The following is a 57671-nucleotide window of genomic DNA, read 5'->3' as shown; positions in this document are numbered from 1 at the left end:
GCTGCTGGTGTTGAAGCCGCAGAAAATGTTTTTGGCGGTACACTTGAATCCTGGGTAATTATTGCTCGTCCCCATGAAAACGTTGAAGCTGTTCTGCCAATTGGTTACACAGAACAAGTCCAAGGGTATCGAGAATCTGTAGAAAATCCGATTGTTAGATCGAACAATCGATAGATTCAACCCTCTGCGGGGAAATTCAAAACGAAGAATCTCTACAAATGAATTTATTGAGAAGTCTATTTTAAGGCTTCTGACCATTAAAGCTTTTGAGGGTTGCATTCTTTCTGTTATTAGATTTTGCAGAAGTTGAATTTTGAAGCAGAGGGAAAGCAACAATCACAGTCAATAGTCAAAATCAATCAATATTGACTGTTGACTATTCATTTTTACTAATTTAAACGTTTTATATAACGACTTACTAAATATCCTTTTAAACACTAATTTACGTATATAAACCTCATCTATGTTGAAACCTAGAGTTTTTTAAAAGATATATTGATGTAGGTTGGGTGGAGTGAAACGCAACATTACCACCTTATTTATGTTGGGTTACACTATTGCTGCACCCAACCGACAAAACTACGGTTCTTAAGGTAGACGAAGTTTACATTTAGATAAAACAAAAATATATTAAGAAATTTAACTTAATACTATTCAGTTAAAGCTCGCTCCTCCTCCCTAATTCCCCTTAGAAAGGATGGAATTAAGCTCATTTTAAGAGGGTCGGAGGGCTTTTATAGTGCAAAATCTTATGAACACCAAGCGTATTAAGATTTAACTAAGTATTTTCCTACGTAAGGGATTGTAAAGGGTTGAAACTTATACGGGTGAAATAACGTCTGACATTGAGTTAAATTAGATTCGTTCTTAGTATTTGTTACAAAATATCAGATTTCCCCGACCCATCTCATGCAAAGGTGTATCCTCACCACTCTAGGCAGATTTCTGTTTTTAGTTAAAAAACATAACTTTACAAAAAGCTTAAATTAACAAACTTGCTCTAAATGCTTCATTTACAAGGGTTTTGGGTATTTTGGAATTGAAAGGAAAACATCAATGTAGAAATTTCTGCATAATTCTAGTGAATTAAGACGTAATAAGAGTAGAAACACTGAGCTATTTTCATGAAACTCATGAAATCTGGGGCAGCTGCCAGTTAACAATTAGGTGGGATAAATGGGGGTTGTGATGCAAACTTCAAAATTGAGTTTCGAGGAATGCAATCTCAGTATGACAACAGATATGGAAAAACTGGCTTTAGATTGGCAAAAGCGCTTGGCTACTGAATGTCCAGAGCAAAATGAAGCTGCGAGGCAAAGTATTATTCTCTGGCTATTTGGATCTGACTCAAAACGGTTTGATCTGTTAAACCCGAAGGAACTTGAGATCGCCAAACAAGCGATGGAATATCGCTGGAGGATTTTACGTCAACGTTATTTAGGCTTTGGGCGAGAACGTGCTTATCGCAACTTGATAACGCGATTAGGGAGTTTAGTGACATTACGGAATAAGATTCAGACTTGGGTTTCCCTCAGCCGCGATCGCCAGCGCAGTGTTATGGATGTATTGCAAGAAGTACTCCAAGAATTACTGCAAACTGATGCCTACATGCAGCAACAAATGGCTGATCTTGCCAAATATACAAGCGATAGGCGATTGGCAGATGCTCTGCTATTTGCCAGTGTAGAAGAATATTGTCTGCGGCCAGTACGCAATCAACCCCTATTAGCTTACCGGTTTGTAAATTACTTGCGTCGCACTCAGCGCGGTGGCTTAACCCAAGTGCCGGGTCGTGACATGATTAGACTGGTATCAGAAGAAGTCCTCACCGACGACAGTGACAATCGAGTTAACTTAGTAGATAGTCAGGCGATCGCAGAATATCAAGAAACACAACAACTAGAAGAACAACAGGCCCTACGTCAGTCCGTCCAAAAAGAATTTGAAAATTATTTACAAGAAAATCTGGGAAAAGACGCAGTAGAATGGCTACGACTGTATCTGCAAGGTAAGTCCCAAGAAGAGATCGCCCAAAAACTGGATAAGCAGACTAAAGAAGTCTACCGTCTGCGAGAAAAAATTAGTTACCATGCGGTGCGTGTTTTTGCCCTCAAAAATAAACCAGAGCTAGTAGACAGCTGGCTCTCAATTTCCTTACAAGAACATAATTTAGGGTTAACGCAAAACCAATGGCAACAACTTGATGAAAAATTGACTCCTCTAGGGCGGCAAATCCTAGATTTGCGGAAAGCAGGTAACTCAATAGAAGCAATAGCTCAACAGTTAAAACTCAAAACCCATCAAGTATTAGGCGAATGGACAAAAATTTATCTTGCAGCCCAAGCTTTAAGAACCCAAGAGTAGCCAATTCAGGCGGCGGGAGACAAGGCAAATGGGGAGTGGCGAAGTGGAGGAGTAGGGAAAGTAGGGGATTAGGGTAAGAAGAAGTATTAATTATTTGCCCAATGCCCCATGCCCAATGCCCACTTCTCAGTATTATCCCCAATCTATCATCTAAAATTCATCTTTTACTTACGTCTACTTAAGTATATATAATTTAAATTTTAACAATCAAACAAAGTATCTTTATTAACTACCTACTCAATTAGAGGCAAAATATAAATAAACACCACGCAATCAAACCTATGTTGTCTTCCGAGGGCGGACTAAATGATACCGCAGCAAATGCACAGCAAATCCTAACTGCCACTCAAACTAGATGGGAGGAAGGAGGGGAACGCGAGCAAATGTTCCAACTGATTGATAATCTTTTATCCTTTGAAGCTTGCCTCTACCATCAGATTTTGCCCTTGGGATTAGAAGACCAAAACCTCTTGCTAGGTATGGTTTATCCACAAGACAGTGAGGCACTAGATTATGTTGGCCGCATTTTGTCTTATATCAATTGCACAATGGTGATTGAGGCGATCGCAAGCGACTCTCACCGCAGAATATTATCAGCCTACCTCAACCATAAGAATACATCTCAGCTAGATGCAAAAGTTGTGCATGAGTCAACAGAGGACTTTCCCCAACAAAATACTGACAAACCTATTCCCTCCCTAAATGCCGACTCAGAATCAAATCAGCACCCCCTATTGATGGCGTTTCAGACACAAAAGCGTCAACATTCTGGACAACGTGTAGACTTGCCTCCTATCCCAGAGCTAGATCAATCATCTCAAACTCTAAGGAGTCAAGAGGGCGAGACATCCGTTGCAGTAGCAAACAATCTACCTATTTTACCTACACAAGTTCCTGAATTACTTACTCCCATTGAGTTGCTGCCAACACTACCACCAAAAAAATTACTAGAGGAATTACTAGGGCGAATTCTGGGTGGAGGAATCGGCCGGCTGTATTTAGAAAGACAAGCTTACGAAGGCAGGATACTGTGGAGTGATAATGGAATATTACAGTCTGTATTAGACAAGTTGCCGCTCTATGTTTTCCAAGGAGTACTGAATGAATTAAAGCGGTTTGCCTCCCTACCTCTCATCACGCTTGCAGAACCAAAACAGGTAGAGAAGGAATATGTATATCAAAAAAACCGCTTGTTATTACGCTTGCGAGTTATGCCGGGAACCTACGGTGAAGAGGCAACACTCCAAGTCTTGCGGGGAGCAGCATTAAAATTCTATCAACAACAACAATTGATGCGTCTGGGACGTGATGCTTTAGGAATTTCTCAACAACTAAGTTTCAAATTACATGAACTACAAGAACGGCTTTTGTTGAATCCTAGCCTTGACTCTCAGCAATCAGAGGCTTTAGCTACACTGAATCAATTAGTGAAAAACTTAGACCAACAGATAAAAATACTGGCAATACATAGCAATCCACCAACAGACAGCAAATTATAGGTCTGTCAGTGAAAGCGCTGATTTCGATCGCTTACATAATTGTTATGTTGTAATGAGACTTTAGACCGATCAACCTTAAAGGTTCATCTCAAATAAATACAAATTTTGCGATCGTACTCTGAGTAAGATTACGATTTAAACAAACTTACAGTATCAAAGTTAGTTTCCCGCTCTTGAATCCATTTGTTGCAAATATTTCATGCTAACTGAGGTTTTTAGTGAACTTTTCCCCTTGATGAGTACAGCCAACCCACAAACCTTAGAATGGCTGCTCAACGTTGCAATTGAACATGAATATCCATCGGGGCGAGCCGTTGTGATGGAAGATGCCTGGGGTAATGCCGTTTACTTCGTGGTTTCTGGTTGGGTCAAAGTCCGGCGTACTGTCGGGGACGATTCAGTAGCTTTGGCAATTTTTGGTCGTGGCGATTTTTTTGGAGAAATGGCAATTTTAGATGAATCTCCACGCTCAACCGATGTCATTGCCCTTTCACCCGTGAAGTTGCTTAGTATCTCTAGAGAGCGTTTTATTCAAATATTGTTTAAAGACCCACAGTTACATCACCGGATGCTGCAACTGATGGTGCGGCGATTGCGGCAAATTAACCAGCGATTACAAATGCGGTCTTCACCACCAGCAGTCAAACTCGCTCATACCCTAGTAACTTTAGGTGAAAGTTATGGTCAGGAATCAGACTTAGGAAGAGAAGTTTTTAACATTCCTTTTAAAGATTTAGCAGAGGTAACAGAAATCGGTGTTGAAGAAACCACCAAAATCATGGAAAAGCTGCATGAAAAAGGGTGGATCAAAATTGATAGCGCCAATAACATTACTTATCTTGTGAATTTCAAGCAGTTGATAAACTTGGCTGGCAAAGTGTGATTACTTTATCCGAGATAATCCATCATAGGTAGGGGTTGCTGAAAAAGAAAGAAAAGGTTGTACTGTCTTGGGAAATAAACGGTGTAATATACTTAGTCACAATATTGACTGCATCTTATACTGTCGCCCATTCATCACCTAAATAATTGACGTAATTATCTCTTTCATCATCTGTAACTTTTTGATTACCTAGAATAACTTGAGATTTATCCCATGTTTTGGCGTAATTGTTCCAGAATTATTTATTAATTTCAACGTTGGATGGCTGCATTGGTAAATCCCGTTAGTCGCAGCGGCAATATCTAAATTGAACAAGATTAGTACTATATCAGCTTTTCAAAATTTTTTTCTCAGAATTTCTTGAAACCACTCTTCAGTGCGATCGCCCATAGCTTCTAAAGAATATAGAGTTTCTGCTTGCTGACGACAAGTTTGTCGGTCAATTTTATCCAAATGGTTAATAGCTTCTACTAAACCTTGAACACTATCGGGTTCCACCAAAAAACCAGTTTTTCCTTCCTGGACAATTTCTGTTAAACCACCGCGACGATAAGCAATTAAAGGTACTCCACAAGCAAGCGCTTCTATTGCTACATTTCCAAATGCTTCTATCCAACGAGGAGTTACTAAAAGTGCTTGACATTTACCTAGCTCCTTTTGTAGCTCAAGAGTTGGTAGAAATCCTACATATTCTATAGGAGCATTAGGGTATTCTTGACAAATTTTTCCCCAATAAGATACATCCTGTTTTAATCCGAAGATTTTCAATTTAATGCCAGTGATTTCTGCTGCTGCTACTGCATCTTCTAGCCCTTTCTCAGGAGCTATCCTACCTACCCACGCCAAGCTCTGAGTTGGTTTCTGGCAAAATTGATAAATAGATAAATCCATGCCATTTAACAGACAAATACACCGTTCTGCAAATGTGAAAGTAGCTGCCTGTGTTTGGCTGTGAACACCAATACTACCAGGAAAATTGATTGCTACTTGTTCAATAATCTCATCCATTACATCTGTCAAAGAACCCATACTGATCAGATGTGCGAGCGGACAATTAAAAAATGGTGTTAAATAGAGTGGCAACCAATCATATGCAAAATTAACAATTAAATCATAATCAGTTTGGACTTGACGAGCATAATCCCACATATTCGCTAAAACAGAATTTTTATGCAGCAAAATTGGATCGCTACGACTCTGATTTTGCGCTGGTATCTGTATTAGTTCACCGGGAATTTGTCTAATCGGTAATGAATTGCTGATAGATCCTTGCGGTGCAACAATTTCTAATTTATGTCCTCGTCGCAGCATCTCTGTAGCAATATTAGATAAAGTTAACTCTACTCCGCCTCCCAATCCTGAACCTAGCGCGCCCATTGGAGTAGACATAAATAATAATTTATGGTACATTTCCGTCGTTAATCTATTTTTATCAACATCATTTTTTTAGCTAAATAACTTGTTTAGCAGGTTTCGCTATGGCTCCACCCAAAAAACATGTAATTAAACTCAACTCTGCTTACGGTAGCAGCGAGTTGTAATTAAGTAAGGGTGAAAAATCTCTAAAAATTGGCTCTGAAGTGTATTAAAAAATGCTTCTACAATTTTAGGCTCATCTAAATGAAAAGGAAATTCTTGATTAAAACCTTTAAAAAAATACCAATTTACTATAATTTTACCCTCAGAATTCAAAGATTGATAAAATTGTAATAACTGCTGGCTAGGGTCTGATAAATGTTCTAAAACATCAAAACACAAAATAGTATCAAATTTTTCTTTTGCAGGCATTTCAAGACTACAAATTATTTTTTTCCCCAGTCCCATTTTCTCTGCTCGATACTGAACAAAATCACGATTAATCGGATTAATATCATAATAAATAACTTGCTCCACTTGTGGACAAAGAGCAGCACCAAGGGTATGAGTTCCTATCCCTCCACCAAAATCTAACACTCTTCCTTGGGCACAATCTGCAATCAACTGCAACATATCTCCAATATAAGCATAACTTGATAGATGCCAAGCCCCCAATTCAAACAAGTAAAGTTCTCCTACTTTCTCACGATAGAAAGCAGTTGCTTCTTCCCAATTAAAATCTTTGCGTCCTAAGTTTTTTATTTCCTCTTGTCCTGCTGCTAACTTTGTCTCTATGGTTCCTGGATCTAAATGTAAAAAACCTTGTAAATGATCTTTTAAGTCAAATGAATTTTCTAAAAAGCTACTTAAGAAAGAAGGCGCAGTAGAGTTTACCATAAAATTTATATCACAATGAAATCAACGTATTCTATTATAGAATAGATATATACCGCTTTGACTTATTAACACTTGTAAACATCGATAAAAAATGTAGTATATTTGAGCAATAGTTTCTAAAAATAGGGATTTTCATGAAGATTGCCTTAGTCGCTGGAGGCTATATTCCTGCACCTCCCTTATCAAGTTCTATTTTGACTCTTATCCAAGAGTATAAATATTTTTTAGATAAGATTGGACATCAAGTAGATATTTTTAATAATAAAGATGTTAATGGAGTTATAGATAAAATCAATAATGGAAATTATGATTTTGTACATTTACACGCCTATGAATTTGCTAGTCAATTCAATAAAAGCCTAGAGCAAAAATATTGTTTTAGTTGTCATAATGGCTATTTTTTAAAAAAAGATAAATGGGAAGAAGATTTTAAAGAAGGATTTCAACATTACCTAAATGCACCTGGGATAATTGCCCTTTCTAATCCAACAAAAAATATTTTTATTAAAGCAGGCTATTCTGGATATATATCAGTGCAAATAAACGGTATTGATACTCAAAAATTGAATTTTAAAGAACAAGGAAATAATAAAGCTATTTGTTTGGGTTGGATTCAACCCAGAAAGCAGCAGAGATTGCTAGCAGAAACGATTGATGGTAAGTTAGGATTAGATTTTGTTGGGCCTTTAGATGACCCTACTTTTAAAGAAGGAACCACGACAAAATATTTAGGTATCTGGAGTTTAAAACAAGTTTATAATAATCTCACAGATTATAATTGTTTAGTTTTAATTAGTAATGGAGAAATTGCACCGCTTGTAGTATTAGAAGCAATGGCAGCAGGTTTATGTGTCGTTGTTTCAGAATCGGCTAGTGCTAACTTACACTCCAAAGAATTTATTAAAGTTTTGCCAGATGATACATTCACTAATTCTACCGCCGAAAATAAAAAAATTGTTTGTGACACAATTATTGATTTAATTGAGAAAAATAAATCTTTTCGCCAAGAAATTGTAGAATATGTCAGAGAAAATTTTGATTTTAGTCACATCATCAAAAACTATATTCAGATAATTGACGATTTTAGCAAGTTTGATTATTAGTAAGCCATCAATCAGTAACTGTGTATGTCTAATACTGCATCACAGCAATAGACATGGGGTTAGCAGCGATTTTTGCAGCAAAAATTAGGATATTTAAGGAAAAATGAATTATGAATAAAGAAACGATAGAATTTATTGACAGAACATTGTTAGCAGATGGAGATTATGTTTCAGTTGGGCTTGAAATTATCAAACCAGATAAATGTTTTCCCAATATGATTGTAGAAGATATAAATACTTCTGATTTGCATTCTCTAAAACGTGAAATTCCTCATAATCTGTATGTAGATAAAAGAGAAACAGATGTAGGATTTCTCAGTCGGGATGAAGCACATATTCTTTATAATACTGCTCATAAGTTTAGGGATAAAAAAGCTTTAGCTATTGGCTGTTGGTATGGTTGGTCTGTCTGTCATCTGGCATTAGCAGGAGTAAAATTAGATGTAATTGATGCTCTATTAGCCAGAAAAGATATTCATGAAAGTGTAACTAACTCTTTGCGATGTGCAGGTGTCATGGACTCAGTTAATCTAGTAAGTAGTAATATTCCACAAAAAATAGAGGAGTTAGACGAACAATTACAACGCAAGTGGTCGTTGATTTTTATTGACGGAACTAATGAAGCTATAAATTCACTCAATTATGCAATTATCTGCGAACAATTAGCAGAGACAGAAGCTTTTATTCTATTTAATAACTTAAATTCTCCCGATGTTACCCAAGGCTTAGATTACTTAAAGCGAAAAGGGTGGAACACAATGATTTATCAAACAAGACAGATTATGGGAGTTGCTTGGCGTGGCAATATTGAGCCAGTCCAACATCAGCCAGATCCAAATGTTAATTGGAGTGTACCAGAGCATTTGCAAAACTATCATGTAAGTGAATTATCATCAGATTCAGTAAATGAATTTATGGAAATTATTACTGCTATCCGACCTTATACCTTATTGGGCGAAATACGCTTATTTTCACTTTACTCTCTAGCAAAAAAAATTTGTATAGAAGATATTCCCGGAAATTTTGTTGAATGTGGAAGTTATAAAGGGGGAGCAGCAGCACTTTTAGCATCCGTAATTAAGCGATACAGCTTGCGCCCACGTCTACTTTATGCCTGTGATACTTTTGAAGGAATGCCCGAACCGACGGAGATAGATATATATAATGGAATACCTGCAAATGAAACTGGGTTTGGAGTTGGCACTTTAAAAGCTCCAATTGGAGAAAATATACAAGCGATTTGTCAATTGTTAAAAGTCCAAGATATTGTTGTACCTGTTAAGGGTTTGTTTGCTAATACATTGCCTCAGTATAAATCAGAGATAGGCAATATTGCTTTTATGCACGCTGATGGAGACTGGTATGAATCAACAATGGATATCTTCAATACGCTCTATGATAGCGTTGTTATTAATGGGATGATTCAGGTGGATGACTATGGCCATTGGGATGGTTGTCAAAAAGCCTTACATGACTTTGAGCGTTTGAAAGGGGAGAAATTTAAATTACATCGAATTGACTACACTGCGGTGTGGTTTAGGAAGGGTTAAACAATATTTAACAGCCCAATATTTTTAGAAGGATGTCACTTAATTTTTGAGTTATGCATTGGTCTGTTAAATATCTCCCTAAGTTTTATTAAATTTGAATAAATCAGGTATTTTTTACCAGACTAAAGTACAATCCCCAGGATCTAATATGCCAACTTCTTTATTGACTTTGATTGTAGGAATGATTTTAATTAACTCTTCTTTTGTATATGAATTAAAATCTTCTGGATTGATTTCATTGTATGTAATATAGCCTTTGGTGGCAGAAAGAACCACCTTTTCTAGATAAATATCTTGTATTTCTCGTCTCAGTTCCGTGAAGGCATAATTGCTAATTACAAGATCATAATTCTCTTTAGGTAATTGATTCATTGTCTTATAGACTATCGTCGTGTTTAATGGGTAATGATCTAAATATCTTTGAGCTAGCATTAGCACTGGTTTTAGATCAATCAACGTATATGTTTTTACCTTAAAATAACTACTGACAATTCTACATAGCCCTCCATAACCAACTCCGATTTCACATATATTTAAGTTGTCTAGAGTGCCAAATTCAGATTCTAAATCTGACAAAATTTTTATGTATCGTAGGGTAGGTGCTGCGATTGTCCCAATGCCCTCGTAATCAAAAACTATAGGATTGCCAATCCGATCATTTTTAAGAAATTCATTAATCTTACTCAATACTTTAGAGGAAGAATTTTTGGTTGCTTCCAGATACTCTAAGCCTTGACCGAAGTCGTCGTGTTCTAATGCGATCTTGTATATTTCATTGCGACGAAAATCTTTAAATATGGAAGAATCCAAGCTAGCTTTTAAACAGAATTCAGGATAGTCAATATTGTCAGTCAGGCTGGTTTGTAAAACCTTATCTTGGGAGTTCATGCTTACTACTGTCCTTATTTAGGCATAACTATTTATTCAACTTAGTTGCCCAGCTAGTCTATAAATGAAGAGTCATAAGTCACTTATAAATAAAAGCTGAATACAGAAGAGTCTATGAATAGTTCTTCTGTAAGCTACCAAGCAGATACTGTGATAGAGGTCGATGCTTAATAGTTCTCTTATCTCAGAGTTTAGTTACAAAACTGACCTCAACTCTTACGTGTAAAATTACCATACATCAGCTAGAGATTCAGTATTTTGGATAAAACAACCCAAATACTCTCTATGACAGCGTTCTCGCTAATGGTATAATTATAATGCTGATGAGTAACTACGGTTATTGGAAAAATTATTATACCAATTATTTCTGAAACTGCACAAAATCAAGGTTAGTCACACTTGGGTCTTAGTCACAAAGTCTGACAAACCTCACAGGTAATCGGGATCAGAAAGCTTTACATGAGTTTGAACATTTGAGAGGTAAGCAATTTAACCTTCATCAAATTGCCTACACTATGGTGTATTTTAAGAAGAGTAAATTCATATATACTCAGCACATATAAAAATAGATTAAATATATAAAAATAAATACTTCCATACGGAGTTTTTAGTCTAATTATTAATTTATATATGAAGTTTTCAATTATCCTTTATTCTTCATAATTATATATTTTAATTTTCACTCTTCAGATAATGCAATTGATTAACTACTTGGCATGAAATTTACTCTTTTTAAATCCCAAATTCAAAAAACTTTCCGCCAGACGACCCATTCTGCTTGGCGGCTTTCGCTGGTAGGAATTATTCTGAGTATATTTTTAATTTTCTTATATGGTTGTCAGGGGACATTCCAGAATAATGATAGAGTAATTAATTTGAGTTTATGGCAATCCATAAATCCTCCTGCTAATCGGGATGTGTTTAACAAACTAGTAAATAAATTTAATCAAACTCATACTGATATCCAAGTAGAATCTATCTTCATAGGTCAACCCCAATTGCCAAAAATATTAACAGCAGTTGTGGGCAATACACCTCCAGATATTCTGTCATTCGATCCTCAATTGACAGGTCAGTTTATGGAACTAGGGGCAATTCAACCTTTAGAAGAATGGCTGGATAAATTGCCATTGAAGTCGGAAATTAGCCCCAACCTATTGGAGGAATTAAAATTAGACGGTCATCTTTGGTCAATTCCACTTTATACGAGCAATCTAGGGATTTTTTACCGACCTAAACTTTTTCAAGCTGCCGGAATTACGCAAATTCCTAAAACTTGGGAAGAGTTAAGGGAAGCCGCCAAAAAACTGACCATAGACCGGAATGGTGATAATAAACCTGAACAGTACGGAATGTTGCTGCCTTTAGGAAAGGGAGAATGGACTGTCTTTAGTTGGTTTCCTTTTTTATTGGGTGCTGGCGGCGAGGTAGTGACAAATAACCGTCCGAATTTAACGAATCAGGCAGCTATTAGTGCCTTGCAATTCTGGCAAAACCTCATGAAGGATGGATCAGTAATGCTTTCGCCTCCAGAACGTGGTTATGAAGAGGATGGTTTTATCACGGGCCGGGTTGCGATGCAAATCACGGGGCCTTGGACTTACATCATGAAGTCTAATGTTGATTATGAAGTGTTCCCTATACCTGCAAGTGTTGAGCCTGCTACAGTGACAGCGACGGGAATATTGTATCTAATGAAGACCACGCCAGCAAGAGAGAAAGCAGCACTCAAATTTTTAGAGTATGTTTTGAGTGAAGAGTTTCAAGAAGAATGGAGTGTCGGAACGGGTTTTTTACCAGTTAATATCAAAGCTGGTCAAAGTGAAGCTTTTAAGGAATTTATTAGCAAAAAACCTGTTTTAAAAGTATTTATGGAGCAGATATCTGTATCACTTCCTCGACCAATTATTGCTGGATATAGTCGTCTTTCTGACAGTCTGGGTCGAGCGATTGAGGCGACATTACTAGGTGAGTCTGCCGAAAAAGCACTTAAGGCAGCACAAGAACGTTTAGAACTTATTTGGGATGACAAATGAAAATCCTGAAGAAACTCTAGTTTAGCGATGTAGATTTCTTTTTAATGTACACAAACCAATTGCTGGTACAGCTCCCAGTATGATTGCCGTAAGCCCTTGTCCACTCCAATACAATATAAAATTACGGCTTGCTTCTGGAATCAGATTTTGCACCAGAAAAAGCATCCAAACCAAAATAGTAATTAGTAAGAAAGAAATTGAGGGTAGAAAATTCCACCACCAAATACCTGCTGTATATCGTCTGAGTACCAGCCATTGGCAAAGCCCCAGCCAAACACCCGAAATTATATATGCGATCGCAGATAAAAATCCGAAAATAAAAGTTTCTTCAGGTGATGATGAGGCTATAGATGAAATGTAGTTGATCCAGGCTGTAGAAACACCGTTGGCAATCAGCCAACCAATGCTAGTCGCAAATAGCCATTGTAAACCCGGTAAATATCGGTAAAGAATCAGGGCTTGGTCAGCAGCAAAAATTAAGGCAAATACAACATTACTGAGACTTCTGACCAAAATACTCCATATTTGTGCCTGGAGAGCAATACTCGGTGAGCTTTGGAGAATAATTTTCTCTAAGGCGATACTGGCAACGCCACCCACAACCCATCCAATCAGGGTCATTAAGGTAAACTGAATAAAGAACCTCTGTCGCTGCGATCGCGGAATCAAAAAGTTTCCTGAATTAAGCTCGTTTTTAGCAGATGCAACACGATCGGGACTATTAGAGTCAGTTTCCATAAGAATATTAGGGTAGCGATGGAATAGGGAGATTAGGAAGATAGGGGAGCAGGGGGAGAATGAGTAATGCCCACTCCTCAGTTAAATATTGATTCTTGTTTTATCCTATTTCTCACTCGTCAGTCGCTATTTTCTATTATTTGCTACTCTTTAAACGCAAGTCTCTTATGTCAATAATAGCAGTATATTCTCAATAAATCCTGAATTAATCTCATTAACTTAAGCTTATTGCTAAAGGCTTAAGAGTCGCCTGTCATAGATATATGCCTAACACAACGCCAGTTGCTACCCTGTGGGAATGCTAATAGCGTAGCTTGCTTCCCCGTAGGGGTACAAGTCGGTATCACCCAACCCAGTGGCTTCCTTACAGAAATTTTATTTTTACTTTATAAATAATCTTTTAACTTTAGTTCCGATTATCAGGATACCCGTTGAAAATCCTTAAAGATGTGTATACACATCTTTTACTTTTTACAGCTTGGCGATATCACGGTATTCTTTATGCAGTACGAATCGTTTTTAGACTTCCAAAACATAAGAGACTACTCTAGTAATACTAAATCATTCGTGAGAAAGAAAATCCCTGAAAAACGTATTTTTAATCTCATTATTTTTTAACATTTAAATTCATATTTATATATAAAACTTTGAAAACATTTTTTATTTCTACTTAGTTAGACAATTGAAATATATTTAGTAATAGAAGCTTTATCAATGAGTGTTCAATAGTTTGTGCAGGGCAGCCACTTTATGTCAATAAGAGCAGTATATTGCAAATAGAATCTTATTAGCCATGCTTGTTGCTAAAGCTTTAGGTGTATTCCATCGTAGACATCGCTTTGAGACTTGGAAACTAAACCAAACGAGAAATGCTGATTTTTTCGTTGTTTCTTAACCTTAGTTGCGATCGAGAGCAATCAATTTAGATGGGTTTGCCCTACCATTACCCTTTTGCTGCCAACCTGTTGAAAAAGCGTAATCCTAGAATGATAAGCTAAACAGTGGCATAAAAATTGTGACTTAGGATGAAGTGATAAATGGGTGTTCCTTCAACAACTCCTCATCTCTTACGGGCTGCTCGCGGTGAAGTAGTAGATCGTCCCCCTGTATGGATGATGCGACAAGCGGGACGATATATGAAAGCATATCGAGACTTAAGAGAGAAGTATCCTTCGTTTCGCGATCGTTCGGAAATTCCAGATGTAGCAATTGAAGTTTCCTTGCAACCGTGGAAAGCCTTCCAACCAGATGGAGTAATTTTATTTTCTGATATTGTCACCCCATTACCTGGTTTGGGGATTGACATGGATATTGCGGAAGGTAAAGGGCCAATCATTCATTCCCCCCTCCGCACTCAAGAACAAATTGATCGTCTGCATCCCTTAGAACCAGAAGCAGCCCTACCATTTATCAAGACAATTTTACAAGCGTTGCGTTCTGAAGTAGGCGATAAATCAACGGTGTTAGGCTTTGTGGGTGCGCCGTGGACATTAGCAGCTTATGCAGTTGAGGGAAAAGGTTCTAAAACCTACTCCATCATCAAAAACATGGCATTCTCAGATCCGACGATACTGCATCAACTGTTAACTAAATTAGCAGATGCGATCGCCATCTATGCCCGCTACCAAATTGACTCTGGCGCTCAAGTTGTGCAAATGTTCGATTCTTGGGCGGGTCAGTTGAGTCCTCAAGATTATGACACCTTTGCTCTCCCCTATCAGCAGCGAGTTTTCCAGCAAGTCAAACAAACCCATCCCGATACACCATTGATTTTGCTCGTTAGCGGTAGTGCGGGTGTGTTGGAAAGAATGGCACAATCTGGCGCTGATATTGTCAGTATAGACTGGGCAGTGGATATGGCAGATGCACGAGCCAGATTGGGTAAGCAAGTCAAAGTTCAAGGAAATCTTGACCCAGGCGTGCTATTCGGCTCTAAACAGTTTATCCGCGATCGCATTCTCGATACCGTTCGCAAAGCTGGTAATTGGGGTCATATTCTCAATCTCGGTCATGGTGTCCTTCCAGAAACTCCCGAAGAAAATGTCGCTTTCTTCTTTGAAACCGCAAAGGAATTGAATCTTGCAGGAGTTAAGAATTAGGAGTCATACAATTTTAGATTTTAGATTTTAGATTTTAGATTTTTCTTTCAATCCAAAATCCAAAATTCAAAATCTAAAATTTCCAGAGTTATAAGTTATCAGTTGCAATTCGGAACTTTTAACTTTATTCTTAACTCTTTAGTTTTAACTCCTAACGTTTGATAAATTTTTATGAGCCAGAAACGCATCTTAGTGACTGGTGCAAGTGGTTGTGTAGGTCATTATTTAACAGAAGCCTTAATTAAAGAAACAGATCATGAACTGTATCTGCTAGTTAGGAACCCCAGCAAACTGCAAGTTGATACTAAAGCCCGTTCAGGTATCAACGTTTTACAAGGTGATATGCAAAATATTCGCCAGTTTGCCGACTTACTATCCACAATTGATACGGCGGTACTCACTGCCACAGCCTGGGGTGGTGATGAAACATTTGATATTAATGTCGTCAAGACTATAGAATTACTCGAATTGCTAGATCCAGAACGTTGCCAGCAGGTGATTTATTTTTCGACAGCTAGCGTTTTGGATCGCTATAATCAACCATTAAAAGAAGCTGGTGAAATTGGGACAGATTACATCCGTTCCAAATATGAGTGCTTACAGAAAAAAGAAAAATTAGCGATCGCATCCAAAATTACCACAGTTTTTCCGACTGTAGTATTGGGCGGTGATGCGAATAAACCCTATTCTGCTGTCACATCTGGTATTACAGAAGTGACGAAATATATTAATGTGATTCGTTTTTTGGAAGCAGATGGCAGTTTTCACTTTATCCACGCACAAGATATTGCCACTGTCGTGCAATATTTAATCGATCATCCTGCCAAAAACGATCAACCATGTCGGCTTGTTTTGGGTCAAGCACCGTTAACTGCTAATCAAGCAGTAGAACAAGTTTGTGCTTATCTGGGGAAAAAGATTTACTTTCGCATTCCCATCTCTATAGCATTGGCTAATTTGATTATTGTTCTGTTTCGTATTCAAATGGCTGCTTGGGATAGATTTTGTATGAACTATCGGCATTTCACTTATGAAAAATTCATCAATCCCGATAGTTTAGGCTTACCAAATTATTGTGCAACCATGAGCGATGTTTTAAAAATTAGTGGCGTTGAACGTGCTGATTGAGAAAATATCTATTATTTGCTAATGATAACGGTCATTTGTAGAGACGGCGATTTATCGCGTCTCTTACCTTAACCGAGCCGTATTGGCCCAAGTCCTACTGATATGAATTTAGTTTGCAGCCTGGTGGTAGTTAGAAAAACCAGAAATCTCTTGATTCCTGTTTCAACATGCTTTTCTTTTTGCCGATTAGCTGCAAGAAGACCAGTCGCTAGCCGCCCATTAAAGGGAAAAATATCGGTGGTAAGATAAAACAACTTTAATAAAAAGTCAATAACTCTTTATTTTCGTTAGAGTGGGATAACAATCAAAGTGTGAGGATTGATACTACATGCGAATCTTGTTAGTGTATCCAATATTTCCTAAAACTTTTTGGTCTTATGAAAAAATCTTAGAGTTAGTCGATCGCAAAGTTTTATTACCACCTCTGGGTTTAGTCACAGTAGCCGCTATTCTGCCCCAAGAATGGGAATTCAAGCTGGTAGATCGCAACATCCGTCCAGCAACAGAAGAAGAGTGGGCATGGGCAGATATAGTAATTCTCTCTGCGATGATTGTCCAGAAGCAAGATTTACTTGAGCAAATCCAGGAAGCCAAAAAACGTGGCAAGTTAGTCGCAGTCGGTGGCCCCTACCCCACCTCTGTACCTCACGAAGTTGAAAATGTTGGCGCAGATTTTCTGATTCTGGATGAAGGGGAAATCACTCTGCCTATGTTTATTGAGGCAATTCAACGGGGTGAAACTTCTGGAACTTTCCGCGCTACAGAAAAACCTGATGTCACAAGCACGCCAATACCCCGCTTTGATTTATTGGAATTGAATGCTTATGACATGATGTCGGTGCAGTTTTCGCGCGGGTGTCCCTTCCAGTGCGAATTTTGCGACATTATTGTTCTCTACGGCCGCAAACCACGCACCAAAACCCCAGCCCAACTGTTAGCAGAGTTAGATTGCCTCTACGAATTGGGTTGGCGGCGGGGTGTGTTCATGGTAGATGACAACTTTATTGGCAACAAGCGAAATGTAAAATTGTTGCTGAAAGAGTTAAAAGTCTGGATGGCAGAACACAAGTATCCCTTCCGATTTGACACTGAAGCTTCAATTGACTTAGCCCAAGACGCAGAAATGTTGGAGTTGATGGTTGAGTCTGGTTTCTCGGCAGTGTTTTTGGGAATTGAAACGCCGGATGAGGATAGTTTGCAAATGACCAAGAAGTTTCAAAATACTCGCAGTTCTTTAACTGAGGCAGTGGAAACTATCATCAAAGCGGGATTGCGCCCGATGGCTGGGTTTATTATCGGCTTTGATGGCGAAAAAGCAGGTGCAGGCGATCGCATTGTCCGCTTTGCGGAACAAGCAGCTATTCCCTCTACTACCTTTGCAATGTTGCAAGCGTTACCTAACACCGCGCTTTGGCATCGCCTGAAAAAAGAAGGACGACTGCGGGAAAATCAAGATGGAAACATCAACCAGACAACATTGATGAACTTCCTCCCTACCCGTCCCCTAGAAGAACTTGCTAGAGAATATGTTGAAGCGTTTTGTACTTTATACGACCCAGTAAATTACTTGGATCGTACCTATCGCTGTTTCTTAATGATGGGTTTGCCGAGTTGGAAAGCACCAGCAAAAATGCCAGAGTGGATAGTTGTCAAAGCCTTGCTGATTGTAATTTGGCGACAAGGAATCAAACGGGAAACCCGTTGGAAATTCTGGCACCATTTGTTTAGCATTCTCAAGCATAATCCTGGAGTGATTGAGCATTACATCTCTGCTTGCGCCCACAACGAGCATTTTCTAGAGTATCGCCAAATTGTGCGCGATCAAATTGAAAGTCAGCTAGCTGAATATCTAGCACAAGGGGCTGAACAGCCTTATGTGCTAGTCAAGGAAAAAGCCGAGGAAAAAGCTGAAGCGGTAGTTAGTTAAACGTGGTAACGGATAAGCCAATCGTAAGTGATTGATCGCATCTTCACCCGTACATTTGTACGGGTGAATTTACGTTTATAGCTAGTGGCATTTATGAATGAAAATAGTTTTTGTAGAGGCCGGTTTCCCCCCTACCTCTCAATACTTCTCGGTTAAGCATTTTTAATTCGGAATCGGATTTTGGGTAAAGGGTACTGGGTTTGGGTTAAAGGTTTTTTCTTTCCCCTTCCCCCTTCCCCTTTTCCCCTTAACCGAGAAGTATTGCCCTGCCTCTTGTCTCCTTCATATTTTATCTACCGCGATCGCGTTCTAAATCATCAATCACTTTTTGCAAATACCACTCGTCTGACATACCAGGATGATAATCCTGTTTCTGCTGAATCAATCTTTCGGCAATTTCCCAATATCCCCCAACCATTCGCAAAAGTCGCTGATGTAGCAGGTTATATTTTTGCTTTTTTGACTGTGGACTAAATTTCTGGATTTTTTCTAGGCTACTTAAAACTTGTTGATAATTTCCCCAGTCTTCTTGTTCACAAAAAATACTCGCCGCCCGTTGATAATCTTCCACGGCATTTTGCATTTCTTCTAAACAAGTATAGGCAATGCCACGATTGTAGTAAGCTTGAGCATCATCAGGATTTATTTGCAGCGCTTGGGTGTAATCTTGAATTGCACCCAGATAGTTGCCCGTCGTGCGATAGGCATTACCTCTGGCAATATAAACTAACGCATCTTGTGGTTGCATCTGGAGTGCTTGATTAAGATCCGCGATCGCACCTTGATGATCTCCCAATATAGAACGGGCTTTACCTCGGTTGCGATAGACAATGGCATCTTGAAAATTTAGTCGCAATGCTTGATTAAAATCTGCGATCGCTTCTCGATAATTTCCCATTTTACAACGCACAACCCCACGACAGCAGTAAGCTTGGGCATCTTGTGAATCGGCTTTTAATACCCAGTTTAAATCGGCCAGTGCCTCTTGGGTATCTCCTTTTTCAGCTTTTTCTAATAACTGGGTGAAATAATCATTGGTGGATAAAATTGGCGCATTTGGGGAACGTGATTGTTGTACAACAGGTAATTCTTGGGGTTGTAGCTGTTTAATTCGTTCCAGACACAGCCGACAGTTTTCTTTATCCTGTTGTTCTAAATATAATTGTGCTGCTTTTTTAAAGTTAGCGATCGCATCTTGAACATAACCCTGTTTGCGCCGCACCATTCCCCGCAGATTATAAGCCGCAGCATAATTGACATTGAGACGAATAGCGCGTTCAACATCTTCCAGCGCCCCTGGTAAATTTTTCAGCGCCACCCTAGCCAATGCACGACAATAATATGCTTCTACACTCTCAGGATTAAGTTTCAGAGCTTCAGTATAATCTGAAACACCCTTAAGGATTGCTCCTGAGTCATAATATGCTAAACCCCTTTGTAAGTAAGCTTCGGCAAAGTAAGGTATCAGTTGTAAAGCATGGCTAAATTCCTCAATTGCTCCGGCGTAGTCTTTTCTCCTAGCCTTTTCCAACCCTCTATTGTAAAATTCGTCATTCATAACATTTTCAGTTAGTTGAATTCCAGCAAGCTTGCTTCGTAGCCTAACCTATCCACTCACTCTTAATATTCTAAGTATTCAGCGTATCTTTGCTTAATTTCGGATTTGCAGTGAATTAAAACGAACAAACCCCGTAAATTTTATCGGCGATATTCATGCAATTGAATATTATACACTCCAGATTCTAGAGTTAGATTTAGTACAAATCTTGGCTCAAAAATTTGATTAATATTATCAATAATGAGTTATACCAATGAAAATCAGAACTATCACAACAGGTATATCACTTCAATCTTCACAAGATCAGGAAACAATTAAGCAAGCTGCTGAATTTAATCAGCAAGCAAAGATTCTCTTTGAAAAACAAGGATACGAAGTACAAACAACTAGAATCGCCACTAATAGCTGGGAAGAATATCTGCAAGGTTTGTCAAAAATCGCAATTATCAATGAAATTCAAACTCTAGAACAACTTTGCCAAAGTTTGAATATCAGCTTTTTCAATATTGGTTATGCCAGTAAGCCTGAAACTATAAATATAATTCCAGATATCAACAAAAATACATCGATTATTTACTGCTCTAGCAAAATTGGCGACAGGGAAACTGGCATCAATTTTGAGAATGCTAGAGAATCCGCTAAAGCTATTAAACGTATTTCCCAAGAAAGTGAAAATGGTTATGGCAATTTTCGTTTTTGTGCATGGGCAAACTGTCAGCCAGGCATCCCATTTTTTCCTACAGCCTACCATACAGGCAATACATCTTTCGCTATAGGTTTAGAGTTAGGTGACTTGGTAATGCAAGCATTTTCACAAGCTAACAATATGATAACAGGAGAGCAAAACCTACAATTACTTTTAGAATCCGAATTAAATCAAGTCGCGGTTATTTCCGAAAAAATATCTGATAGATTCGCCATTACATATACAGGAATCGATACCTCTCTAGCCCCATCCTTGGATAAGAAAAACAGTATTGCTTTTGCTTATGAAAAATTGATTAATGGTAAGTTTGGGCATTCTGGAACTCTCAGCATTTCTGGTATGCTGACTCATGTACTGAAAAATGTATCAGTAAAAATCTGTGGTTACTCTGGGCTGATGCTTCCAGTTTGTGAAGATGTGGGACTGGCTACCAGAGCTAATGAGCAAACTTATGATATTACAAATTTATTATTATATTCAGCCGTTTGTGGTTGTGGACTGGATACAGTTCCGATTCCGGGTGATATAACGATAGAAAAAATTGCAGCTTTATTAATTGATATGGCAACTTTAGCCATCAAGTTAGATAAACCACTCTCAGCTAGATTATTTCCAATTCCAAACAAAAAAGCTGGGGAAATGACTACATTCAATTCCCCATATCTGGTAGATTGCAAAATATTTACATTTGACTAAAATCATTCCGAAAGCAAGCTAGGAGAAGTTAGTACAAAAACATCCCTACTTCCTTGAGCGTTATGCTGTGGTTTTATGGGAGTGGTGAAGTGGAAAAAATCATGATCGTTAACTAATAAAAGTTCTCCCGGATTTAGAACTTTGCTAAATACAGGATTTTCTTTTTTGGCAGCATATAGATGTGTTTCTCCACCTTGAATATTATCTCTATCTACTGAAAATATGCCAATAAAATCAGTACCATCTTGATGGATACCTTCAGGTGCTGGATTACCCAAATTATCTAACGAACAAATAGTTCTAATTTGATGAACCCCAATTTCCGCTTCAGGATGAAGTTTACAAGAATCACTAAATGCTAAGACTAGATTTCTAAAAATATCAAGTTCTATGAGTCCATCATCTAATTCTGCGAACTCTCTTTTTATATCACCCACCAATGGATTATACTCTTTACTTTGAAAGAGATAGCCATGAGGTAATTTGATTAACTGATTTCCAGAAACTGTGAACCGAGATAATCTTCTGGAACGATAGTTGCCTTTGATGTAAGGATCAATAGGCATATTACTAAAAAATGGCTTGAAACCTTCTGGATTGATTGAATTTACTTTTCTTAGAGTAAACAGAAAAGCATATTCTAATTCCGTTGCTGTCTCCAATTTTTGCATAGGATTTACCTCCTTGCACGTTGAAATCTCCCGGATTTTTTATGGGAGGCTTATAATGCTTAGTATATGCTACTTTTTATTACTATGTTGTCAATTTAACTACAAAAGTTGACAATCTATGATATATAAAGTTGTTTGATTTCTGTCACAGGGTGGAGTCGCGGCTGCAAAGATTTACTGTTGAGAGTTAGGTGGGTAAAGAATCGACGTATATTTACTAGCAGCAACAAGGTTTTATAATGATGGATTGGCTTTACCGTTACCCACCTTTGTATCCGGGTATTTTACTCAAGCGTTACAAGCGATTTTTTGCTGACGTTCAACTTACTTCTGGCGAAATAGTGACAGCACACTGTCCTAATACAGGGCCAATGACTGGAGTATCAACTCCCCAAAGTGCTGTACAGCTTTCCAAAAGTGATAATCTTAACCGCAAATTGGCTTACACTTTAGAACTAATTGAGGTACATGACAATGAGCCGACTTGGGTAGGCATAAATACTTTTTTGCCCAATCGGGTGGTAAAGCTAGCTTTGGCAAAATATCTTTTCCCCGAATTGGGTGAGTATAGCCAAATCAAGGGCGAGGTGGTTTATGGGCTAGATAAAAAAAGTCGAGTAGATTTTTTCTTGACGGGGAGTGATGAGGAGCGCCCGATTTATTTAGAAGTTAAAAATACAACTTTGTCTGAGGGGAGACTAGCTTTATTTCCCGACACGGAAACTACAAGAGGACAAAAGCACTTGCGAGAACTAATGGCGTTGCTACCTCTAACTCGTGCGGTGATGCTTTACTTTATCAATCGGGGTGATTGTACAGAGTTTTCCCCCGGCGATCGCACAGATCCTGTCTATGGTAAATTATTACGGGATGCGATCGCTCTTGGTTTAGAAGTCTTACCTTGCCGTTTTGATATTTCCCCCGAAGGTATCCGTTATTTGGGTTTAGCAAAACTCAAAATTTGATTATACTTAATTAAACAATAAACCCATCTAGACAGGATCTAGATGGGTTTGTTGGTAGTTGGTGTTTACTAAAAAACATTCAACCAGATTTTAATCAAGAAACGACTATAGGTAGTCGCCACCCCAGAAATAGCATTCACTATTCTGAAGTTTGCTTATGCAGGAATCAAAACTGTGTCAATTACGTGGATGACACCGTTATCAGCAGCAACATCTGCTGTTGCAACTTTTGCATCATTGATTTTAACGCCATTAGAAGCGTCAATTTTTACATCTGAACCTTCAACTGTTTTAGCTGTCTTCAGTTTAGCTACATCAGCAGCCAGTACTTTACCTGAGACTACATGATAGGTCAAGATTTTCTTGAGCTTTGGAATATCTTTCAGTAATGCGTCTACTGTACCTGCTGGAAGCTTGTTAAATGCTTCATCTGTGGGTGCGAAGACGGTGAATGGGCCATCACCTTTCAGTGTATCTACCAGACCAGCCGCTTGGATTGCTGCAACTAGTGTCTTGAAAGAACCATTGTTAGTGGCAGTGTCAATTATGTTGGCCATGTGTTTTACCTAGTTCTGTGTAACCTGTTACAAATCTAAACTATTTGTCTATAAAAGCTATCTATCGTTAGATGTATGTCAAATCAATTTTTTTATTGGTAGCATAAAAGTTTATATATATTTTTATACACACAGAGAATTATATATAGTTAATCCTAGATAGATGAGTTACAAGCACTCCTGATTCGTGGTTTACCGCCGCAGATATCGCTCCTTTTTTACACATCGGTAAGTGCGATCGCTTTTCACTAGTGTTAGTACAGCACTAGTACACCAGCTTAATTACCAACTAAATTAGGCAATAACTCGTTTAAAACTACTTTATTGGTAAAAATCTATTTTAGTAATTTTTACAAAAAACCTATACTGGACAAGTAATTCAGGGTATTTTTAAAGTTTAACTTCCGTTACCAAGCTTTTTATCATGATTCTATGGCCAAAAATGTTGGTAATATGCGTGTTTAACTGATATTATTTCATCACTAAATACATTTCACTTTTTGTTTGTGTAATTCTACTTAGAAATAATAACGGCTCACCATAACTAATGCTTTTAGCAATTGCGAGTCCGTTTGTTTATTTCCAGAATTTTTCGTGCGTAGCAATTACGTCAAAACTCTCTCTAAATGAGATTTATCCATATCCTCTGCATTCAGTGCAGTTGATTTCTGTTGTCTGTATGTAATGTATTTATGTCAAAAATGACACATTCAGCTAATATTTCCCCAAACTATAACTTTCATGAACAGAAGAAGACTTATTGCTTGGATAGCTACAGCAGTTACCAGCATGATGTTGGTAATAGGCTTTCAATTTGTCCATTTATCGCCCGCAAGCTCCACAACTACACTTAACGTGTATGCGGCTGTCAGCTTAACAAACGCACTGAATGCAATTAAAACCCAGTACCAAAATGCTAACCCGACTGTCAACGTTGTTTATACATTTGGTGCTTCTGGTACCTTGCTGAGTCAAATACAAGCGGGAGCTCCAGCAGATATTTTCATTTCTGCTGCTACCGACCAAATAGATGTCTTGCAGAATGCAAGCCCAAGTAAGTTGGTAGCAGGTAGCCGTAAAAACGTTGTCAGAAATCGTCTAGTCTTGATTGCCCCTACGACACCTCCTGTTAGTGCTGGTAGCGCTGCTCTCACCAGCTTCAATGGTTTGACCAATGCCAATATTACTGGTATTGCCATAGGTGACTATACAGGTACTCCTCCACTTGTGCCAGCTGGAAACTATACCAAACAAGTTCTCACTAGCCGGGGTATTTTCACTACTCTCAACCCTAAGTTATACCTTGCTAGCAATGTGCGTAACGTTTTAACTGCTGTTGAAAATAAAACTCTTGTAGTTGGAGGTGTAAATAAAACTATCGATGCAGGTGCAGTTTACAAAACTGATGCTGCCCTTTCTAACAAAGTAAGAGTTGTAGAAACTGCCCTAACAACAGAGAGCGATCCGATTGTCTATCCATTGGGTATACTCACCAGAACTACAGTTTTAACGACCGCACAGAGTTTTTCTAACTACTTAACTGGTACTACTGCTCAGAATATTTTCAAAAATAATTATGGGTTTCTTGCGCCTTAATTACCACAAAGTAAATCAATTAAGTAGTCATTGTCGTGAATTTTGAACTATTTGGAGTAATGTCTCGTGAAGTTCACTAAAAAACTCTCAATTATTGTTTGTAGTTTGACCACTGCCTTTCTTCATACTGCTGTGCTTACCAATACTTATAAATCGACAGCACAAGCGGAAGGACAAGAACTGATTAACAACGGGGGATTTGAAATAGATCCTCTCGCAGATATTAATGATCCCAACATTTTAAACTCTAATGTTACAGGATGGGTTAAATCTGGTGATCCAACAGCTGCATCGGGTGTTACGATTAGCAACTTTCCTCATACTGGTAATCAAGGTTTATCGCTTGGTGCATTTTCAAGCATTGCTTACATATCACAGACTATCCCTACAGTTCCTGGTCAACATTATCAACTTACTTACTATTTAGCATCCATAGAGGAAGCACCCAATCTTGATAATAAACTTCACGTATTTGTAAATGGTGAGAAGGTTTCTTCCAAAAAGAATATTGCCTACCAAGCCTACACAGAATACAAGTTAGATTTTGAAGCTGAAGGAACATCTACAGAGATAAAGTTTGGTTCTCTAGCCAAGTATGCATTTTTATATTTGGATGATGTGAGTGTCAAAGCAGCACCTGAAGATGAAGGACAACAATGAACTATAGGTCAAAATGTAAGCTGCTTCATCACCTTAGAGGATGTTTGTAAAGTATTAGGTTGTATCAAGATCCCCCCAATTAAGCCTTCAAAGGGGATCTGAAGATATTTGATGCATTACGTTGTTGTAATTTTGAATTATTTGGAGTCAAGTTTGATGAATTTAACCAAAAAACTCTCAATTATTGTTTTTAGTGTTACTACTACCTTAGCTAGCACAGTTGTGATTACCAATATTTATAATACAGCAGCACAAGCAGTAGAACTTGTTAGGAATGGAAGCTTTGAACTTGATCCTCTCGTAGATCCTAACAACCCCAATGTTCCAAACCCTAATATTACAGACTGGATTAAATCTGGCGATCCAATAGATACATCAGGGATTAGAATTAACAATTTTCCTCAGTATGAGAGTGGTAATCAAGGTTTATCGATTGGTTCATTTGTAAATCCTGCTTACATATCCCAGAATTTAGCTACAACTATCGGTAGTAAATATAATCTCAGTTTCTTTTTAGGAACAGACGAAGATAGCAGTCAAGTTGATAACATATTTCAGGCATTTGTCGATGGAAATCAAGTTTTGGATAAAATAAATACTATAAATGTTGCTGGAAGTCCTTTCACACAATATGACTTGAATTTTGTGGCGACACAATCATCGACAGAGTTAAAGTTGGGTGGTAGAGCTAGCTATGGTTTTTTATACTTGGATAATGTGAGTGTAGAACCTCTGGCTGTGCCTGAGCCATCAAGTATTGGAGGAATAGCAATTGCTGGCTTGTTGGGAATATGGCTGAAGAAAAAGAAGACAATTAGCTTGAAAGAATAGCCCTTTTTTGTCACTCTCAGAAAACAACAGAGCGATCGCTATACAATCTTAATCCGGTGTTACCAGATCGGGTATGAATAAGCTGATATAGTCGCTTTCAACCAAAATAACTGGGTTGGTTTCCGGGTTTCCATTTTATATTGCAACCAACACTCGGCTTTTGGTCGCTTGTAACAGGTTTGCCTGCCAGCACTGCTTCAATGGCTGCGCGTAAATCTGCGCCTGTTACAGGTTTACCATTACTGGGACGGCTATCATCTAATTGTCCCCGATAAACAAGTTTGCGTTGCTCGTCAAATACAAAAAAATCAGGTGTGCAAGCTGCTGTGTAAGCTTTTGCTGTCTCCTGACTCTCGTCGTAGCATAAGGTAAAATTAAACCCTTGTTCTGTGGCAAATGCTTGTAACGACTCTGGCGCATCATCTGGATAATTCTTAGCATCGTTAGCACTTATAGCAACGATCGCTAAATCACTTGTAAAATAATCTTTTCCTAACTGCACTAATTCTTGTTGGATGTGCTTTACAAATGGGCAATGCCGACAAATAAACATTACTAACAACGCTTTTTTATCTGCAAAGGTAGAAAGTGAAGTTGCCTTTCCAGATACAACTTCAGGTAGATTAAAATCTGGTGCTTTTGTGCCTAGTGGCAACATTGTTGAAGCAGTTAAAGCCATAGTTCACCTAATATTTTTACGCTAATAAGGGCTTTTGCTATCAGTATATTTTCACTCTAGCACTAAGTTTTCCATAAAAGAAGAGACGGTAAATCTACCGTCTCTTAATTATTTATTGAGAATTACGTTATAAAAAATTAGTTTTTACAGATTTGCCAAAACACCAACAATACCGTGTCCTGTGAATACTTCTAATGCTATCAGAGAAACAAAACCAATCATTGCTAAACGACCGTTCAGCATTTCTGCATAGGGAGTGAAACCAGTGCGATCGCCTTGCTCGTCTATATAAACTTTTGGCTCGATCGCAAAGTTGTTTAGTTTGCCTTGGTCGTCAATTATAGCAGTGCTTGTACGCATGGATTTTTCCCCGGTTTCTCTTTATGTAAACAACTGTAACAAACATATTAATATTTGTAAAGTATCTTAATCTCCTCAAGTAGAAGTCCAAGGCAGAGATATGATAATGGATCGAGTTCAAAGCTATGTCTAACGAACAGGCTTCGCTTCTTCTGCATAAGCACTTTCAGTCACAAATCCATTCCTAAAAACTAATGCATCGATTTCGAGTAGAGGTTATTGCCAAAACGCCAAACCCGCAGCAGGTGATTTATGCCGCGATGCACCAGGACTATACTGATGGGTTCGTGTTTGATGAGCGCGACTCCTGGCCGTCGGAGTCACAAAGCGGCGAAGTTATTGTTAAGCGACTTTTAGCAGGTGAGAGGGGACACTATGGGCCTCTAGAGCATCCTCAGATTGTTTTCAACTGTGGTTACTTTCCCCATAGTGTTATGCAGCAGGCTCGTACTCATCGTGTAGGAGTATCATTTGATGTTCAGTCTTTTAGGTACACAGGCAACCAATTTATTGATGTACTAGAAGGTAAGAAAGACATAGAAGATGTTTTTTACCTACGCCCTGTTGGTTATTACACTGATAGACAAGGCAAAAAATACCATTATTCACCAGAGCAACGAGCAGCAGATTTAGAGTGGTGTCTGGAAGCAGCTAAACGATATCAAGCTGATTTTGAGGCTGGAATGTCTGAAGAACACGCAAGAGGTAAAGTGCCTTTTGATTATCGCCAGCATTTTGTGGTGAGTTTCAATTTAAGGTCTTTCTTGCATTTTTGTGACCTGAGAAATAAGAAAGATGCTCAACTTGAAATTCAGAAGTTGTGTGAAATGATGTGGCCTCACTTTGAAGATTGGGCACCTGCGATCGCACAATGGTATGAAAAACAGCGTCTGGGTAAGGCCAGACTTGCACCATAATCATTAGAATAAAAAATTAATAAAATGCTTTGATGCGTCGAGACTCAATATTTTACAAACTGTTTCAACAGTCTCCAACTTTGCTATTTGAACTGTTGACAAATCCTCCAACTAACGCAGATAGTTATCGTTTTGATTCAGTCGCCGTCAAAGAACCAAAATTTGAAATTGACGGTGTATTTCTACCACCTGAAAGCGATGGCGTTGGAGTTGTATATTTTTGCGAGGTTCAGTTCCAGAAAGATGAACAACTTTATGAAAGAGTATGGGCTGAATCTTCGTTATATTTCTACCGCAACCGTGCCAGATTTAGCGATTGGCAAGCAGTGATAATTTACCCGTCGCGCAGTATTGAACAAATCGATATTCATCCTCATCGTTCATTGCTGAACGGTGAACAAATACATAGGGTGTACTTAGATGAATTAGGGGATATTCGTCAATTACCTATATGGGTAGCCTTGATGGTATTAACTACAGTGAATGAAGAACAAGCACCAGAAGAAGCAAGGTATTTGTTAACAAGAACCAATCAAGAAGTGCTATCACCGTCAAGTCGCGCCATAATTGAATTAATAACGACGATCATGGTGTACAGATTTGAACAATTAACTCAAGCAGAGGTAGAGTCTATGCTAGGAATCACGCTTAAGGAAACGCGAGTTTACCGAGAAATTAAGGAAGAAGGACGTGAGGAAGGACGTGAGGAAGGACGTGAGGAAGGACGTGAAGAAGCAACAGCTAATCTCATTCTCCGGCAATTAACTAAGCGATTTGGGGAACTTTCTGAAGAAATACGCTCCTCAATTTCTGGTTTACCTTTGCCTGTTCTGGAAGATTTGAGTGAAGCACTGCTAGATTTTACTAGTTTGGCCGATTTACAGGTTTGGCTAGAAGCGCGATAAAAAATGGACCTAAGCCAAGCTCTACGGTAAACGCAATTGCCCTAGATGCATCTGCAATCAAATTATTACCAGCAGCGCAATTGGTGAATAGATTTAAGTTCTATATTTTGTGTAACCTTTTTTTAGATATCATTCAGTCTAAATACGAGCCAAAGTCACAATTTCTTGCTGATCCTGATATTTTCCCTGGCGTGCTTCGTAACTAATAGCGCAGGGTTCACCTTCTAAAAATAGCAATTGCACCACGCCTTCATTAGCGTAAATGCGACAGTCAGCACTAGAAGAATTAGAAAATTCTAAAGTTAAATGACCTCGCCATGCCGCTTCAGCAGGCGTTAAATTTGCAATTATGCCACATCTTGCATACGTAGATTTACCTATGCAAATTACTGTAATATTTTCAGGAACCTCCAGCTTTTCTAGAGCAACTCCAAGTCCATAGGAATGAGCAGGTAAAATAAAGTAACTGCCACTGGTATCAGTATGCAGTGCTGTTGGCTCTAAATTATCGGGATTAAAGTTTTTGGGATCAACTACAGTTCCGGGAATGTGGCGAAAAATGCGGAACTCAGCCGGGGAAAGGCGTATATCGTAACCATAAGAAGACAAACCGTAGCTAATTACAGGTTGAACCGCTACAGACTCATCTTTTTGCACTTTTCGGATTAGGCTTGGCTCAAAGGGCGAAATTAAGCCCTGTTGAGCCATTTCAGTAATCCAGATATCGTTCTTAATCACAAGTTCGTTGCTAACGTTAATTCAAACAGACTCGATATATTAACACGAACTGAGTACTTTGTTTAGGGTCGATAACTCCGACGGATCTCTGTAATTTGATCTGCTACATCCAAGAGAGATTTGGGCATTTCTGGCCCTGTGAGAATGATATCGACGTGGGGAGGGCGTTTTGCCAGAAACGCTAAAACTTCGGTTTCAGGAATTAAACCAAAGTTAATCGCCAAACTTAACTCATCTAAGACCACGAGAGAATACTTGCTCTCACACACTACTTGTTGTGTATATTGCCACAGTTTTTGTAAGGCTTGATTTTCCGTATCGTCTAAATGTAGTGTATCGATACAACGAGGCAAATCACAGCGAATCCAATCTAAATTTTGTCCTAATTGTATGGGTCGATCATGTCCTTGACGAATACCTCCTTTGAGGAACTGCACGATTAATACTGACGTTCCTTGTCCAGCTATTCTCAGTGATTGAGCTATAACGCTCGTAAAAAAATTACGATGTGAGCTAGTGAAAACTTGCACTAGTCCTTCAACTGGATATGGCAAGGTAAGGGTTGAATTGATGCTTTGAGTTTCTAGCTGGGCAACCATAGGGTTAAGTTCAAAAAGATACAATAATTAAGTTTTTTTGCTGTCAGTAATTAGTACAAATCTGCCTGTATAATCAATCTGTTTTTCACAGATGTGGTGGATTTAGCAAATTGCATTCTTAGTCAACACTACGTTTGTGTGTAAGTCAAGAGTTGTTTGGATTGAAATTTACGTCTTTTCCCTGTAAATACTTGTAGTATTTAAAACATAAGAGTTACAGTTCCAATTATTTAAAAAGGCTGAGGATAACGTCTGAAAATCCCTAAATGTTAGATTTGTCGGTTGTTTGGGCAAAACAGACTTAGCAAGTAGTGAATTTGACAGCATGAGGAGTGAATTGTTGTGAGATTGGTGATTCTGGGAGGTTCAGGATCGGGGAAAAGCACTCAAGCACAAAGGCTTGGCAGATACTTTGATATTCCTCTGATTTCTACAGGTGAGATTTTACGGGAAGCAATATCTGGCACTCAGTCCCTGCCGGAATTTCGATGGTCGGAAGCCGATCCCCGGACTTCTCTTTCGGTTTACGCTAGTCTAAGTGAACTAGGTTATCATGCACTGCCCTACATACAAAAAGGGGAGTTAGTTCCAGACGAAATGATTGTTGATTTGATCAGACTTCGCCTCAGACAACCAGATATTAACTGCGATTGGGTCTTAGAGGGCTATCCTCGTACTGCCTTCCAAGCTGAGGAATTAGATTTTTTATTGGATGATTTAGGGCAAAAGCTAGATTGGGCAATTTATCTCCAAGTTTCAGAAGCAGTAATGGTTAGTCGATCCTTGGGGCGATCGCTACCAGATGACCAACCCGAAATCGTGCAGCGCCGTGTAGAATTATTCTACGATCGCACCATTCCAATCCTAGAATATTACGACCGTCGTCGTTGCCTATTGACTATCAACGGCGACCAATCACCAGAAATGGTGCAGCAAAATATTTTGACTCTGCTTTCAGTTCCTTGAAGAGTGCTGAGTTCTGAGTGGGAGAGTTAGGAAGAATTCTTCACAATCCCCAGTCCCCAGTCCCCAATCCCCAGTAGATTTACAACACTAAGGTAATCTTAAGGCAGTATTGTAAAATTTGAGGCAATTCCAATGGCTTGGCAGCGTCCAGACGGTCGTCTTCCTTACGAACTACGTCCGATCAGCTTTTACCCCAGTTTCACCCACTTTGCCCCCGGTTCTGTTCTCGCAAGATGCGGTGATACTCAGGTACTTTGTACTGTTAGCGTTAATAAGGGAGTCCCGAAGTTTCTCGAAGGAACTGGTAAAGGCTGGTTAACTGCTGAGTACCGAATGTTACCATCTGCTACCCAAAAACGCCAAGAAAGGGAATTATTGAAATTATCTGGACGGACGCAAGAAATTCAACGTTTAATTGGGCGCAGCTTACGTGCAGCAGTGGATTTTGAGGTACTAGGAGAACGCACGCTAACTGTCGATGCTGATGTCTTGCAAGCAGATGCTGGAACTAGAACAACAGCGATTACAGGCTCCTTTGTGGCGCTAGCTCATGCGATTTCTAAATTGTTGCAGGAGGGCGTGTTAGAGCGATCGCCTCTGTGTGGACAGGTTGCAGCAATTTCCGTAGGATTACTGGAGGGAGAGCCATTTCTGGATCTTAATTACATCGAAGATGTGGCGGCAACAGTAGATTTTAACGTGGTGATGAATCAACACCTGGGCATCATTGAAGTTCAAGGAACAGCCGAAGAAGGGAGCTTTAGCCGCACTCAGTTGGATCAACTCCTAGATGTCGCCCAAAAAGGAATTCAGGAATTGTTAATCGTTCAACGCGAAGCGATCGCTGATTGGGAAACCTTGTTTGTGATTAATTAGTTTTATTAATTTTTAATAAGAATTAATAAATGTATCCTCTGTGGTGTTAATGAACAAAGTATCAAGTAACTGGGTGTAAATAAAATTATGAAAAGAGTTAGTAGTTAGTACGACTGACTACTGACAACTTACCGTTGAAGGTGATAAGGTGGTCAACGTTTTTCAAGCCTACTTAATCCATGATGTTAAATGTTTCAAAAGTTAAAAAGGAGGATTGTAATAAGTTCGGTATGGTATTGCTGGAAGCCAGCAATATGATGATGAAGCCATGAGCAAAACCGTTGAAGTTCTACCGGATCAGCCGGCGCTGGTTGCACGAGCGCTAGAATTAATTCTGTCTAAGTTAGAAACTGCTATTGAACAGCGAGGGCGGTTTACCATTGCCTTATCTGGCGGCAGTACACCTAAACCGTTATACGAAGCGATTGCTACTCAAAAACTGCCTTGGGATAAAATTCATGTATTCTGGGGGGATGAACGTTACGTACCACCAGATCACCCCGATAGCAATGAACTGATGACGCGTCGTGCATGGCTAGATCGTGTTGACATCCCAGCAGCTAACATTCACCCCGTCCCAACTTTAGAAGCCAATCCAGAACTCGCGGCTGCTAAGTATGAACAACATCTCAAAGAATTTTTCAATTCTTCTGGGGTAGAGTTTCCCGCATTGGATGTAGTATTACTAGGAATGGGTGATGATGCACATACTGCATCTTTGTTTCCCCACACAGAGGCTCTCAAAGTACGCGATCGCCTGGTAACTGTGGGTAACAAAGACGGAAACCCCAGAATAAGTTTCACATACCCCTTCATCAACTCTGCTCTCAATGTGATTTTTCTGGTTGCTGGTGCTAATAAACGCCCAGCTTTGGCGCAAGTCTTTGCACCTGTCGCTGATGACTTCGCTTACCCATCCCGTTTAATTCGGCCACAAGGTGAACTTTGGTGGCTGCTGGATGCGGCAGCAGGTTCGGAACTTCAACATTAAACTTGGGAATTGGGAATTGGGAAGAGGACTTGGGGACAAGGGGAATTGGGGACAAGGGGAAAGACTTGTTTCAAGTTCTCACCTCTTGTCCCCTTATCCCCTTGTCCCCTGCTCCCCTCCTCCCTTTCCCGTATCAAATCGGCAGTAATTGCTAGAATCTAAAGCTAGGGCCGCCCTCTGCTTGCCAGTCCTACCTATATTTATGATGATCTTGAACAAAGGCTAAATATCGATGATCGTCTGCCCTAATTGCAATCATCCCAACCCTGATGGTGCTGTCCAATGCGAAGCTTGTTATACACCGTTGCCCGCAACTACTAACTGTCCTAGTTGTGGAGCAAGTGTGCAGGCAGATGCTGCATTCTGTGGCCAATGTGGCTATAACCTTCACTCCGCAGGAGTTCCACACGTTCATAGTGCGGTAGCTACAACAGTTACTCCCGATGTTCCTGTGGAAGTACCACCGTTAGTTCCACCCGATCCACTGTTAGAACTTTTACAACCAGATGCTTTGGGAATGAGCGGTTCTACTAACTCTCATCCTCCCAGTTCATCTTTACCAGCAACAGAGGTGGCAGCTCCCCCAGTAGCTCCCCCAGAGGAAGCTGTTATAGAAAACAGCCCTCCAGAAGCAGAGCCGAGCGTCGCAGTACCCGTAGTTTCTGGACAAAGTATTCCTACTCCACCACCGTTGGAACCAGCGCCACCCTCTGAAGCGGAACTACCTCCACCAGCTGCACCAGCACCAACTGTAACCGTTGCCAGAACGCAATTACAGCAGGTTATAGCGCGGTTAATCCACGTTCAAACCGATCGGCTAATTGAATTGCCGCAAAATCTCTCTGTGATTCATATCGGCAAGCCTAATGACCGGATTCCTCCAGATATAGACGTTTCAGGATTTCCCAATTCAGAAGTTGTCTCGCGGATTCATGCAGATATTCGTGTTGAGGGAGACTCTCACTATGTAGAAGATGTGGGAAGTTCTAATGGCACTTACATTAATAACTTGCCCCTTTTACCAGGGAATCGTCATCGATTGCGACCAGGCGATCGCATCAGTTTGGGTAAAGGAGACTTAATGACATTCCTGTTTCAACTTGCTTAACTGATTTTCCAGCAATTGTGACATCAGTCTAAGCATGTTCTGCCCATCCTCCGGCATCCTTTTTGGAGGAGAAACAAATGCACCGCATCAGACAAGCGACGGATAACTATGTTGTTTTTGATAGCGCCATAGTTTATAGCCGTCGCTTCGATGTGCGAATTGTTGCATTATCCAGCAACTCCACTACCTCAATAATTACACTAGGATGGATAAAATACACTGCCAATTTAAAATTTTGAATTTTCCAGAAAATCTAAAATCCAAAATAGAGTGACCTATGAGGGAACCAAGTAAAAATTTTGAACCCTTGCTCACCCAAGAAGCCCCGTCAGTTGTTGAGCGTATGGGGCTAACCTGGCTAATTGCAGCAGCGATCGCAACTGCTTTACTGTGGCAAGTACCAGGAGGTGATTATATCTTATACCCATTTACAATCCTGGCAACCTGGTTCCATGAAATGGGTCACGGTTTAATGGCACTCCTATTAGGGGGACAGTTTCAAAAATTAGAGATTTTTAGCAATGGTTCCGGTGTTGCAACTTATGGCATCCGGTCGTCATTGGGGCCAATTGGCCCGGCAATGGTCGCAGCCGCAGGCCCAATGGGGCCGCCTCTTGCCGGCGCAGCATTGATTCTGGCTTCCCGCAGTTTTAAAGCAGCTTCCCTAAGTTTAAAAATATTAGGGAGTTTTTTGCTACTTTCCACATTAATTTGGATACGTTCCTGGTTTGGATTGGTGGCAATTCCCTTGTTGGGTTTAATAATTTTGGGTATCGCCCTGAAAGCACCTCGCTGGGCACAGGGGTTTGCCATTCAATTTCTGGGTGTACAAGCTTGTGTGAGTACGTACCATCAACTCGATTATTTATTTAGTAGTTCTGCTGGCCCCCTTGGACTCTCTGATACAGCGCAAATGCAGCGATATTTGCTTTTACCTTACTGGTTTTGGGGCGGGTTGATGGCGATCGCATCTCTGGTGATTTTAGTCCAAAGTCTCCGCGTTGCCTATCGTTCAGAATGAAAATACAAATTAGCGATCGCCAATCCTTACCTAGGCTGACGGTTGAGGGCGAATTTCATTAGCGCAAGGACGACCATTTTCAACATCAGCAATATTAGCAAAAGTTGTTTCTGCAATATTGTGAAGAGCTTCTGCTGTAAAAAAGGCTTGATGTCCGGTAATTAGTACATTAGGGAACATTGTCAGACGTTGGAAAATATCATCTTGAATAATTTCGCCAGATAAATCCTCAAAAAACAATTCCGATTCTTGTTCGTAGACATCCACACCGAGATAGCCAATCTTACCAGACTTCAATCCCTCAATCACTGCTTGGGTATCAATTAGCGCTCCCCGGCTAGTATTAATTAGCATTACGCCTGGCTTAATCTGTTCTATAGCCTCAGCGTTAATCAAATGATGCGTTTCGGGAGTCAGGGGGCAATGTAAGGAAATAATATCAGAGTTGGCAAATAGCTCAGGTAGTTCTACATACTTTCCACCTAGCGCCTCCAATTCTGGATTGCGATAAACGTCATAGGCGAGTATGTTACAGCCAAACCCCTTCATAATCTGTCCTAAAATCAGACCGATTTTGCCTGTGCCGACAATCCCCACTGTACGCTTATGCAAGTTAAATCCCAACAGTCCATCTAGGGAAAAATTGCTTTCTCGGACACGGTTATAAGCCCGATGAATTTTGCGATTCAGGCTTAAAATCAATCCTACGGCATGTTCTGCTACTCCATAAGGTGAGTAAGCGGGAACACGCACAACAGTAATTCCTAAATCTGCTGCGGCTTGTAAGTCTACATTGTTAAACCCAGCACACCGAAGGACAACCAGCTTAGTACCCCGTGAGGCGAGAAGTTTTAAAGTTGGGGCATCAACCTGATCATGTACAAATACGCAAACCGCCGGAAATCCGTCGGCGAGGATAGCAGTATCCCGATTTAAACGGGGTTCAAAAAACGCTAATTCGTGTTGTGTGGAAGAATTTACAGTTGATAAAAACTGTCGATCATAGACTTTTGTACTGAAGACTGCTACTTTCATGCAAAACCCCAAGCTTTATGCTGCACGGTATCCGACTACATAATAGCTTGGCAGTTAGAAAAGCGATGTCTAAAACGGTCTATTCGCTATCGTATTTTTGAATATTGCCAGCTTTCAGAATTATAGTTAGCTAAAAAACCCCCTTAAAGGGGTTGGGATATATCTTCCGTGTAAGTCTGAAACTAAAGCAAAAATTTAGAATTCAGATTGAAAAAGAATTCAGGAGTCAGAATTCAGGAGTCAGAATCAAGACGCTCGCAAACTCGCTAACGCTGCGCTATCCGCTTTTTCGTTCAGAATTTATTCTGAATTCTGACTCCTGACTCCTGAATTCTGTTCGATAAATAATTAAGGTAGATTACTAACTTTTGGCTGCTCGAAGTAGCCATACATCACCCGCGAAACTTGACGAATAAAATCTCTAGCTCTAAGGTCATTATTTGGTCTACGCACAAAAATTCCTGCTAAATAACGCTTACCTGATGGCGTTTCAATAATACCTGCATCACCCAATACAAATCGTAGAGTACCTGTTTTATGAGCAATATTTGCACCAGAACCTAAGCCAGATGGAAGCAATGCTCTATTATGACAACGAATCATAATACCTAAAACTTGGGATTGACTTCTATCAGAAATTAACTGATTATTTGTAACCAAAGCTGACAGTCTTACCAAGTCTTTAGCACTAGTTTTATTAGTTCCTTTAAAGTCTCCTAACATATTGTGAATCACAGTACTTTGCAATCCCCAACGGCGAAATTTTTGATTTAATTTAGATACACCACCTAAACGGTCGATAACCATATTTGTAGCAGTGTTATCGCTAATAGTCATCATCTTGGTTGCAGTTTGTAAGAGACTCAGCTTAGTTCCCACTCGTTGATACTGCAAATCTCCAGAACCGCCAGTGACATGTTTACGTCGCATCACCAAAGTTTCACTAAGTTTGATTCTCCCTGCATCTACTTCTTGAAACAATGCAATCAAAATCGGATACTTAATTGTGCTAGCAGCAGAAAATGCTTTATCACCATTAAAACTAAAATAATCACCTGTTTTTAAGTCCATAAAAAAGATTCCGGGAGTGAGGAATCTATAGCGAGCCATTAATGCTTTAATAGGAGTTTTTAGTTCTGATATCTCGCGCCCTAGGGGAACTACACCAGTAAATTTAGAACTATTTATTGGGTTGGCAGGATCGCCTAGAGGAACCGGAGGAATAAATTTAAGTTTTGGTAATTGTAAATTAGATTGATTTGCACTCCAGTCATTTACGTTGCCAACTTGATTGGTGTTGGGATTTGCTTTTACTGGAGACGAAAATAAAAAAATACTTGTAAGGCTGAGTAATAACCAGCGTAGTTTCATGTAGTGCTGTAAGGATAGTGTTGGATTTATTTACAGAGATTTTCTCAACAAGTTAATCAAATCCGGATTGATTGACATAGTAATCACTAAGGTATCCCATGTCAATAGATATAAAAAACAGATTTATTGGAAAATTGAAAATAAAATGTATGCTAAAAAAGCACAAGATAGAATATGGAAAATATGCTTTTGTCACATCAATTGATTATATTTTTATACAAATACTAAGAGATTATGATTGCAGTTTTAATTCTGCTAGCAATGATTTATACATACATAGCGCTTTGGATAAAAAAGCAATTGCTTCTATATAATTCATATTTATTCATTCATGATGTCAAGTTCGGATAATTAGTTATGATTTTTACACTTAGTAACTAGGGTATTAAAGGTTATTTATAAAGTGTAAAAATCAAATTACTGTAGTGGCGTAGCACAGCTAAAATAGTACAGTCGAAAAAGAAATGGTATGACTATACTGGATCAGTAGAATAGTCTATGTAGTTTCACTAATGCCAATCTACCCACGCATCTGCTAGAGATTTGAAAGGTTTACTGTTATATAAGAAATGCTTGCCAGAGTCTGGAGTGCATCAATTGTGGGCATCGATGCCGTCAAAGTAGGCGTAGAAGTCGATGTCTCAGGGGGATTACCGGGAATTGTTGTCTTGGGACTGCCAGATTCAGCGATTCAAGAATCGAGAGAAAGAGTCAAAGCAACGCTGAAAAATGCAGGTTTCGCCTTTCCTATGCGGAAAATTGTGATCAATTTAACTCCGGCAGATTTACGCAAAGAAGGCCCGTGTTTTGATTTGCCTATTAGCGTGGGAATTTTGGCGGCTTCTGAGCAAGTTAGCGCTGATTTGTTGGGGGACTATCTATTCTTAGGTGAAGTGTCTCTAGATGGCAGCTTGCGTCCGGTGGCTGGTGTTTTACCGATCGCAGCAGCAGCCCAAAAAATGGGAATTGCAGGTTTAGTTATCCCTGCTGATAATGCCCAAGAAGCCGCAGTGGTTAAAGGCTTGGCTGTTTACGGCTGCAAACATTTGTCTGATGTGGTAGCTCTTTTAAATAATCCAGGGCATTACAAACCTGTGCAGATGGATAGTACAGTAGACACAGCAACAGTGTCTTACCCTAGCGCAGATTTGCATGATGTGAAAGGACAAGCTCATGCGCGTCGAGCTTTGGAAATTGCTGCTGCTGGTGGACACAATTTAATCTTTGTCGGGCCGCCCGGTAGTGGGAAAACCATGTTAGCACGTCGCTTACCAGGAATTTTACCGCCCCTGAGTTTTGCCGAATCTTTGGAAGTGACTCGCATCCATTCGGTGGCTGGTTTATTGAAAAATCGCGGTTCGTTGGTACGCGATCGCCCTTTTCGCAGTCCCCACCACTCGGCATCTGGGCCTTCTCTGGTTGGTGGCGGTAGCTTCCCTCGTCCTGGCGAAATCTCATTATCTCATAGGGGTGTGTTGTTCCTAGACGAATTAACTGAGTTTAAACGTGATGTGCTGGAATTTCTCCGTCAGCCTTTAGAAGATGGCTACGTTACAATTTCTCGTACTAGACTATCGGTAATGTTTCCCGCGCAGTTTACTTTGGTGGCGAGTACCAATCCCTGTCCTTGCGGTTACTATGGCGATACCATCCAACAATGTACTTGTTCTCCCCGCCAACGCGAGCAATATTGGGCAAAACTTTCTGGGCCGTTGATGGATCGGATTGATTTACAAGTTGCGGTAAATCGTTTGAAACCAGAAGAAATTACCCAACAACCTACGGGAGAAACATCAACATCAGTGCTACAACGAGTGCAACAAGCAAGCGATCGCGCCATTACCCGTTTCCAAGAAGAAGCAAATCTGCGTTGCAATGCTCAGATGCAAAGTCGTCATCTCCAGAAATGGTGCAAGCTAGATGACGCTAGCCGCAATTTATTAGAAGTAGCCATTAGAAAATTAGGTTTATCGGCAAGAGCTAGCGATCGCATTCTCAAAGTAGCACGAACTATTGCAGATTTAGCGGGAGATGATGAGCTAAAAACTAATCATGTGGCGGAAGCAATTCAATATCGCACAATCGACAGAATGCAGTAAAATCTTGTGATGATAGCTTAACTCTGTTAAAGGTTAACGCAGATAGTTTGTGCTACCAGCAGCTAGAACAGCCACTTAAGACGCAGGAGAAATTAACTGACCAATACGCTTGAGAATTTGCAAAACGGCGTACAGTTCTCTCACGGATGCAAAGGGAGCGAAGACTCTTGACAAATCGTACTGCGGTGTATTTGTTTGCGTCACTTTGACAAATAAAATATCGTCTCCATTCGTCACCATCCCAAATACAGGTTTACTGGGGTTGGGGTTAGCCATCATATAAGCTAAGGCTTGCGGTACAGCCGCCCAAACTGACAGCGTGGTTTTTTTCGACTCTAACACCATCAACCACAACTGATCTTGTAACACTAAAACGTCAATTCGTCCGCGCAGTATTTCCTCGCCATCATCCAGCACTAATTCCACAGATGATTCAGCCTTAATTCTGAAAGGAGGATCGTAAAATCCAGAGAGTGCAAGTATTGGTGACACCAATAACAATATGACTGTCCCTTCTAGTAAATCACCTGCGGTACGGTGATAAAGATACCTACGCCGCACAACATCAACAGAGGCTTTTTCAGCTTCTGTAATTTCAGACAATCCCTCATACCACTCTGGGAAAAATTGCTCGTCTTCAACACGGACAAAACCGAATCGATTTTCTGCATCCTGAAGAGTGGTAATCGCTTCTGTAATTGCTGCTGTCTGTGTCATTGCTTTTAGATAACAGTTGCTTTGTTATGCCACTGCATTTTATATGCTGAGGCGATCGCAGTACCTATTACCTAACATAAAGCAAATTATAGATATTGCCGTCAGCAAATTATCGACTCTGCTAAATTCCTCCTCAAGAACGCTTTACAAACTCCCTTGGGAGGATGTCGCCACCCAGAGAATAAGTATCAAATATATCAGGAAGTAAGCGATATCCTCTTAGAAGGAGACTGGTTGGATGAATTTGCAGGCGATTTTGAAGTTATTCCAAGAGACATTCAAAGAATGGAGTGAGGATAAAGCGTCACGTTTAGCGGCGGCGTTAGCTTATTACACGATTTTTTCCATTGCACCGTTGTTAATTATTGTTATTGCGATCGCAGGGGCAGTATTTGGAGAAGAAGCAGCAAGAGGTCAAATTGTCGGACAAATTCAAGGTTTAGTCGGGATAGAAGGCGCAAAGTTTCTTGAATCAGCCATTCAGAATGCTAACCAACCAAAGACAGGAGCGATCGCTTCGATTATTAGTGTTGTAGTTTTACTATTGGGTGCTACAGGTTTATTTACCGAGTTGCAAGATGCCATGAACACGATTTGGGAAGTTAAACCTAAACCTGGACGCGGCGTAACTAACATCATTCGCTTACGGATTTTGTCCTTTGCAATGGTGATAGGTATTGGCTTTTTACTATTAGTTTCTCTGGTGATTAGTACAGCTTTGACAACATTAGTAACATATTTTAGTAACTTGTTACCGGGTGTTGATTTTCTCTGGCAACTTGTCAATTTTCTTCTCTCTTTTGCTATAACTACAGTCTTATTCGGACTAATTTTTAAAGTTTTACCAGATGTCAAAATTGCTTGGAGTGATGTTTTAGTAGGAGCTTCTCTCACTTCAGTTTTGTTCTCTATTGGAAGATTTTTATTAGGACAATATTTAGGGAATGGCAGTTTTGGCTCAACTTATGGTGCTGCTGGTTCGCTGGTGGTGATTTTAGCTTGGGTGAACTATGCGACGCAGATTCTTTTCTTCGGTGCTGAATTTACCCAAGTTTATGCTAGAAGGTATGGAAGCGGCATAACCCCAACAAAACATGCCATTCCTTTATCTGATAACACTGAATATAATGGCAAGGCTCAAACGAGGCAATCGTCCACTAATAAAAAGTCATCTTCTAACTTGATTAATCGTTTATTCAATTCTTTCAAGAAGCCCAAACGATTAAAACAAAGGAGGAAAAATCCGCGATTTTAAACCCACCCACTATCCAGGGCTTATATATTTGTAACTCTGATAAATATTCAAGAATTTAACCTCTAATAAAAATCAGTTTTATGAAATCAGATCCCAGATAAATAAAGTGATACTGGATTTTTTCCAGAAGTCTATATGAAAAAGGAAGAAAATCAGTGTTAATGGAAAAATGGTTTTTTATCGATTGGCAAGCAATCTTTGTTCCTAGCATCAGCGTAGTTGAGTTGATTATCCGTGGCTCACTAGTTTACTTAGCACTGTTCACGGTATTACGTTTCCTTCCTAGCCGACAGCTAGGAACACTAGGAATTACTGATTTACTTGTAGTTGTACTATTTGCTGAAGCTGCCCAAAATGCGATGGCAAGTAATTATACATCGATTACTGAAGGCGCTATCCTAGTAGGAACTGTGATTTTTTGGAGTTATTTATTGAACTGGTTAGGCTACAAAATACCCCAGTTCCAACGTTTTATGAATCAGCCACCGCTGCTACTGGTAAAAAATGGTCGGATGATTCAGCGTCATTTGCAACGAGAGTTAATTACAGACGATGAGTTGATGAGCAAGTTACGTCAGCAAGGTGTAGAATTTTTAGCCGATGTAAAGTTTGCATATATGGAGGCTGACGGTAGGATTAGCATCATCACCTTTGACTCAAAAACTAATCCCGTCTCTGAGCCAAAAGCAGCATTAAAAATTGATCTACATTAATTAGACTGTAAAATATGACGGTTGTATTCTGTGCCGAACTGTGATTGAGCGTTATACTTTGCCCGAAATGGCTAATCTGTGGAGTGAAACCTATAAACTAAAAACTTGGCTGCAAGTCGAGATTGCTGTTTGTGAGGCTCAAGCTGAACTAGGTTACATTCCATCTCAGGCGGTTGAGGAAATTAAGGCCAAGGCAGATTTTGACCCCAAGCGGGTGTTAGAAATTGAGGCTGTAGTCCGCCACGATGTCATCGCTTTTTTGACAAATGTCAATGAATATGTTGGGGAAGCCGGACGCTACATTCACCTGGGTTTAACCAGTTCGGATGTTTTGGATACAGCTTTAGCACTGCAATTGGTTGCCAGCCTGGATCTATTATTGCAACGTTTGGAAGATTTGATTCAGGTAATTCGTGAAAAAGCACGAGAACATCGTCATACAGTCATGGCTGGCCGATCGCATGGTATTCACGCTGAACCGATTACTTTTGGTTTTAAGCTAGCTGGCTGGTTAGCAGAGGTGTTGCGACACCAAGAACGCTTAAGAATTCTCCGCCAAACCATTGCCGTGGGTAAGATTTCTGGTGCAGTGGGAACTTATGCCAATGTTGAACCCCGTGTAGAAGCGATCGCTTGCCAAAAACTCGGACTCAAACCCGATACGGCCTCAACACAAGTTATTTCCCGCGATCGCCACGCCGACTACGTGCAACAATTAGCTTTGGTAGCGGCATCCATCGAACGTTTTGCTGTAGAAATTCGCAATCTGCAAAAAACAGACGTTCTGGAAGTTGAAGAATTCTTCTCCAAAGGTCAAAAAGGCTCCTCAGCCATGCCACACAAGCGTAATCCCATCCGTTCGGAACGGTTAACGGGAATGGCGCGACTGGTGAGAAGTCATGCTGGTGCAGCCTTAGAAAACGTTGCTCTCTGGCATGAGAGGGATATTTCCCACAGTTCTGTAGAACGGGTGATTTTGCCAGATGCTTGTACTTTGACGCATTTTATGTTGTCAGAAATAACCGACTTGGTGAAAAACCTGTTGGTCTATCCTGAAAATATGGAACGAAATCTCAACTGCTACGGCGGCGTTGTGTTCAGCCAAAAAGTGCTACTTGCCTTGATAGACAAGGGAAGCAGCCGTGAAGAAGCTTATGCGATCGTTCAAGAAAGCGCTCACGTCGCTTGGAACAAGCCAGGAGGCAATTTCCAGGACTTAATTAGCAAAGACCCTCGCGTTACTCAAAAGTTGTCCCCAGCAGAACTAGAAGTCTGTTTTGACCCCCAGCAGCATCTCCAGCATTTAGAAGAAGTTTACCAACGATTAGGAATTTAGAATTAATTGGCTTGTAGTGAGCGCTTAAGCGCTTACTACAAACTTTTAGACTCAAAAAATAAACAATAAGCAGTCCTTTGTAGAGACGGCGATTTATCGCGTCTCTTGCCTTAACCAAAAGGCTGATTAGACGGATACTATATGAACCATTGAACCCACGTTAAAAAAGAATATAAAAATATTAAAAATATTTAGTATTGCATTGCTGAAGGCTGGATGTTTGATGCTGGAATTATTCTTATAACTGGGTAGTATACATAACAAATAACTAAGTATTTGTTAGTTCTACGAGTGCCTTAATGATTGAAATCCTAGCCACACTTTCTGCCTCTGCCGCAGCAGGAATGAGAATAGGCATACCTTTGCTAATTATTGGACTATTGCAGGGTAGTAACTTATGGTCACAAGTTCCAATTTTATCTCACATTTCCCCACCACTATTGTTAGGCTGCCTCACCTTTTGGTCTTTAGTTGAATTATTAGCCTCAAAAAAGCTATGGGGGCAAAGATTACTACAACTAGTTCAGTTATTCATGTCTCCCATCGTAGGCGCAATTATGGGGTTAGCAGTCGCTAATGCCACAGCAACACCAAACTGGCTGATTGCCTGTATTGGAGGTTCCTTAGCTTTAGTACTCCAGCTAGTTCAAGTTGGTTGGTTCTATCGGTTACGTGGCTTACCCTTGTGGGTAGTCTTTCTTCAAGATACCTTGTGCATTGCTCTAGTACTTTTTGCCTTTGATGCTCCTTGGCAAGGAGGATTAATTGCTTTAATACTGCTCTGGTTTGCAGTTCGTAGCGCGAAGCAGTGGTATGACTGGTATCACACAAGGGGATAGGGAATGGGGAATGGGGAATGGGGAATGGGGAATGGGGGAACATAGAAGGTAGGGGACACAAAGACAAAGACGTAACTATGCTAAGTTTTTCGGCTCTGGCCAATTCCCAATTCCCAATGCCCAATGCCCCAATACTTTTATTGCAAAAGCCCAATCATGTGCAAGAAGCCGTGACCGGTAATTAGCTCGATGATTAAGGCAATAAAGCCCAACATGGCAATTCGACCATTCCAGACTTCAGCACTAGTTGTTAGACCCCATTCCCAACGCTCTTGGGGGTACATTTTCACCATTTTTTTCATTTGGGCAGCTTGCGAAAGCTTAAAACTGGGGTTTTTCAGCGCATCAATTACTAAGTCTGCAAGTGCATTAATAAATACTGGATGAGTATTAGGAGCAGGAACGCGGCGGAAATTGTGAATTCCTGATTCTTCTGCGACTTCCCGATACTCAATATCAATTTCTTGCAGTGTCTCAATATGCTCTGAGACAAAACTGATAGGCACGACAACCAAATCTTTTACGCCTTGTGCGCCTAATTCTTTAAGCGCATCTTCAGTATAGGGTTGGAGCCATTCTACTGGGCCGACGCGACTTTGGTAAGCTAAAGTATGGGCATTGGGACGATTGAGAGTCTGCATAATCAGAGCAGTACATTCCTCAATTTCTTGCTGGTAAGGGTCGCCAGCCTCTTCAACGTAGCTTTTCGGAACGCCGTGAGCGCTGAAGAATATATGAACCTCGTCTGGATTAGGAAACTGCTCAAGTTCTTGGGCTATCAGCTCCGCCATTGCTTGGAGATAGCCTGGTTGTTTGTACCAAGAAGGAATAACGGTGTATTCAATGGGCTGAAGTTTTGGGTCTTCTTGCCAAAGTTTATCTAAAAGTCGAAAGCTGGAACCACTAGTACTGATAGAAAACTGGGGATATAGTGGTAATATTACCAGGTGTTCTATATTGTCTTGGGTAATCTGTGCGATCGCTTCTTCTGTATAGGGATGCCAATAACGCATTCCGACGTAGATATTGGCTTCTTGCCCTAAATAACCCAACTGTTCTTTTAAAGCTTCCCCTTGCGCTTCCGTGATCCGCCGTAGTGGAGAACCACCACCGATTTGCTTATAATTTTCTTGAGATGTTCTGGTTCGCCGCGAGGCAATAAACCAGGCTAGGGGCTTTTGCAACCAGCGAAAAGGTAGGCGAATAATTTCTGGATCGGAAAATAGGTTATACAAAAACGGCCCGACATCTTCTAGCTTATCAGGGCCACCGAGATTGAGTAATAAGACGCCTACACGACCCATAGCAGTTACTTTCCCCCAATCTTTTCAGATTTTTTACTAATGTTAACAATATATCTTTATTAAATAATAAAGCTTAATAGCAAGGAAATATGCAATGGCAACAATTTTAAGGGATTGGAGTTACCGCTATCAGTGGCTTTATGATGGCATCTCTCGTTTAGCAGCCTTAAGTGTAGGTGGTGAAGCCCGTTTTCGGCAACTTGCTTTGCAAGCCTTAACAATTCACTCAGATACTCAGGTTTTAGATTTATGTTGCGGTAGTGGTCAAACGACGCAAGTTTTAGTAAAAATTTCACAAAATGTAACAGGATTGGATGCTTCACCTAAGTCTTTGCAACGGGCGCGGCTAAATGTCCCGGAAGCGTCTTATGTCGAAGCTTTTGCCGAGGAGATGCCATTTGTAGATAATCATTTTGATGTGGTGCATACCAGCGTTGCATTACATGAAATGCAGTCTCAACAATTACGAAAAATTATTAATGAAGTTTATCGAGTGCTGAAGCCAGGAGGGGTATTTACGCTGGTGGATTTTCACGCTCCAACAAATCCGATATTTTGGCCTGGGATATCACTGTTTTTGTTGTTGTTTGAGACGGAAACAGCTTGGCAATTGTTAAAAACTGATTTGGCTGGATTGTTAACTGAGACTGGGTTTGATGTTAGTAAGCCAATTTTATATGCAGGTGGTAGTTTACAAGTTATACAGGCAAAGAAGTGAGATATAACTAAGGCGAACGCTGTAGCTTTTTTTTAGAAGAAAGCTTCGCTCCCTAATAGGGATTTTGTTTTATTGCGAGAATACTGCTGCAATTTAATTTGTCTGTATTGCTCGTTTCAATCCCTAATAGTTTGGATTGCACAAGACCCTTGGGAATATGCGCCACAGACAAAAAATGTAATTGGCGACTTTTTATTCAAAGGTGGTAACTTGATCCGTGCTAATGCTACCTCAATTGTTCTGAATTTAGATGCACTGAAATAATTGAGCTTATGGAAATAATGTAGTGCGTCAACGCAGTGTAACGCACTATACAAATAAATCAACCCTTAAACTTCAACATTCAAAGTCCGCACCAAAAAAGCCCATTTATCTGCGGCTTCCTCGATAATTTTAGCAGTGGGTTTACCTGCACCATGTCCTGCCTTAGTCTCAATTCTAATTAAGACTGGCGCATCACCTGCGTGAGCTTCTTGCAAAGCGGCGGCAAATTTGAAACTATGAGCAGGGACAACGCGATCGTCATGATCGGCTGTGGTAATTAAGGTTGCTGGGTAAGCTGTATCTGGTTTGATGTTGTGGAGTGGCGAATAAGCATACAGCGCTGGAAACTCTTCGGAATTATCTGCTGAACCATATTCGGAAGTCCAAGCCCAACCGATGGTAAATTTGTGGAACCGCAACATATCCATCACGCCGACGGCGGGTATTGCTGCACCAAACAAATCGGGGCGCTGCGTCATGCAAGCACCTACCAATAAGCCACCATTACTACCACCTGCGATCGCTAGCTTCTGTGTCTTAGTATATTTATTAGCAATCAACCACTCAGCTGCACCAATAAAGTCATCAAAGACATTTTGCTTTTTATCCTTCATTCCTGCTTGATGCCATTCTTCGCCGTATTCTCCACCACCGCGGATATTGGGCATAGCATAGACACCACCCATCTCCATCCACACCAAGAGACTCACAGAAAAGCCAGGTGTCATTGAGGCATTAAAACCACCATAAGCATAGAGATAAGTGGGGTTATTTCCATCTAATTTAATGCCCTTTTTGTGCGTAATAAACATGGGTACTCTAGTACCATCTTTGCTCTGATAAAAAACCTGTTTTGTCTCATAATCATTAGGATTAAAATCTACCTCTGGCTGTCGAAAAACAGTACTTTTACCAGTTATCATATCGTAGCGATAGATAGTTCCTGGTGTGGTAAAGCTGGTGTAACTATAAAAAGTTTCGGTATCATGACGTTTTCCTCCAAAACCTCCGGCTGAACCGAGACCAGGTAATTGTATCTCACGAATAAATCCGCCTTTGAGGTCAAAGATTTTAATTTGGCTATGAGCATCTTTGAGGTAATCAGCAACAAATTGGTTATTGAGTATGCCTACACTTTCTAATGTTTCTGCTGATTGAGGAATAATTTCTCGCCAGTTTTCTGGCGCAGGGTTTTGAGTGTTAATTGCAATAACTCTTCCGCGTGGTGCATTTAAATCTGTGCGGAAATAAAAGACGCTATCATCATTGTCGATAAAGCTGTAATCTGCCTCAAATTGGTTAATTAATTCTACGACTTCAGAATTAGGGTTAGTTAAATCTTTGAAGAAAACCAGATTTTTGGAGTCAGTACCCAGCCAAACAGAAATTATTAGATAATGTCCATCTTCAGTCACACCACCACCAAAACCCCATTCTTTTTGGTCAGGACGATGATAAATCAGTACATCTTCTGATTGAGGTTTGCCTAGTTGATGATAGTAGAGCTTTTGATAATAGTTAACATCTTCTAATTGAGTTTTCTCATTCGGCTCGTCGTAGCGACTGTAGAAGAAACCTTGATTATTATGTGCCCACGATGCACCAGAAAATTTAATCCACTTCAGATGGTCTTGTAGGTCTTCACCAGTTTCAACATCGCGTACTTTCCACTCTTGCCAATCAGAACCAGAGGTGGATAGACCATAAGCTAAAAGTTTCCCATCCTCGCTAATAGACAATCCTGAAAGGGCAACAGTGCCATCTTCTGAGAGTTGATTGGGATCGAGTAAAACTTTGGGTTGATCTTCGAGGGTTTTTAGAGTGTAGAGGACACTTTGGTTTTGCAGTCCATCATTTTTAAAATAAAAGTAGCGTTCGGTGGAACCGTCTTGTAGAGATTCACCTTCTTTAAAAGGGATACCATATTTTTCATAATCCCAAAGTTTGGTGAGGCGCTGTTTAATTTTTTCTCTGGCAGGAATTTCACTCAAATAGCCAAAGGTAATTTGATTTTGTGCCTCAATCCAAGCCCTTGTTTCTTCAGAGTCAGGATCTTCTAACCAACGATAAGAATCTGCGACTAAAGTACCGTGGTAGTTATCAACTTGATTGCTTTTCTGGCTGGATGGGTAGGTGATAGATTTTTTAGATGAAGGCATAATCTTAGGTTGAAGTGCTTCTTTACATACTACAAAGATAGACCTAAGACGTGGGATATACATTGACCAAACCTGCGGAAAATTCTCATTGGAAAGGGTAACAGCCAAATTACTACTCAGCAGTAAGTAGCCCTGTTAGGATTTGAATCAGCAAGAAAAAACTATAATTTGCTTAAAGTGTGATTTATCTTACTCCTTAGACCAAAAATGCCAGAGGTATCGTTACAGCTTTTCTTTTCTTACTCTCACAAAGACGAAACTCTACGGGATGAATTATTAAGCAATACTCCCACGCTTTCTGGCTTCTTTGTAGGAAGTTCCGACATTTTTTAAACCAGCTTTAATCATTTGTTGTTCTAGGAGGGCAAAGAAACGCGCTCTATCGCCACCTTTTACCACTGCTTGATTATGCGCTTCGGCGATCGCAACTGGATAGCCATATCCTTTTTGTACTTGTGCTAACATCAATCCCAGTGCTTGATCTAACATGGTTGCATTCTCCGCTACCCATGCCGGAACTTCGATACGGGCGATTTCGGTACCAACGTGGACATAGCAAAAATAAATGGTTTGATCGCCGTAGAGTTCGAGAATCGGGGAATTACTCCGCCAAAGGGTACTACGTTGTCCTGGTTTGAGTTGGGTTGCCCAAACAGAAGTATCTCGCAACTGTTCAAAAATTTTACAAGGTACTTTTTCTAGCTGATTTGGGCAATGACTTTTACAGTCTGGCACTGGATGAGGACAAGCCAACAATCGTAAAAAGTTCATTGTTTCGATGCTGCGAGAGGCGCTAAGATAACCCATCACGGGAATTTGAGCATCACGCATTTGCTGCCAAGCTTCCAGAATGGGCGGTAAAATGCGATCGCGTGCGTCCATCGGTAATTGTTCTAAAAACCAGTAAATTAACGAACCATCTACCATAGCCAATGCTGGTGCTTCCCCTTTAGCCGCACATGCAAGTTCTGCTAAAACCGTTGTTTCTGATGCAGTGCGGCGGAAACTCATCCATTCCTCGGTTCTAATTCCCCACTGCCGAGACATATATAAGTCTTCTGGGCGGTAAAATACTTCTGGCAAACTATCGAGTAGCGGATGGCGGTTTTGTCCGTAGTGTAAGACGACTCTGCCGATATTTAGGAGATAACAGTAAGCAATTTCGTGATGGTTGGGGGCAATTTGGGAACCATCGGTAGCAATTACAGTATGAATTTTTGGGGGAACTGAGATATCGATGCAGGTTTCTAGCGGCTCAATTGGGGTAGCATTAGCAAAGAGAATGCGATCGCGCCATTTTTCCTGGCGATCGATTAAATCTTGTTGAGACTCATAAGCATTTTTTAGATGTTGTTGTGCCAATTCTAAACGCTGACGACTGGCAGCAGCTTCTAAGGTAAGATGCTGACTTAAGCCCTGCATTTGTCGCGCCAGTTTTGTTAAATCAAGCATAAAGGTAAGTGATAAATTATAAATTTGGAGTTTTAGTAATTCATTATTATTTATCTATATATTTTAAATATCTCGCTTCGTTGCCATTTTGCTAGAAAATTAAAATAATTCGTAATTGATAATTAGACTTTAATGATTGCTGATGTAATTCGTAATAAAAGTAAGTTGGGTATTTAGACCACTTACAATACTTGTCGGTTAAGGGGGAAAGGGGAAGGGGAAAAGGGAAATAAAAAACCTTTAACCCTTACCCTTTAACCTTTTCCCCAAACCAAATTCTGAGTTGAAAATGCAAAACCCGAGTAGTATTGAGACCACTTACAAATTACGAATTACTTTAAAGTAACAGGCAAAGCCCATTACGAATTAGTTAAAGCCAAGCAGGGAAATCTCTGGCAAACTGAGACAGTGATAACAAATGAATTTGCGGATCATTTTGAGCCGCTTCTCTTTCTGGTTGAGTATTATAGCCCCAGTCTGCAAGGAACAGTCTTACATCTTCAAGGTCTGTTTGTTGTTGGACTAACTGCAATGTCTTGAGTCTATCTTCTACAAACCAGAGACTAACTGGCTTGTTTTCTGCTTGTTGTTTTAATTCTCGCAAAATTTCATATTTGGGGCGCTTGACTTCTTTCCCAAAAATTGCTGCTGCCGGTAAATTAACTCCTTCTTGTTGGAGCAACTGCTGTACAAAACGTCCCTCTTTAGTGGTTACAATGTATAGCTTAACTCCACTGTCAAGAGTTAATTTGATTTTTTCTACTACACCCGGATAAAATCTATGCAGACTTAGCCAACCATCTAAATCTGTGGTAATCCATTCATCCCGTTGGTTATCTAGTTTCGTAGCAATTTCTCTTGCTTGTAGCTTGTCATTTAACAAAAGTTGTGGGGCGATGCTTAACCATTCATGAAGAATTTTCTCATCAGGAATTCCATCTACTAGCGCTTTGATTAAAACGGGCATTTCCCAACCTGTTTCAATTACAGGGCGTAGGCGATAGAATCTCAAAGCTAAATCATCTGCTGGTGTGTCGTTAGCTGGCGACCAAATTTCACAGTAGGTACGCCACGCTACCTCAAAATATTCAATTAGTCCGTCGCAAATCACTCCATCAAAGTCCAGGGCTAAAATCGTGGGACTACTTGCGGTCATTGTTTTGAGGATTAAAACTGCTGTTGTCAGCTTACCCGACAAATTTAAATTATGCAGTAATTTTTGTTAGTCTTTTAGAATTTCTAACTTGCTCAAAAAGTATGGTGGCATTGTCTAATCTAATTTGATATTGGTAGCTTAACGAGGATCTACAGCAGGTTTATGATCAACTAAACGAACTTGGTTTTGCTTGACTACTACAGTGATTAGTGGTAAAGAACGCTTTGCTGGGCCATGAACGACTCGACCCTGAGAATCATATTGAGATCCATGACAAGGACAAATAAAGTGATTCTTCTCAAGATCCCACTCAACTGTACATCCTAAATGGGTACAAGTTGGATTGATAGCGTACTCAGCAATCTTTGGCCCATCTTGAATGATCAGATAATCAACGCTATTGTCTGGCAAGCCTTTGACGAGAATTGGAATTCCAGACTTTGCAGTTGTCAATAGTGCATTAGTCTCAATTTGCTTGCCGTCTTTGTCCAGTGCCACAGATCCGGGAAGATAATTTTCACAGCGCGAATTCTTTGGATAAAGGGAGCAAAGGGTTTCTAGGCTAATCTCACGACCTTGGCTGACTTTGGGAAATAGATATGCGATCGCTACTGATGCCGCTGTACCACCTAGCGTGTAAATTAAAAAATCTCGGCGCGTTTTTATCCTAGCTGGAATTTTGCCGTTAGTAGAATAATTATCTTTCATGACCCGATATACCAAGAAAGGTCTACTAATATATTACGGTGCAATCGTATGATAATTATTCTTTGCTTTGAAGTTGTTTACTCGTAAAAATACCGTATTTAGGACTAAATAGTAATGCCAGCAAAAATAACCCCGATACGACTAAAACGATCGCAGGGCCAGAGGGCAAGTTATAAAAGTAGCTGAGGTACATCCCACTAATACTGGAAATTACACCAATTACTGCACCCAAAATCATAACTTGGTTGAGACGCTTAACTAATAAATAAGCGGTGGCTCCTGGTGTAATTAAAAGTGATAATACTAAAATCACACCCACAGCTTTCATGCTGGCGACAATTGTCAAAGCTATTAGTACCATCAATCCAAAGTTCAGCCGATTAACCGGCAAACCCGCAGCTTGAGCGCCTAAAGGATCAAATGTGTAAAATAAAAGCTCTTTATATAATAAAAGAACAACAATTAAAACAATTGTGGCAATGATCGCAGTGTCTCGCACTTCATCAATGGTAACGCCAAGAATATTGCCAAATAGGAAGTGATTTAAGTCGATTTTATTATCTTTTTGAATAACAGTAATTAGGGTAATACCAAGGGCAAAGAATGCTGAAAAAACTATACCCATTGCCGCATCTTCTTTGATTGGCGATCGCACCCGAATCCAGGCGATCGCCATTGTACTCAGAACACCCGCAATAAATGCGCCAACATATATATTTGCTCCCACCATAAAAGCGATCGCTAGTCCGGGTAAAACTGAGTGACTGATGGCATCACCCAACAAGGCTAGGCGCTGTACCATTAGGTAGCTGCCTACAACTGCACACAACATCCCAACTAAAATGGCAATCACGAGTGATCGCTGCATAAAGCCGTATTGCAACGGCTCAATTAATGCTTGTAACATATTTTGTCATTTGTCATTTGTCATTCGTCATTTGTCATTAACTAATCCCCTATACCCAATGACATTTTAGGCAGCATCAGAAAAGTACATTACTTTACCGCTATAAGCACGATGCAGATTTTCTTCGGTAAGTACTTGTTGCCGTGAACCTGTGGCGATTACTTCACGGTTTAGTAATATTAAATCATCGAAGTGAGTGATTGATTCCCCTAAGTCGTGGTTGACTACTAGCACGATTTTGTTTTCGGCAGCTAGTTCATGGAAGACTTCAAAAACCACCGACTGGGTTTTTTGATCGATGCCTACTAGAGGTTCATCAAAGCAGAAAATTTCTGCTTGCTGTGTTAAAGCACGGGCTAAAAATACCCGTTGTTGTTGTCCTCCTGATAATTGTCCAATGGGGCGATCGCAATATTCGCTCATTCCAACTCTTTCTATGGCATTTTTTGCTACTTGGCGACTAACTGCTGAGAAGCTACGCAACCAGCCTGTTTTCTTTACCCGTCCCATCATGACTACATCCCAGACTGTTGCGGGATAAGTCCAATCAATTTGGCTACGTTGTGGTACATAGGCAACTTTCTCTAATTGTTGCATCAAGGGTTTGCCTTGGCATAGCACCGTACCACTACTGACAGGAACCAAGCCTAACATTGCTTTCATCAGCGTACTTTTGCCAGCACCGTTGGGGCCAAAAATACCCGTCAGTTTTCCTGGTTTGACGATACAGCTAACGTCTCTTAAGGCTTCTTGTGTCCGGTAGTATACGCCTAAATGGGCAATACTAATTGCTGCTGTGGAACTCATATCGAATTTGATAGTTTTTGCAGGAAAAGAGACATTTTTCATATTCGGGTTTCAATATTTATTTCTTGAGCTTACTATAAAAATGAGAGAAATATGAAAAAATCTATAATTAGATGTAATATCCAAGATAAATGAAACTAATACCAGAGACAGACGGCAGTAATCCTTACGGTAAGGGAATAATCGGCAGGATGAAGGGAAAAATTCTTTTCCGGCTTTGTTTGGGAATGCTTTTGCCTTTGGCTTTATTAAGTTGTACACAGAAAGACTCTAACCCCAACACCATCAAGGGGGATAAGCCGCGAGTTGTTGCAACTAGCACTGTCATTGCTGATTTGGCACAAGAGGTTGCAGGAGACGAAATTCAACTAAGTGGAATCCTCAAACCGGGTACTGATCCTCATGTTTACGAACCAGTACCAGCAGACAGCAGGGTTTTGGAAGAAGCTAACTTGATTTTGTATAACGGCTACAACCTGGAACCGGGACTGATTAAATTAATGAATGCTTCTGGTGGTAAAGCGCGGAAGATACCAGTAGGGGAAGCTGTCAAATCCTTGCAGCTTGATAAAGGCAAAGGCGAAATAGTACCAGATCCGCACGTTTGGGGTAGTGCAGAAAATGTGATCGCAATGACAAATGCAATCCGAGATGCGTTGATTGAGTTGTCACCTGAAGATAAAGACAAATTTACTCAAAAGGCATCACAACTTACGAATGAATTAAAACAGTTACATAGCTGGATTAATCAACAAATTCAAACTATCCCCGCAGATAAGCGGAAACTGGTGACAACCCATGATGCCTTCCAATATTATGGACGCGCTTATGGGATTGCGATCGCAGGTACTTTAATTGGCATTAGTACCGAAGAACAACCAAGCGCTCAAACAGTCCAGAGATTAGTTGAGTCCATTAAAAAGATCGGCGTTCCCGCAATTTTTTCTGAAACTACAATTAACCCAGCTTTAATTAAAACTGTTGCTCAAGAAGCAGGAGTGAAATTAGCACCAAATCAACTCTACTCTGATTCAATTGGTGCAAAAGGAAGTAATGGAGATTCTTACATCAAAATGATGGAGGCGAATACCCGTAGCATTGTAGAAGCATTAGGGGGAAAATACACGCCATTTCAACTAAAGAAGTAAATTTATCCGAGTAAATATCTAACCTAAGACGTGTTCTTTTCAAAGTCTCTCCAGAGAAAGAACTTTTTGTATCTTTGATTTTTTAGAGTGTTATTAGCAAAGCTAGATTTTTTAATACCTGAAAAGCCATGACTGATAAAACTCAAGAAAATCAAATTCGTCAACCAGTAAGTGAAGATACACATTTACGCGAAGAACCAAATGTCAAAGAAAGAAACTTAACAGCGAATCCTGGAGATAGAATTTCTGATGAGTCTGAATCTATTGAAGAAAAGGCTAAACAGGTAGCTGTGGATGATGTACCAGACATTACAGGCGACAAAATCACAGTCCCGACTTACTTTGTTGTAGATGAACCCGATGGCACAAAGAAAGCACTCCACCACGTTAAAGATGCTGAAGAGATTTCTGACATGATTCGGGAAGCACGAGTTGACGAAAATGGAAATCGAATTTGGTGGTAGTTATTCATTAAAGAGACGCGGGGACACGAGAGTTATTTCTTTGCGTCCCCGTATCTGTTTTCTTAGATCAAGTTAGTTTATATAATGACACATCTGGAACTTTTCCTAGGATGAACGATAATGGTAGATGTCACAAGTACCAAAGAATTGACATATTGGACTACACCAGAAATTAAAAATCAAATTTTAGAACTTGTTAAAGACCGCAATCTAGAGCCATTAAAAGCCAAAGTAGAATTTTATAAAAATGAATTAGCACCATACTTTGCAGAATTGAGCCGACGTAATCCCTTTGAGAAGGTTGCGGATCAAGTAGCGATCGTGACGGGAGTATGGGTACCAATATGGTCTACTATACCTTTTCAAGATATCTTACCTGGTAGGATACACGAGCAGTCTTACCAAATTTTTCATACTGATGGTTACTATGCAAATATTGCCCGTTATGCACCAGGACATCAGTCTGGTTTTTGGCAAAAAATTGCATCAAAACTACCAGCTTATGACTTAATGTTGTTGCAAAAATATTCAGTTATAGATGAAAAGTGGGATATTAAAAATGTTGGGATATTCCAAGCATTGAAAAATAGAGAAATCCCGTTGACAATTGATGATGCAGATGAGTGGTTTACGACAACAGTCGAATCTAAATTTCAGCAAGCAGCACCAAATATAGATTTACAGCAAGAACTTATAGTAAAAGATATGGACAGAAATACTGTCAAAAAATTTAAAAAAGTTTACCTAGCTACTTCTTTTTTAGAGCATCTATATATAGATAATGATTTTCGGTTAGTTAAGAGTCAACGAGAAGCAACACAACGACCAAGTTATACAATAGCTATTCGTAGACGTTAAAACTAACAAAATTTTTTAATTTTATGCAGCCACTACAACAACAAATCACTTCTACCGACAGTTATAACTACCTGCTATTCTTGCCCAGTGGACTGCACCAAGACGGAAGTCCCAACGAAAAACAAGAGCCACTTTTGCCAACAATCTTATGTTTACATGGTTCGGGTGAGCGAGGCTCTTACTTAAATCATGTGAAAAAGCACGGTGTCGCCAAGGTTGTAGAACAACAGCCAGATTTTCCCTTCATTGTCATTTCTCCCCAATGTCCGCGCGGTGAATATTGGAATATAGAACGATTAAGCACCCTTCTGGAAGAGGTTATTGCATCCTATCCTGTTGATCCAGATCGGGTTTACCTGACCGGTTTAAGCATGGGTGGTTACGGAACCTGGCATTTAGCAGCAGCGCAGCCAGAACGATTTGCGGCGATCGCGCCTATCTGTGGCGGTGGTAATCCAGCCCAAGCACATAAGCTGAAAAGCCTTCCTGTGTG

General features: G+C 40.0%; 54 protein-coding genes (2 of these 54 cut by a window edge). 33 read left to right on the top strand and 21 right to left on the bottom strand.

Annotated features, from left to right (window positions below):
• The 4 genes from H6G86_RS17875 to H6G86_RS17860 form a co-directional block, all read left to right on the top strand.
• On the top strand, positions 1 to 174 hold the 3' end of the coding sequence (locus tag H6G86_RS17875) for a carbon dioxide-concentrating mechanism protein CcmK (protein WP_069069149.1). It extends 174 nt beyond the left edge of the window; 174 of the gene's 348 nt are visible here — the last part of the coding sequence; its start codon lies off the left edge, out of view; its stop codon occupies positions 172 to 174.
• Between the two features lie 1002 nt (positions 175 to 1176).
• Positions 1177 to 2364 carry a HetZ-related protein 2 gene (locus H6G86_RS17870; protein ID WP_190935444.1) on the top strand — a complete coding sequence of 396 codons (1188 nt, stop codon included), beginning with the start codon at positions 1177 to 1179 and terminating at the stop codon, positions 2362 to 2364.
• A 281-nt stretch (positions 2365 to 2645) separates the two neighbouring features.
• On the top strand, positions 2646 to 3863 hold the full coding sequence (locus H6G86_RS17865) for a GspE/PulE/PilB domain-containing protein (RefSeq protein ID WP_190935443.1): 1218 nt from the start codon (positions 2646 to 2648) through the stop codon (positions 3861 to 3863).
• A gap of 199 nt (positions 3864 to 4062) precedes the next feature.
• Positions 4063 to 4746, top strand: a complete 684-nt coding sequence (locus tag H6G86_RS17860) for a Crp/Fnr family transcriptional regulator (RefSeq protein ID WP_114081365.1) — start codon at positions 4063 to 4065, stop codon at positions 4744 to 4746.
• Between the two features lie 336 nt (positions 4747 to 5082).
• Here H6G86_RS17860 and H6G86_RS17855 read toward each other — a convergent pair whose 3' ends face one another.
• The gene (locus tag H6G86_RS17855; protein WP_190935442.1) at positions 5083 to 6156 is read right to left on the bottom strand and encodes a glycosyltransferase family 4 protein; all 1074 of its coding nucleotides are present in this window, start codon (positions 6154 to 6156) and stop codon (positions 5083 to 5085) included.
• Positions 6157 to 6255: 99 nt separating this feature from the next.
• The gene (locus H6G86_RS17850) at positions 6256 to 6999 is read right to left on the bottom strand and encodes a class I SAM-dependent methyltransferase (protein WP_190935441.1); all 744 of its coding nucleotides are present in this window, start codon (positions 6997 to 6999) and stop codon (positions 6256 to 6258) included.
• A gap of 134 nt (positions 7000 to 7133) precedes the next feature.
• Between H6G86_RS17850 and H6G86_RS17845 the strand changes: the two genes are divergently transcribed.
• Together H6G86_RS17845 and H6G86_RS17840 are read left to right on the top strand one after the other, a co-directional pair.
• A complete protein-coding gene (locus H6G86_RS17845; protein WP_190935440.1) occupies positions 7134 to 8102 on the top strand; it encodes a glycosyltransferase family protein in 969 nt (322 codons plus the stop codon).
• 110 nt (positions 8103 to 8212) lie between these two features.
• On the top strand, positions 8213 to 9652 hold the full coding sequence (locus H6G86_RS17840) for a TylF/MycF/NovP-related O-methyltransferase (RefSeq protein ID WP_190935439.1): 1440 nt from the start codon (positions 8213 to 8215) through the stop codon (positions 9650 to 9652).
• A gap of 114 nt (positions 9653 to 9766) precedes the next feature.
• Here H6G86_RS17840 and H6G86_RS17835 read toward each other — a convergent pair whose 3' ends face one another.
• Positions 9767 to 10540 carry a putative sugar O-methyltransferase gene (locus tag H6G86_RS17835; RefSeq protein ID WP_190935438.1) on the bottom strand — a complete coding sequence of 258 codons (774 nt, stop codon included), beginning with the start codon at positions 10538 to 10540 and terminating at the stop codon, positions 9767 to 9769.
• Between the two features lie 716 nt (positions 10541 to 11256).
• On the opposite strand from H6G86_RS17835, the gene H6G86_RS17830 reads away from it, so the two are divergent.
• Entirely contained in the window at positions 11257 to 12576 is a 1320-nt protein-coding gene (locus tag H6G86_RS17830; protein ID WP_190935437.1) for an ABC transporter substrate-binding protein, read from the top strand.
• A 21-nt stretch (positions 12577 to 12597) separates the two neighbouring features.
• Here H6G86_RS17830 and H6G86_RS17825 read toward each other — a convergent pair whose 3' ends face one another.
• Positions 12598 to 13314, bottom strand: a complete 717-nt coding sequence (locus H6G86_RS17825; protein WP_190935436.1) for a hypothetical protein — start codon at positions 13312 to 13314, stop codon at positions 12598 to 12600.
• Between the two features lie 1037 nt (positions 13315 to 14351).
• Here H6G86_RS17825 and hemE point away from each other — a divergent pair.
• From hemE to H6G86_RS17810, 3 genes are all read left to right on the top strand, one after another.
• Positions 14352 to 15413 (top strand): uroporphyrinogen decarboxylase, encoded by a 1062-nt coding sequence (gene hemE, locus H6G86_RS17820; RefSeq protein WP_190935435.1) that lies wholly within the window; start codon positions 14352 to 14354, stop codon positions 15411 to 15413.
• A gap of 171 nt (positions 15414 to 15584) precedes the next feature.
• Positions 15585 to 16541, top strand: a complete 957-nt coding sequence (locus H6G86_RS17815) for an NAD-dependent epimerase/dehydratase family protein (RefSeq protein WP_190935434.1) — start codon at positions 15585 to 15587, stop codon at positions 16539 to 16541.
• Between the two features lie 328 nt (positions 16542 to 16869).
• Positions 16870 to 18468, top strand: coding sequence for a B12-binding domain-containing radical SAM protein (locus H6G86_RS17810; protein ID WP_190935433.1), 1599 nt, complete (start codon positions 16870 to 16872; stop codon positions 18466 to 18468).
• A 289-nt stretch (positions 18469 to 18757) separates the two neighbouring features.
• Here H6G86_RS17810 and H6G86_RS17805 read toward each other — a convergent pair whose 3' ends face one another.
• Entirely contained in the window at positions 18758 to 20026 is a 1269-nt protein-coding gene (locus H6G86_RS17805; RefSeq protein ID WP_190935432.1) for a tetratricopeptide repeat protein, read from the bottom strand.
• A 253-nt stretch (positions 20027 to 20279) separates the two neighbouring features.
• Between H6G86_RS17805 and H6G86_RS17800 the strand changes: the two genes are divergently transcribed.
• Entirely contained in the window at positions 20280 to 21428 is a 1149-nt protein-coding gene (locus H6G86_RS17800; RefSeq protein ID WP_190935431.1) for a DUF711 family protein, read from the top strand.
• Positions 21429 to 21430: 2 nt separating this feature from the next.
• Here H6G86_RS17800 and H6G86_RS17795 read toward each other — a convergent pair whose 3' ends face one another.
• Entirely contained in the window at positions 21431 to 22099 is a 669-nt protein-coding gene (locus tag H6G86_RS17795) for a 2OG-Fe dioxygenase family protein (protein WP_190935430.1), read from the bottom strand.
• A 239-nt stretch (positions 22100 to 22338) separates the two neighbouring features.
• Between H6G86_RS17795 and sfsA the strand changes: the two genes are divergently transcribed.
• Positions 22339 to 23064: a DNA/RNA nuclease SfsA gene (gene sfsA / locus H6G86_RS17790; RefSeq protein ID WP_190935429.1), complete on the top strand. Its 726-nt coding sequence runs from the start codon at positions 22339 to 22341 to the stop codon at positions 23062 to 23064.
• A 155-nt stretch (positions 23065 to 23219) separates the two neighbouring features.
• On the opposite strand, the gene cupS is transcribed toward sfsA, so the two are convergent.
• Positions 23220 to 23621 carry a CO2 hydration-associated protein CupS gene (cupS, locus tag H6G86_RS17785; RefSeq protein WP_114083007.1) on the bottom strand — a complete coding sequence of 134 codons (402 nt, stop codon included), beginning with the start codon at positions 23619 to 23621 and terminating at the stop codon, positions 23220 to 23222.
• 741 nt (positions 23622 to 24362) lie between these two features.
• Between cupS and modA the strand changes: the two genes are divergently transcribed.
• The 3 genes from modA to H6G86_RS17770 all read left to right on the top strand — a co-directional run bounded on the left by modA (position 24363) and on the right by H6G86_RS17770 (position 26708).
• Positions 24363 to 25217 (top strand): molybdate ABC transporter substrate-binding protein, encoded by an 855-nt coding sequence (gene modA / locus H6G86_RS17780; protein ID WP_199338318.1) that lies wholly within the window; start codon positions 24363 to 24365, stop codon positions 25215 to 25217.
• Positions 25218 to 25283: 66 nt separating this feature from the next.
• Entirely contained in the window at positions 25284 to 25877 is a 594-nt protein-coding gene (locus tag H6G86_RS17775) for a DUF642 domain-containing protein (protein ID WP_190935428.1), read from the top strand.
• Positions 25878 to 26033: 156 nt separating this feature from the next.
• Positions 26034 to 26708 (top strand): PEP-CTERM sorting domain-containing protein, encoded by a 675-nt coding sequence (locus H6G86_RS17770; RefSeq protein ID WP_190935427.1) that lies wholly within the window; start codon positions 26034 to 26036, stop codon positions 26706 to 26708.
• 97 nt (positions 26709 to 26805) lie between these two features.
• On the opposite strand, the gene H6G86_RS17765 is transcribed toward H6G86_RS17770, so the two are convergent.
• Together H6G86_RS17765 and H6G86_RS17760 are read right to left on the bottom strand one after the other, a co-directional pair.
• The gene (locus H6G86_RS17765; protein ID WP_012409079.1) at positions 26806 to 27387 is read right to left on the bottom strand and encodes a thioredoxin family protein; all 582 of its coding nucleotides are present in this window, start codon (positions 27385 to 27387) and stop codon (positions 26806 to 26808) included.
• Between the two features lie 144 nt (positions 27388 to 27531).
• The gene (locus H6G86_RS17760; protein WP_114083012.1) at positions 27532 to 27747 is read right to left on the bottom strand and encodes a CAB/ELIP/HLIP family chlorophyll-binding protein; all 216 of its coding nucleotides are present in this window, start codon (positions 27745 to 27747) and stop codon (positions 27532 to 27534) included.
• Between the two features lie 194 nt (positions 27748 to 27941).
• On the opposite strand from H6G86_RS17760, the gene thyX reads away from it, so the two are divergent.
• Both thyX and H6G86_RS17750 read left to right on the top strand, forming a co-directional pair.
• Entirely contained in the window at positions 27942 to 28664 is a 723-nt protein-coding gene (gene thyX / locus H6G86_RS17755; protein ID WP_163936187.1) for an FAD-dependent thymidylate synthase, read from the top strand.
• A 32-nt stretch (positions 28665 to 28696) separates the two neighbouring features.
• Positions 28697 to 29569 (top strand): Rpn family recombination-promoting nuclease/putative transposase, encoded by an 873-nt coding sequence (locus H6G86_RS17750; RefSeq protein ID WP_190935426.1) that lies wholly within the window; start codon positions 28697 to 28699, stop codon positions 29567 to 29569.
• Between the two features lie 138 nt (positions 29570 to 29707).
• On the opposite strand, the gene dcd is transcribed toward H6G86_RS17750, so the two are convergent.
• Together dcd and H6G86_RS17740 are read right to left on the bottom strand one after the other, a co-directional pair.
• Positions 29708 to 30277: a dCTP deaminase gene (gene dcd / locus H6G86_RS17745; RefSeq protein ID WP_175586937.1), complete on the bottom strand. Its 570-nt coding sequence runs from the start codon at positions 30275 to 30277 to the stop codon at positions 29708 to 29710.
• A gap of 92 nt (positions 30278 to 30369) precedes the next feature.
• Positions 30370 to 30906, bottom strand: a complete 537-nt coding sequence (locus H6G86_RS17740) for a P-loop NTPase family protein (protein ID WP_190935425.1) — start codon at positions 30904 to 30906, stop codon at positions 30370 to 30372.
• A 342-nt stretch (positions 30907 to 31248) separates the two neighbouring features.
• On the opposite strand from H6G86_RS17740, the gene H6G86_RS17735 reads away from it, so the two are divergent.
• From H6G86_RS17735 to H6G86_RS17710, 6 genes are all read left to right on the top strand, one after another.
• Positions 31249 to 31872 (top strand): adenylate kinase family protein, encoded by a 624-nt coding sequence (locus tag H6G86_RS17735; RefSeq protein ID WP_190935424.1) that lies wholly within the window; start codon positions 31249 to 31251, stop codon positions 31870 to 31872.
• Positions 31873 to 32004: 132 nt separating this feature from the next.
• A complete protein-coding gene (rph, locus tag H6G86_RS17730) occupies positions 32005 to 32748 on the top strand; it encodes a ribonuclease PH (RefSeq protein ID WP_190935423.1) in 744 nt (247 codons plus the stop codon).
• A gap of 268 nt (positions 32749 to 33016) precedes the next feature.
• Positions 33017 to 33739, top strand: a complete 723-nt coding sequence (pgl, locus tag H6G86_RS17725) for a 6-phosphogluconolactonase (RefSeq protein ID WP_190935422.1) — start codon at positions 33017 to 33019, stop codon at positions 33737 to 33739.
• Between the two features lie 232 nt (positions 33740 to 33971).
• Positions 33972 to 34847, top strand: coding sequence for a double zinc ribbon and FHA domain-containing protein (locus tag H6G86_RS17720; protein ID WP_190935421.1), 876 nt, complete (start codon positions 33972 to 33974; stop codon positions 34845 to 34847).
• Between the two features lie 77 nt (positions 34848 to 34924).
• A complete protein-coding gene (locus H6G86_RS17715) occupies positions 34925 to 35086 on the top strand; it encodes a hypothetical protein (RefSeq protein WP_159402523.1) in 162 nt (53 codons plus the stop codon).
• Positions 35087 to 35124: 38 nt separating this feature from the next.
• Positions 35125 to 35868, top strand: coding sequence for a M50 family metallopeptidase (locus H6G86_RS17710; protein ID WP_190935420.1), 744 nt, complete (start codon positions 35125 to 35127; stop codon positions 35866 to 35868).
• A 30-nt stretch (positions 35869 to 35898) separates the two neighbouring features.
• On the opposite strand, the gene H6G86_RS17705 is transcribed toward H6G86_RS17710, so the two are convergent.
• A complete protein-coding gene (locus tag H6G86_RS17705) occupies positions 35899 to 36903 on the bottom strand; it encodes a 2-hydroxyacid dehydrogenase (RefSeq protein WP_190935419.1) in 1005 nt (334 codons plus the stop codon).
• Between the two features lie 348 nt (positions 36904 to 37251).
• Complete coding sequence (locus tag H6G86_RS17700) at positions 37252 to 38274, bottom strand: serine hydrolase (RefSeq protein ID WP_190935418.1); 1023 nt, start codon at positions 38272 to 38274, stop codon at positions 37252 to 37254.
• A gap of 569 nt (positions 38275 to 38843) precedes the next feature.
• Here H6G86_RS17700 and H6G86_RS17695 point away from each other — a divergent pair.
• On the top strand, positions 38844 to 40373 hold the full coding sequence (locus H6G86_RS17695) for a YifB family Mg chelatase-like AAA ATPase (RefSeq protein WP_190935417.1): 1530 nt from the start codon (positions 38844 to 38846) through the stop codon (positions 40371 to 40373).
• A gap of 75 nt (positions 40374 to 40448) precedes the next feature.
• Here the strand turns inward: H6G86_RS17695 and H6G86_RS17690 are convergent, their stop codons facing one another.
• The gene (locus tag H6G86_RS17690) at positions 40449 to 41090 is read right to left on the bottom strand and encodes a type I restriction endonuclease (protein WP_190935416.1); all 642 of its coding nucleotides are present in this window, start codon (positions 41088 to 41090) and stop codon (positions 40449 to 40451) included.
• 238 nt (positions 41091 to 41328) lie between these two features.
• Here H6G86_RS17690 and H6G86_RS17685 point away from each other — a divergent pair, with 238 nt between their 5' ends.
• The 4 genes from H6G86_RS17685 to H6G86_RS17670 all read left to right on the top strand — a co-directional run bounded on the left by H6G86_RS17685 (position 41329) and on the right by H6G86_RS17670 (position 45233).
• The gene (locus H6G86_RS17685) at positions 41329 to 42345 is read left to right on the top strand and encodes a YihY/virulence factor BrkB family protein (protein WP_190935415.1); all 1017 of its coding nucleotides are present in this window, start codon (positions 41329 to 41331) and stop codon (positions 42343 to 42345) included.
• A gap of 161 nt (positions 42346 to 42506) precedes the next feature.
• Positions 42507 to 43058: a DUF421 domain-containing protein gene (locus H6G86_RS17680; protein WP_190935471.1), complete on the top strand. Its 552-nt coding sequence runs from the start codon at positions 42507 to 42509 to the stop codon at positions 43056 to 43058.
• Between the two features lie 40 nt (positions 43059 to 43098).
• On the top strand, positions 43099 to 44394 hold the full coding sequence (gene purB, locus H6G86_RS17675) for an adenylosuccinate lyase (protein ID WP_190935414.1): 1296 nt from the start codon (positions 43099 to 43101) through the stop codon (positions 44392 to 44394).
• 299 nt (positions 44395 to 44693) lie between these two features.
• Positions 44694 to 45233: a DUF4126 domain-containing protein gene (locus tag H6G86_RS17670; protein ID WP_190935413.1), complete on the top strand. Its 540-nt coding sequence runs from the start codon at positions 44694 to 44696 to the stop codon at positions 45231 to 45233.
• A 137-nt stretch (positions 45234 to 45370) separates the two neighbouring features.
• On the opposite strand, the gene hemH is transcribed toward H6G86_RS17670, so the two are convergent.
• Positions 45371 to 46537: a ferrochelatase gene (gene hemH, locus H6G86_RS17665; protein ID WP_114083034.1), complete on the bottom strand. Its 1167-nt coding sequence runs from the start codon at positions 46535 to 46537 to the stop codon at positions 45371 to 45373.
• A 94-nt stretch (positions 46538 to 46631) separates the two neighbouring features.
• On the opposite strand from hemH, the gene H6G86_RS17660 reads away from it, so the two are divergent.
• Positions 46632 to 47255, top strand: coding sequence for a class I SAM-dependent methyltransferase (locus H6G86_RS17660; protein WP_163932428.1), 624 nt, complete (start codon positions 46632 to 46634; stop codon positions 47253 to 47255).
• Positions 47256 to 47584: 329 nt separating this feature from the next.
• Here the strand turns inward: H6G86_RS17660 and H6G86_RS17655 are convergent, their stop codons facing one another.
• The 6 genes from H6G86_RS17655 to H6G86_RS17630 all read right to left on the bottom strand — a co-directional run bounded on the left by H6G86_RS17655 (position 47585) and on the right by H6G86_RS17630 (position 54750).
• Positions 47585 to 49678 (bottom strand): prolyl oligopeptidase family serine peptidase, encoded by a 2094-nt coding sequence (locus H6G86_RS17655; RefSeq protein WP_190935412.1) that lies wholly within the window; start codon positions 49676 to 49678, stop codon positions 47585 to 47587.
• A 276-nt stretch (positions 49679 to 49954) separates the two neighbouring features.
• Positions 49955 to 51130: a DNA double-strand break repair nuclease NurA gene (locus H6G86_RS17650; protein ID WP_190935411.1), complete on the bottom strand. Its 1176-nt coding sequence runs from the start codon at positions 51128 to 51130 to the stop codon at positions 49955 to 49957.
• Positions 51131 to 51500: 370 nt separating this feature from the next.
• A complete protein-coding gene (locus tag H6G86_RS17645; protein WP_190935410.1) occupies positions 51501 to 52286 on the bottom strand; it encodes an HAD family hydrolase in 786 nt (261 codons plus the stop codon).
• A 138-nt stretch (positions 52287 to 52424) separates the two neighbouring features.
• Positions 52425 to 52994 (bottom strand): Rieske 2Fe-2S domain-containing protein, encoded by a 570-nt coding sequence (locus H6G86_RS17640; protein ID WP_190935409.1) that lies wholly within the window; start codon positions 52992 to 52994, stop codon positions 52425 to 52427.
• A gap of 55 nt (positions 52995 to 53049) precedes the next feature.
• Positions 53050 to 53901: a metal ABC transporter permease gene (locus tag H6G86_RS17635; RefSeq protein ID WP_190935408.1), complete on the bottom strand. Its 852-nt coding sequence runs from the start codon at positions 53899 to 53901 to the stop codon at positions 53050 to 53052.
• 66 nt (positions 53902 to 53967) lie between these two features.
• Positions 53968 to 54750, bottom strand: coding sequence for a metal ABC transporter ATP-binding protein (locus H6G86_RS17630; RefSeq protein WP_190935407.1), 783 nt, complete (start codon positions 54748 to 54750; stop codon positions 53968 to 53970).
• 89 nt (positions 54751 to 54839) lie between these two features.
• Between H6G86_RS17630 and H6G86_RS17625 the strand changes: the two genes are divergently transcribed.
• The 4 genes from H6G86_RS17625 to H6G86_RS17610 form a co-directional block, all read left to right on the top strand.
• The gene (locus H6G86_RS17625) at positions 54840 to 55856 is read left to right on the top strand and encodes a metal ABC transporter substrate-binding protein (RefSeq protein ID WP_190935406.1); all 1017 of its coding nucleotides are present in this window, start codon (positions 54840 to 54842) and stop codon (positions 55854 to 55856) included.
• Between the two features lie 128 nt (positions 55857 to 55984).
• Positions 55985 to 56320, top strand: a complete 336-nt coding sequence (locus H6G86_RS17620) for a hypothetical protein (RefSeq protein ID WP_190935405.1) — start codon at positions 55985 to 55987, stop codon at positions 56318 to 56320.
• A gap of 120 nt (positions 56321 to 56440) precedes the next feature.
• The gene (locus tag H6G86_RS17615; protein WP_190935404.1) at positions 56441 to 57178 is read left to right on the top strand and encodes a hypothetical protein; all 738 of its coding nucleotides are present in this window, start codon (positions 56441 to 56443) and stop codon (positions 57176 to 57178) included.
• Positions 57179 to 57201: 23 nt separating this feature from the next.
• Positions 57202 to 57671 carry the 5' portion of a carboxylesterase family protein gene (locus H6G86_RS17610; protein ID WP_190935403.1) on the top strand. Its footprint extends 199 nt past the window's final position, so only the first 470 of its 669 coding nucleotides appear in the window; it begins with the start codon at positions 57202 to 57204; its stop codon lies beyond the right edge, outside the window.

This window comes from Nostoc sp. FACHB-133, from assembly GCF_014698055.1.
GTDB lineage: Bacteria > Cyanobacteriota > Cyanobacteriia > Cyanobacteriales > Nostocaceae > Nostoc.
The sequence above is the reverse complement of the archived record's forward strand: the minus strand, read 5'-3'. Positions and strand labels throughout refer to the sequence as shown.

Bases quoted from the DNA above. Each gene is read 5' to 3' on its own strand.
- H6G86_RS17870 (WP_190935444.1), top strand. From the start codon at position 1,177: ATGGGGGTTGTGATGCAAACTTCAAAATTGAGTTTCGAGGAATGCAAT.
- H6G86_RS17865 (WP_190935443.1), top strand. From the start codon at position 2,646: ATGTTGTCTTCCGAGGGCGGACTAAATGATACCGCAGCAAATGCACAG.
- H6G86_RS17860 (WP_114081365.1), top strand. From the start codon at position 4,063: ATGCTAACTGAGGTTTTTAGTGAACTTTTCCCCTTGATGAGTACAGCC.
- H6G86_RS17855 (WP_190935442.1), bottom strand. From the start codon at position 6,156: ATGTACCATAAATTATTATTTATGTCTACTCCAATGGGCGCGCTAGGT.
- H6G86_RS17850 (WP_190935441.1), bottom strand. From the start codon at position 6,999: ATGGTAAACTCTACTGCGCCTTCTTTCTTAAGTAGCTTTTTAGAAAAT.
- H6G86_RS17845 (WP_190935440.1), top strand. From the start codon at position 7,134: ATGAAGATTGCCTTAGTCGCTGGAGGCTATATTCCTGCACCTCCCTTA.
- H6G86_RS17840 (WP_190935439.1), top strand. From the start codon at position 8,213: ATGAATAAAGAAACGATAGAATTTATTGACAGAACATTGTTAGCAGAT.
- H6G86_RS17835 (WP_190935438.1), bottom strand. From the start codon at position 10,540: ATGAACTCCCAAGATAAGGTTTTACAAACCAGCCTGACTGACAATATT.
- H6G86_RS17830 (WP_190935437.1), top strand. From the start codon at position 11,257: ATGAAATTTACTCTTTTTAAATCCCAAATTCAAAAAACTTTCCGCCAG.
- H6G86_RS17825 (WP_190935436.1), bottom strand. From the start codon at position 13,314: ATGGAAACTGACTCTAATAGTCCCGATCGTGTTGCATCTGCTAAAAAC.
- hemE (WP_190935435.1), top strand. From the start codon at position 14,352: ATGGGTGTTCCTTCAACAACTCCTCATCTCTTACGGGCTGCTCGCGGT.
- H6G86_RS17815 (WP_190935434.1), top strand. From the start codon at position 15,585: ATGAGCCAGAAACGCATCTTAGTGACTGGTGCAAGTGGTTGTGTAGGT.
- H6G86_RS17810 (WP_190935433.1), top strand. From the start codon at position 16,870: ATGCGAATCTTGTTAGTGTATCCAATATTTCCTAAAACTTTTTGGTCT.
- H6G86_RS17805 (WP_190935432.1), bottom strand. From the start codon at position 20,026: ATGAATGACGAATTTTACAATAGAGGGTTGGAAAAGGCTAGGAGAAAA.
- H6G86_RS17800 (WP_190935431.1), top strand. From the start codon at position 20,280: ATGAAAATCAGAACTATCACAACAGGTATATCACTTCAATCTTCACAA.
- H6G86_RS17795 (WP_190935430.1), bottom strand. From the start codon at position 22,099: ATGCAAAAATTGGAGACAGCAACGGAATTAGAATATGCTTTTCTGTTT.
- sfsA (WP_190935429.1), top strand. From the start codon at position 22,339: ATGATGGATTGGCTTTACCGTTACCCACCTTTGTATCCGGGTATTTTA.
- cupS (WP_114083007.1), bottom strand. From the start codon at position 23,621: ATGGCCAACATAATTGACACTGCCACTAACAATGGTTCTTTCAAGACA.
- modA (WP_199338318.1), top strand. From the start codon at position 24,363: ATGAACAGAAGAAGACTTATTGCTTGGATAGCTACAGCAGTTACCAGC.
- H6G86_RS17770 (WP_190935427.1), top strand. From the start codon at position 26,034: ATGAATTTAACCAAAAAACTCTCAATTATTGTTTTTAGTGTTACTACT.
- H6G86_RS17765 (WP_012409079.1), bottom strand. From the start codon at position 27,387: ATGGCTTTAACTGCTTCAACAATGTTGCCACTAGGCACAAAAGCACCA.
- H6G86_RS17760 (WP_114083012.1), bottom strand. From the start codon at position 27,747: ATGCGTACAAGCACTGCTATAATTGACGACCAAGGCAAACTAAACAAC.
- thyX (WP_163936187.1), top strand. From the start codon at position 27,942: ATGCATCGATTTCGAGTAGAGGTTATTGCCAAAACGCCAAACCCGCAG.
- H6G86_RS17750 (WP_190935426.1), top strand. From the start codon at position 28,697: ATGCGTCGAGACTCAATATTTTACAAACTGTTTCAACAGTCTCCAACT.
- dcd (WP_175586937.1), bottom strand. From the start codon at position 30,277: ATGGCTCAACAGGGCTTAATTTCGCCCTTTGAGCCAAGCCTAATCCGA.
- H6G86_RS17740 (WP_190935425.1), bottom strand. From the start codon at position 30,906: ATGGTTGCCCAGCTAGAAACTCAAAGCATCAATTCAACCCTTACCTTG.
- rph (WP_190935423.1), top strand. From the start codon at position 32,005: ATGGCTTGGCAGCGTCCAGACGGTCGTCTTCCTTACGAACTACGTCCG.
- pgl (WP_190935422.1), top strand. From the start codon at position 33,017: ATGAGCAAAACCGTTGAAGTTCTACCGGATCAGCCGGCGCTGGTTGCA.
- H6G86_RS17720 (WP_190935421.1), top strand. From the start codon at position 33,972: ATGATCGTCTGCCCTAATTGCAATCATCCCAACCCTGATGGTGCTGTC.
- H6G86_RS17715 (WP_159402523.1), top strand. From the start codon at position 34,925: ATGCACCGCATCAGACAAGCGACGGATAACTATGTTGTTTTTGATAGC.
- H6G86_RS17710 (WP_190935420.1), top strand. From the start codon at position 35,125: ATGAGGGAACCAAGTAAAAATTTTGAACCCTTGCTCACCCAAGAAGCC.
- H6G86_RS17705 (WP_190935419.1), bottom strand. From the start codon at position 36,903: ATGAAAGTAGCAGTCTTCAGTACAAAAGTCTATGATCGACAGTTTTTA.
- H6G86_RS17700 (WP_190935418.1), bottom strand. From the start codon at position 38,274: ATGAAACTACGCTGGTTATTACTCAGCCTTACAAGTATTTTTTTATTT.
- H6G86_RS17695 (WP_190935417.1), top strand. From the start codon at position 38,844: ATGCTTGCCAGAGTCTGGAGTGCATCAATTGTGGGCATCGATGCCGTC.
- H6G86_RS17690 (WP_190935416.1), bottom strand. From the start codon at position 41,090: ATGACACAGACAGCAGCAATTACAGAAGCGATTACCACTCTTCAGGAT.
- H6G86_RS17685 (WP_190935415.1), top strand. From the start codon at position 41,329: ATGAATTTGCAGGCGATTTTGAAGTTATTCCAAGAGACATTCAAAGAA.
- H6G86_RS17680 (WP_190935471.1), top strand. From the start codon at position 42,507: ATGGAAAAATGGTTTTTTATCGATTGGCAAGCAATCTTTGTTCCTAGC.
- H6G86_RS17670 (WP_190935413.1), top strand. From the start codon at position 44,694: ATGATTGAAATCCTAGCCACACTTTCTGCCTCTGCCGCAGCAGGAATG.
- hemH (WP_114083034.1), bottom strand. From the start codon at position 46,537: ATGGGTCGTGTAGGCGTCTTATTACTCAATCTCGGTGGCCCTGATAAG.
- H6G86_RS17660 (WP_163932428.1), top strand. From the start codon at position 46,632: ATGGCAACAATTTTAAGGGATTGGAGTTACCGCTATCAGTGGCTTTAT.
- H6G86_RS17655 (WP_190935412.1), bottom strand. From the start codon at position 49,678: ATGCCTTCATCTAAAAAATCTATCACCTACCCATCCAGCCAGAAAAGC.
- H6G86_RS17650 (WP_190935411.1), bottom strand. From the start codon at position 51,130: ATGCTTGATTTAACAAAACTGGCGCGACAAATGCAGGGCTTAAGTCAG.
- H6G86_RS17645 (WP_190935410.1), bottom strand. From the start codon at position 52,286: ATGACCGCAAGTAGTCCCACGATTTTAGCCCTGGACTTTGATGGAGTG.
- H6G86_RS17640 (WP_190935409.1), bottom strand. From the start codon at position 52,994: ATGAAAGATAATTATTCTACTAACGGCAAAATTCCAGCTAGGATAAAA.
- H6G86_RS17635 (WP_190935408.1), bottom strand. From the start codon at position 53,901: ATGTTACAAGCATTAATTGAGCCGTTGCAATACGGCTTTATGCAGCGA.
- H6G86_RS17630 (WP_190935407.1), bottom strand. From the start codon at position 54,750: ATGAAAAATGTCTCTTTTCCTGCAAAAACTATCAAATTCGATATGAGT.
- H6G86_RS17625 (WP_190935406.1), top strand. From the start codon at position 54,840: ATGAAACTAATACCAGAGACAGACGGCAGTAATCCTTACGGTAAGGGA.
- H6G86_RS17620 (WP_190935405.1), top strand. From the start codon at position 55,985: ATGACTGATAAAACTCAAGAAAATCAAATTCGTCAACCAGTAAGTGAA.
- H6G86_RS17615 (WP_190935404.1), top strand. From the start codon at position 56,441: ATGGTAGATGTCACAAGTACCAAAGAATTGACATATTGGACTACACCA.